Source organism: Bradyrhizobium rifense (assembly GCF_008123425.1).
GTDB classification, from domain to species: Bacteria; Pseudomonadota; Alphaproteobacteria; order Rhizobiales; family Xanthobacteraceae; genus Bradyrhizobium; species Bradyrhizobium rifense.
This window is the reverse complement of sequence record NZ_VSSS01000060.1, coordinates 57,672-115,342: the sequence shown is the minus strand read 5'-3', so window position 1 is coordinate 115,342 and position 57,671 is coordinate 57,672. Positions and strand designations below refer to the sequence as shown.

Here is a 57,671-nt window from a genome sequence, read left to right as displayed (position 1 = left end):
GAAACGATGCCAGCCAGCCAGCCAGCGATGCACCCCGCGAGAACGACCGTTCCGCAAAACGTCGGCGTCACTGCCGTAAATCGCCCCGGGCTCATGATCCCGTCGCCTCCAAAGGCCCCACCTGAGCCATGATGCAAAGCCAAGCACGCGACGGATGGACTTTCGGGTCGAGGCATGGCCGCGCAATGGCGCAAACCGCAGCTCATCATCTTTTCCACGAAGTGTTGCCCGCTTGCAACGCGCCGCTGGCAAGCAATTGTTCTCCGACGTAAGCGTGTAGGGACGTTTCGGACCCATGCGACGCATGCGGCCAGTACATTGATCGGCCCGGCGATCGGCGCGACGGCTATTGCCGATTGTCTTCTTCCAGCAGATTGGCCTCGTCATTGGAATTGGTCCAATTTTCGACCCACTGCGACCAGATTTGAAGACGAGGCTATGGTCGGTAACGTCACGCTTTTTGGTTGGACCTCGCAGGCAACTTCACTGCATGAGGCACTGGATGAGGAAGCAGACTGCAATAATAGCTTTCGCCGCTTTCATGCTCTCCACAGGGATCGCACACGCTCAGTTTCTGTTTTGGCCGCAGGACAGGTTCTGGCCAGGCCACTACGCTCCGTTCAAACACAAGCACCATCACCCGCAGACAAACTCTGGATCTGCGAAGAACGCTGTGCCCGAGGCCCCTCCGAAGGGCCCGCTCCAGATCATCATCTCGATCACTGACCAACGGGTCTCGCTTTTTGACAACGGGGCCCTGATCGCACGCTCATCGGTGTCCACGGGAACTCAGGGGCATCCTACACCCCTCGGCGTATTCAGCGTCATCAGCAAGCAACGATGGCACCGTTCAAATATTTATAGCGCTGCCCCCATGCCTTACATGCAGCGCATCACCTGGTCAGGGATTGCGTTGCATGCCGGTGTCGTGCCTGGGCATCCGGCGTCACACGGCTGCATCCGTTTGAAAAATGACTTTGCCATTCGACTCTGGCATCTCACGAAGCGCGGCACGCGCGTGATCATTGCGCGCGACGATGTCCAGCCGGTCGAGATAACCAATCCGCACCTCTTTGAGCCGAAAGCCGTGTCCGGTTCGCCGGAATTTCAGACTGCCACAGTCGCGGGTAAGAGCGTTGGCACAGCCGGGGCAACGCAGGGATCACTGGTGTCCAAGACCGAGACTCCAGAAGCCACTAGTCTCCAGGTACCTAATTCGGCTGCCGCTGAAGGCGCACCTAGAAAGATGGTTCCGATATCCGTCTTCGTGAGTCGCAAGTTGAGCAAGCTCTTCGTGCGTCAGGGCTTCGCGCCGTTGTTTGATGTCGCAGTCAAGATCGAAAATCCGGAGGAGCCCCTGGGAACGCACGTGTTTACCGCAATGGAATTCCAGAGCGAGGGAGCGGCAATTCGCTGGACCGTCGTGTCGATTCCGGACGAATTTCCTCGCATCGAGGGTGCCACGAAAGAGCGCGAAGCGCCCGTGAAGCAAACCGCCCTATCGGTACCGTCGCCCGATAAAGCCAACGCTGTCCTCAATCGCATCGAAATACCGCAGGATACCGTTGAGAAGATCTCTAAACTTCTGACGCCGGCCTCTTCATTGATTATTTCCGACGACGGATTTAGCCATGAGACGGGAAATGACACGGATTTCATCGTGCTAACGCATTGATACGGCGGCGCCCCCCACCAAGATACGATGCCGCTGCACAATCCGCTGGAATTGTTGGACCACAATTCTGCTGCAAAATTCTTGATGTCCGCACCTAAGCCAAAGCAGCGCGAGCTCGTCAAAACTACGGCCGCACACTCGGTCCTCATCCTGAGGGCCCGCGAACGGCGGGCGTCTCGAAGGATGGCCGCAACGAAAGCGCTCCCATATGCGATTGCCTACCGTGATGGGGTACCCGCCCATCGATGCCGAACACTACTCTGCTGCAAGGACCCTGGATTTCTTCCGCTCGACCTCGTCGACGATGTCCAGATCGCCATCGTTGGCAGCGTCCATCTCCGCGTGATCTTGTCCGTGCCGTTTCGGACTGAGCCATTGCGAGACACGGTCGAGATAGAGATAAACCACCGGCGTGGTGAAGAGCGTCAGGACCTGGCTGACCAAGAGGCCGCCGACCATGGCGTAGCCGAGCGGCTGGCGGAGCTCCGAGCCGGTGCCGTGGCCCAGCATCAGCGGCACGCCGCCCAGCACGGCCGCCATCGTGGTCATCAATATGGGGCGGAAGCGCAGCAGGCAGGCGCGGCGGATCGCCTCCAACGGCGACATGCCGTGATCCCGCTCGGCCACGATGGCGAAGTCGACCAGCATGATGCCGTTTTTCTTGACGATGCCGATCAGCAGGACCAGGCCGATCAATCCGATCAGGCTGAAGTCGAAATGGAAGAGAAGCAATGTCGCGAGAGCACCGACGCCGGCTGACGGCAAGGTCGACAGGATCGTCAGTGGGTGAATGTAGCTCTCGTAGAGCACGCCGAGAATGAGATAGACCACGATCAGCGCCGCCACGATCAGCAAGGGTATGGAGGAGAGAGACTCCTGGAACGCTTTCGCCGTGCCCTGGAACGTGGAGGTGATCGCGGCCGGCACGTTCATCTGCCGTTCCATCGCGTCGATCGCCTGCGTCGCCTGGCCGAGCGCGACGTTGGGCGCAAGGTTGAAGGAAATCGTCACCGCAGGAAACTGGCCCTGATGATTGATCGCCAGCGGCCGGACCGGCGCCGTGGTCCACTTCGTGAACGCCGCCAACGGCACCTCGCCCCCCGTCGTCGGGGAACGCAGATAGATCTGCTCCAGCGTCGACGGATTCTTCTGCAGCGAGGGCAGCACCTCGAGCACGACATAATAGGTGGACAACTGGGTCGAATAGGTCGCGATCTCCCGCTGCCCGAATGCATCGTACAGCGTCGCGTCGATGACATCAGGGGTCAGCCCGAAGCGTGCGGCCTGGTTGCGGTCGATCGACAGCGTCAGCGTGGTGCCTGACGTCTGCTGGTCGGACGCGACGTCGCGCAGCTCGAGCATCTCCTTCATCTTGCCGAGCAGCTTTGGCGCCCATGTGTTGAGCTGGTCCATGTCAGTCGATTGCAGGGTGAACTGATATTGCGTGCGGGCGGCGCGGCCGCCGACGCGGACATCCTGCGCCGATTGCAGGTAGAGGCGCGCGCCCTGCACCTTCGATGTCTGGGCCTGCAAGCGGCGGATGACCTGGTCGGCCGACGCCGTGCGCTCATCGCGCGGCTTCAGCGTGATATACATGGTGCCGTCGTTGAGCGTATTGCCGCTGCCGCCCATCCGCATCGCCATGTGATCGATCGCTGGATCCTTCAGCACGATCTCGCCCATCTCCTGCATGTGCTTCGCCATGTCCGCGATCGATACGTCCTGCGAGGTCTCGACGATGCCGGTGATCAACCCGGTATCCTGCTGCGGGAAGAATCCCTTGGGGATGATCACGAACAGGTAGACCGTCAGCGCCATCGTCGCGAAGAACACCATCAGGGTGGCGAAGCGGAAGCGCAGCACGAGGTCGAGGCCACGCTCGTAGCCGTCGACAAGAGCCTGGAACATCCGCTCGCTGAGCATATAGAGCCGGCCGTGATGCTCCTCGTCGTGCGACTTGAGGAAGCGCGAGGCCATCATCGGCGTCAACGTCAGCGACACGAAGGCCGACACGGCGATCGTCATCGCAAGCGTCACCGAAAACTCACGGAACAGGCGGCCGATGATGCCGCCCATCAGCAGCAGCGGGATCAGCACCGCGATCAGAGAAATGGAGATCGAGAGGATCGTGAAGCCGATCTCGCCCGCGCCCTTGAACGCGGCGGCCATCGGCGTCTCGCCTTCCTCGATATAGCGGGTGATGTTCTCCAGCATCACGATGGCATCGTCGACCACGAAGCCGACGGCGATGGTGAGGGACATCAGCGACAGATTGTCGAGGCTGTAGCCGGCCATCCACATCAACCCGCAGGCGCCGAGCAGCGCGAGCGGCACCGTGATCGACGGAATGATGGTGGCCCAGACGCTGCGCAGGAACACGAAGATCACCATCACGACGAGGCCGATCGTCAGCAGCAGCGTGAACTGCACGTCCTTCACCGCCGCACGGATGGTCTGCGTGCGGTCCGACAGCACCGAGATATCGATCGCCGGCGAAATGCCCGCCTGCAGATGCGGCAGCTGCTTCATCACGTTGTCGACGGTGTCGATGACGTTGGCGCCGGGCTGCTTGAAGATCACCAGGAAGACGCCGGGCTTGCCATCGGCCCAGCCATATTGGGTGTTGTCCAGCGGCGCACTGACGGCGTGTCCGATGTCGCCGACCTTGACGGGGCTGCCGTTGCGATAGGCAATGACGATGTCGTTCCACGCCTCCGCGTTGGTGAACTGGTCATTGGCATAGACGGTGTAGGTGCGGGTGTCGCCGTTGAGGGTGCCCTTGGGATTATTGACTGTTATCACCGACAGCGGGGTCCGCACGTCCTCCAGCGACAGGCCCTTGGCGACCAGCTTGGCGGGATCGATCTGGACCCGGATCGAGGGCGCCTGCTGGCCGCCGACACTGACCTGGCCGACGCCGCTGATGTGGCTGATCGCCTGCGCGAGCTTGGTGTAGGCCTCGTCCGACACCTGCGTCATCGGCAGCGTCTTCGAGGTGGCGCCGAGCAGGAGAATGGGCGAGTCCGCCGGATTGACCTTCCTGTAGGTCGGCGTGCTCGGCATGTTCTTGGGCAATTGGCCGCTCGCGGCATTGATGGCGGCGAGCACGTCGGACCCCGCACCGTCGATGTTGCGCGAGAGATCGAATTGCAGAACGATCTGGGTCGAGCTGGTCTGGCTCGACGACGTCATCTCCGAGACGCCGGGGATCAGCGCGAATTGCGATTCCAGCGGTTGCGCCACCGAGGACGCCATCGTCTCAGGGTCCGCGCCGGGAAGGCTGGCGGAGACCTGGATGGTGGGGAAGTCGACCTCCGGCAGCGGCGCCACCGGCAATTGCGGATAGGCGATGATCCCGACGAAGAGGATGCCGACCATCAGCAGCGACGTCGCGATGGGGAGGCGAATGAAGGGAGCCGAGATACCTCCAGCCATGTCAGTCCGCCGATCCGGTTTTGGTGACAGTCTTGGTCTGAGCGGCGGTGCCCGCGTCCGCCGGCGGCGCTGCCAAGGCAACCAGCGGCTTCTCGTCGACCAGCGCGCCATCGAACAGGCGCGACTGCCCGGCCACCACGATCCTGTCTCCGACGTTCAGGCCTTCGGAGACCACGGCATTTGCATCGCCGCCCTGACTGACCTTGATCGGCCTGGCGCTGACCTTGCCATTGTCGCCGATGACATAAGCGAACAGGCCGGACGGCCCGTGCTGCACGCCATCCTGCGGCACGACGATGACCTGCTTGAGCGTGTCGACCAGCATCCGCGTGGTGACGGACAGACCGGGCCACAGCGCGTTGTCCTTGTTCTCGAAACGCGCCTTCAGGCTGATGGTCCCGGTGGCCTGGTTCACCGAATTGTCGATGATCACGAGCTTGCCTTGGGACAGCATCCTGGTTCCGTCCGAGCTCAGTGCCTCGACGGGCACTTCGCCGGCGTCGTGGGCTTTGGCAATCGCCAGCAATTGGTCTTCCGGCTCGGTGAACTGCACGGCAATCGGCTGCAGCTGGGCGATGGTGACGATGCCCGTGGTATCGGCGGCATGTACGATGTTGCCGGGATCGACCAGCCGGAAACCTATGCGTCCGCTGATCGGCGCCTTGATCGAGGTGTAACCGAGATTGGTCTGCGCATTGTCGATGGCCGCCTGGTCACCCTTCAGCTGCGCGGTCACCTGATCGACCAGCGCCTGCTGGGTATCGAGGTTCTGTTGAGTCTCGAATTGCTGCTTCGCGAGCGTCTGAAAACGCTGCAGGTTCAGCTGGTCGTTCCTCAAGTTGGCCTCGTCCTGCGCCTTCTTCGCCACCGCCTGCTCCAGCGCCGCGGTAAAGGGGCGTTGATCAATCTCCAGAAGCGGATCGCCCTCCTTCACCATCTGCCCCTGCTTGAAGAACACTTTTGTGATCTGCCCGTCGACGCGGCTCTTGATCGTCACCGTCTTGAACGGCGAGACGACTCCAAGGCCGTAGGTGTGCACTGGAAAGTCGCTCTTCTTCACCTCGAACGAGGTGACGGGAATTTTCGTCGCGGGCTGATTAGAGGTGCCTTGAGCGGCGGCTGCGACGGGCTTCACGCCGCCGACGAGCTCATACCATGCGCCGCCGGCCACTGCGGCTGATGCAAGAATTCCAAACAGCGTGAGGCTGAGCTTCGGTCGCCTTGTCATGTCCATGGCCATCTGACTGTCTGTGCGTGGCTTCAGGTGAATCTGCTGCTTGCACGTGAACGCACTGGTTGGTGTCGAAGTATCGCGGACGGGTTCGCGACGGCAAAATAACGATCGCGTGCGACTTTCTGTACAATTCGTCATGTTCGCGCGTCGCGACAACGCAATTGACCGGATGCAGCGACAGATCGAAAACGAGCAACGTGAAGACAGGAAACAGACAGAAACGAAATGGACAGGCGTTAAGGATCGCAGCCCGCATCACGCTGAATTGCGCCAGCGATCAGGAAATTTAACGAACGCTCATTTCGAGTCGGGCCTTATCATCGACATGTTGATGGCAACGCGAATTGTCTTTTGAGGCGCGAGATGAAGGACAATCAGCTGAGCGAACAGGGAAATATCATACCGTTTCGAAAGCGATCAAGAGATGGAAGCGCTCCGGCTGAAGATGCGCAATCCGAGAACATCTTGCGCATGCTCGACCTCTCGAAGTTCGAACACGATCGCCGCACTGTGGAGAATGGCGCGACCATGCGCTCGAACATCGCAGCAATGGTTCTGCTCGGGCTGCTCGTCTTCATTGCAACCGAGGACTTTTACAGGTTAGAGCAATCGAATTTATGCCTGCACAAATGGGAGTGCATGAACTGAATAGCGTTCGCCGCCGATCGGCGGCGTGACCGGCCCGAAAGACACGAATATCGCTCCCCGGAGCTAACCCCTCCCCATTGGCACCCTCCCCCCAATCGTGTAACCCGGCCAAAACCTTTGCCGGGACGGGACGCTGATGAGTGCGGTTGCCAATGATGAAGCGGGACATGGCACCCGCGCGCTGATCTTTGCGCTGGTGGCGCTGGCCTGCGGGCACATGCTGTCGACCTTGCTGCGCACCATCCCGGCGCTCAGCCTGGATCTGATGGCGGCGGATTTCCACGTGCAGCCGCAGGCGCTGGCGAGCCTCACCTCGGTCTATCATTTCGCCTTTGCGGCATCGCAGATCCCGGTCGGCGCGGCGATGGACCGCTTTGGCGTGCGGCCGGTGTCGCTGAGCCTGCTTGCGGGAACGATCGTCGGCGCCATTGCGTCGGGCTTTGCGACGGGGCCGGAGAGCTTTGCCTTCGGGCAGTTGCTGCTGGGCATCGCCACCTCGGGCATGCTGATGTGCCCGATGACGCTTGCGGCCAAGCAATTGTCGGCGGCGCGCTTCGGGCTGTGGTCGGGCGCGATCCTGTCGATCGGCAATATCGGCATGCTGTTGTCGTCGAGCCCGCTCGCCTTCGTGGTCGATCAATATGGCTGGCGCGCCGGGTTCTGGATCGCCGCAGCCGGCGGCGTCGTGGTGGCGCTCGCCGTGTTCGCGCTGGTGCCGAACCAGCAGGCCGAGCACAAGGACGATGCCTCGCCGCTCTCGCAGATGATCGAGGTGCTCAGGCTCGGCCTGTCGCGGCCGCTGCGCGGGCTGATCGCGCTGGCGATGGTGTCGCTCGCGACCTCGCTGGTGCTGCGTGGATTGTGGGGCGGGCCGTGGCTGATGGAAGTCAAGGGATTGACGCGGGTCGAGGCCGGCAACCAGCTCGGCGCCTACACGCTGGCGATGATCGCGGGCCCGCTTCTGATGGGCATGATCGACCGCAAGGTCGGCCGCCGCCGCGACCTGGTCGCCGGCACGCACACCGCCGCGGCGTTGCTGGTGGTGCTGATGGCGCTTGGTGCGCCGCATTATGCGATTGCATGGCTGTTCGGCGTGCCGGTCATGCCGCCGCAATACGATCTTGTGCTGTTCGTGCTGATTGGGCTCGCCACCTCGGCCCAGCCGCTGCTGTTCGGGATGTGCCGGCAACTGGTCGACGCGCAGACCGTCGGCAAGGCGCTGGCGGCCGTGAACCTCGCCTTCTTCCTCGGCACCGCCCTGATGCAGTCGATCACCGGCGCGGTCGCCGCGTTCGCGGGGCTGCCGGCGGTGCTGCTGTTCATGGCGGCTGCGCTGCTCGTGGGGGTGATGATCTTTTTGACTTACACGTCGCCGAATTCGTAGGATGGGCGGTTCGTGCATCAAGGGAATGAATTCATGCCTGTCGATACCAAAGCCGCCACCGATCGCCTCATGCGCTTTCTCGCCATCGAGGGCGTCACCGGACAGGAGGCGGCGATCGGGCGTGAACTCACCGCCGCGCTGAAGGAGAGTGGCGTGCCGGCCAAGGCGATCCGGCTCGACGACGCCAACACCCGCATTCCCGTGCCGACCGAGACCGGCAATCTCATCGTCGACCTGCCCGGCCGCGGCGCGCTGCACAACCAGCCGCGCATCATGTTCATGACGCATATGGACACCGTGCCGCTCTGCGCTGGCGCCAAGCCGAAGAAATCCGGCCGCAAGATCGTCAACGAGGCCAAGACCGCACTCGGCGGCGACAATCGCTGCGGCTGTGGCGTGCTGGTGACCTTGGCAGCCGAGCTCGAAAAGCAGAAGCTCGATCATCCGCCGATCACGCTTCTGTTCTGCGTGCGCGAGGAGAGCGGGCTCTACGGCGCGCGCCACGTCAAGCTCGACGAGCTCGGCTCACCGGTGATGGCGTTCAACTATGACGGCGGCTCCGCTTCCAACGTCGTGATCGGCGCGGTCGGCGCCGATCGCTGGAGCGTCGAGATCTTTGGCCGCGCCTCGCATGCCGGTGTCGCACCGGAGCGCGGCATCTCCTCGACCATGATCATGTCGCTGGCGCTTGCCGACGTGAAGGCCGGCGGCTGGTTCGGCAAGGTGGTGAAGGGCAAGGGCGCGAGCGCGCGGCAGGGCACCAGCAATGTCGGCCCCGTCACCGGCGGCGAAGGCCGCCCCGCGGGCGATGCCACCAATGTCGTCACCGACTACGTGCATGTGCGCGGCGAAAGCCGCAGCCATGACGGAAAATTCTTCAAGGAGATCACCAAAGCCTACAAGGCCGCGTTCGAGAAGGCGGCCAAGAAGGTGACGAATGCGCAGGGCAAGTCCGGCAAGGTCAAGTTCAAGGCCGAGACCGACTATTTCCCGTTCCGCATGAAGGACAGCCAGCCCGTCATCAAGCGCGCGGTCGAGGCGGTGTCCGCGGTCGGCGGCACCCCGAACATCCGCGCCGCCAATGGCGGTCTCGACGCCAACTGGATGGTCCGCCACGGCGTCCCGACCGTGACCTTCGGCGCCGGCCAGAACGAGGCGCACACAATCGACGAGTGGATCAATCTCGACGAATACGATCGGGCATGTGCACTGGCGGTGCAGTTGGCGACGATGCGATGAGGTCATTTCGTAGGGTGGGTTAGCCGCAGGCGTAACCCACCTCTTTGGTTTCCGCGATGACAGAAGTGGTGGGTTACGCCCTCCGGTCTGCGCTTTGCGCAATCTGCAGGGCTAACCCACCCTACGAAAAAAGAAAAAACAGGGAGGCCACATGCCGCGCATCGCAAATATCGAATCCGCCCTCTACCGGATTCCCCTCCCCGTCACGCTGTCCGACTCCACCCATGGCGAGATCGCGGCGTTCGAGCTGATCACCTGCCGCATCCGCGATGCCGATGGCGCTGAAGGCACAGGCTACACCTATACGGTCGGGCGCAATGGCGGCGCGACCGCCGATATTCTCAAGCGCGAGATCCCGCCGCTGGTCGATGGACGCGAGGCTGACGACACCGAGGCCGTCTGGCATCACGTCTGGTGGGGCCTGCATTATGGCGGTCGCGGCGGACCTGCGGTGCTGGCGCTGTCCGCCCTCGACATCGCGCTGTGGGATTTGAAGGCGCGGCGCGCGAAATTGCCGCTGTACCGGTTGCTCGGCGGCTTCGACGCGCACGTGCCGTGCTATGCCGGCGGCATCGACCTCGATCTCTCCGTCGAGGCGCTCTTGAAGCAGACCGACGGCAATCTCGCAAAAGGGTTTCGCGCCATCAAGATGAAGGTCGGCCGGCCCGATCTCAAATCCGATGTCACACGCGTCAGAGCGATGCGCGACCATCTCGGCGAGGGTTTTCCGCTGATGGCTGATGCGAACATGAAATGGACGGTCGAGGAAGCGATCCGCGCCGCCCGCGCCTTCGTGCCCTACGACCTGACCTGGCTGGAAGAACCAATCATCCCCGACGATGTCGCGGGACACGCGCGCATCATGCAGGCCGGCGGCGTGCCTATCGCGGCGGGCGAGAATTTGCGTTCGCTATGGGAGTTCAAGAACTACATCGTATCAGGCGCGGTGTCCTATCCCGAGCCCGACGTCACCAATTGCGGCGGCGTCAGCGCCTTCATGAAAATCGCGCGGCTGGCGGAAGCCTTCAACCTGCCCGTCACCAGCCACGGCGCCCACGACATCACCGTGCATCTGCTCGCGGCCTGCCCGAACCGATCTTACCTCGAGGCCCACGGCTTCGGGCTCGACAAGTACATCGAGCATCCGCTGGTGCTCGATGACGGCAAGGCGCTGGCGCCGGGCCGCCCGGGCCACGGCATCAGCTTTGACTGGAAGGGGCTGGCGAAGCTTTCGCCATAGGGGCGCATTGCTGCACGCGAGCCATTCCAAGGGGCTTGATGCGGGAAGCGGATAATCGGCTAGAGTGGCGACAGCCGACACCCTTGCGAGAGAGCCGCGCCTTGACCCCCGAATTGCACCAGAAACTGACCGCGTGGCGCCAGCATCTGCATGCCCACCCCGAACTGTCCTTGCAGGAGAAGGCGACCGCGGCCTTCGTGCAGGAAAAACTCACCGAGCTCGGCATTCCCTTCGAGGCCGGGATCGGCGGCCACGGCGTGGTCGCGACGCTGACGCGCGGGTCGGCGCATGCTCGCGTCGGCCTGCGCGCGGACATGGACGCGCTGCCGATCACCGAGGACACCGGGCTTGCCTACGCCTCGAAAACGCCCGGCGTGATGCACGCCTGCGGGCATGACGGACACACCGCCTCGCTGCTCGGTGCGGCTGCGCTGCTCGCCACGGACACCGACTGGAGCGGCACCGTCGACTTCATTTTCCAGCCCGCGGAAGAGGGTTTTGGCGGCTCGCGCGCGATGGTCGCGGCCGGGCTGTTCGAGCGGTTCCCGATGGACCGCGTGTTCGGCTTCCACAACTGGCCGGGCCTGGATGCCGGCGCCATCGCGGTTCATGACGGCGTGGTCATGGCCTCCGGCGGACGCGTCACCATCACCATCGAGGGCCATGCGGGACATGCCGGCATGCCGCATCTGACCCGCGATCCCGTGATGGCGGCCGGCCATCTGATCGTGGCGCTGCAATCGATCGTGTCGCGCAGCGTCGATCCGCTCGACACCGCCGTGCTCTCGCTGTGCACCATCGAGGGCGGCACCGCGCCCAATCAAATCGCGGGCAAGGTCGTGATCCGCGGCACGCTGCGGCATCACCGCAACGACGTGAAGGACATTCTTCTCGCGCGCATCGCAGACATCTGCGCCGGCATCGCCACGAGCTTCGACGTCAAGGTCACGCCCGACATCGTCATGGGCGTCGGCGTGACGATCAATACGCCGGAGGAAGCCGATCTCGCGCGCATGGCCGCGGACAAGGTGCACGCACAGGTCAGGCGCGATCTTGCGCCCAGCATGGCCGGTGAGGATTTCGCCTTCTATCTCCAGAAGCGCCCCGGCGCGTTCGTCTGGATCGGCAACGGACCCTTGCGCGACGGCGCCGAACTGCATGGCCCGCGCTACGATTTCAACGACGCGATCCTTCCCGTCGCGTCGAGCTGGATGGCCGAAGTCGCCAAGACGGCGTTGTCGGCGAACTGAGGAAGGCCCCGTAGCTCCGCCGGATCGGTTGCGCTAGGATCGAAACTCGTTCGAACCAGCGAGATCCGGATGAACCGGCGCGAATTCGTTTCGGGACTAACAGCGGCCACAGCGCTTGCGGGCGTGGCGTCGACGGCTGAAGCCGCGGAAGGCCGACGGGTCGCGCTCGTCATCGGCAACGGCGCCTACCGGAACGTACCCGCGCTGCTCAATCCGCCGAACGACGCGAGCGACATCGCCGCGGCCCTGAAGCGACTTGGCTTCACAGTCTCGCTGGCGACCAATGCCAGCTTCGACGACATGCGCCGCCGCCTGATCGCATTGGGGCGCGACGCTGCCGGCGCCGAGATGGCGGCTGTGTATTTCGCCGGCCATGGCATGGAGATCAATGGCGAGAACTGGCTGATCCCGATCGACGCAGACCTGAAGCGGGACACGGACGCGGCGAATGAAGCCATCAACCTCCAAAGCGTGATGTTGCAGGTGTCCAACACCACGAGCCTTGGCCTCGTCATCCTCGATGCCTGCCGCAACAATCCGTTTGCGGCCCGGATGAATCGCTCGATCGCCACGCGGGCGGCCACCATGAGCGGGCTCGGCCGCATCGAGCCCGTCGGTAACGTTCTCGTCGCCTATGCCGCGCGCGACGGCACCACGGCGCTTGATGGCGACGCGCGCAACAGCCCGTTTGCAGCGGCGCTGCTGCGCAACATCGAGGTGCCCGGCGTCGAGGTGACGTTCATGTTCCGCAATGTCCGCGACGACGTGATGGAGGCGACCCGCAACGAACAGCAGCCGTTCGTCTACGGTTCGCTGTCGCGCAAGGCGATCTACCTTGCCGCCCGGCCACCGGCCGGAGCGGAGGAAGCGGCGCCGTCCAGCCCGCTTCCGGCCGTTATCTCTCCTGCTCCACAGCACACGCCGACGTCGCCAGCGATCGATCCCGCTCTGGTCGGCACCTGGGAGATCATGGTGCCGGGCGGCCGCGGGCAGTCGCGCTGGATCTGGCAGATCATGGGCGACGGCACCTACAGATTCCATGCCGAGCCGCAGCGCTCGGCTCGCTCGCACGAAGGCACGATCACCGCGGCGAACGGCCACTGGACCCTGCACGCCCTCAGAGGCCTGTCGAACTACAGCGACGGCGGCGCATACGAGATCCACGATGCGCTAGCAGTGATCACGGGCAAGCTGGGCACCGGCGCCTGGAAGCGCAGCGCCGAATAGATGCGCGTGGCGCAGTCCCCGCTCTCTGCAGGGCGATCACTTATGGCACTTTGCACGACCTGAGCGCGCGCCTCGTCCTTCGAGACGACCGCTTCGCGGTCTCCTCAGGATGAGGCTAAGCGGCATCGGTGCTCGTCAAAACGACGGCCCCACACTCGGTCCTCATCCTGAGGGCCCGCCAACGGCGGGCGTCTCGAAGGATGGCCACGGGGGAATCGCTCCCACATGGGATTGCCCTGCCGCTCTCTGGAACCCCGATTTCCCCAAAGCCTCGCGCGGGTGCGCTTGACGCACCGCGCCCGGGCAGGTTTAATGAACTTCAACAACATTTGTTCGCATTCCGAACATTCTGCCGTCGGGCAAAAAGCGGGTTCACAACACCGCGTCCCGCGCCATCAGAGGAAACGTCACCGATGCAAGCCATCCTCTCCGGCGAAAGCACGCTCGTCGTCACGATGATCGTCGCCTATATCGCCTTCACGTCCTGGCTCACGCTGAAGCTGCGCAGCCGAACCAGCGATCAGTTCATGACCGCGTCCCGCGCGATGCCGGCCGTCGTCGTCGGCGTGCTGATGATGTCCGAATTCGTCGGCGCCAAATCGACCGTCGGCACGGCACAGGAAGCGTTTCAATCAGGCATGGCTGCCGGCTGGGCCGTGCTCGGCGCATCGATCGGCTTCCTGCTGTTCGGCATGCTGATGGTGAAGAAGCTCTACAGTTCCGGCGAATACACCATCTCGGCAGCGATCGCGCAGAAATACGGCAAGTCGACCATGCTCACGGTATCCGTGATCATGATCTATGCGCTGCTGCTGGTGAATGTCGGCAACTATGTCAGCGGTGCAGCCGCGATCGCCACCGCGCTGCATGTCAGCCTCCCCGTTGCGATGTGCATCATCGCATTGGTCTCCACCTTCTACTATGTGTTCGGCGGACTGAAGGGCGTGGCCTGGGTGACGATCCTGCACAGCGCCTTCAAGGTCGTCGGCATCATCATCATCTTCACGGTCGCGATGTCGCTGACGGGCGGCATCGCGCCGATCCAGGCCAAGCTGCCGGCCTATTATTTCAGCTGGGACGGCAAGATCGGCTTCACGACCATCTTCGCCTGGACCTTCGGTACGGTCGGCGCGATCTTCTCGACGCAATTCATCGTCCAGGCAATCTCGTCGACGCCGAGCGCCGATGAGGCCCGCAAGGCGACGTACTATGCCGCCGCGTTCTGCCTTCCGCTCGGCTTCCTGCTCGCGCTGATCGGGGTTTCCGCAAGATATCTCTACCCCGACATGAACAGCCTCTACGCGCTGCCGGTGTTTCTGGAGAAGATGCCGCCGCTGGCCTCCGCCTTCGTGACGACCTCGCTGGTCGCCTCGATCTTTGTCAGCGTCTGCACCGTTGCGCTCGCGATCGCCTCGCTGGTGGTGCGCGACTTCTACGTGCCCTATTGGAAGCCGACGTCGGAGCGCGAGCTGAAGATGACGCGCGTGTTCTCGATCGTGATCGCCATCGTGCCGCTGCTCTTCGTGTTCTTCGTACCTGAAATCCTGAAGCTGTCGTTCTTCACGCGCGCGCTGCGTCTGTCGGTGACAATGGTGGCAATGATGGGCTTCTATCTGCCGCTGTTCGCGAGCAATCGCGGCGCCACCGCCGGCCTGATCGGCGCTGCCGTCTCGACCACGGTCTGGTACCTGCTCGGCAATCCCTTCGGCATCGACAACATGTACATCGCCGCCGCGACGCCGCTGGTGGTGATGGCGATCGAGCGGCTGGTGATGGGCCACGCGCCTGCAGTGCCGGCGGCGCAACCCAATGCCTTGATGGAAAGGACTTCGACATGACCATCGGGACCGAGGTCGCGAGCACCGACATCGAGATCACGGCCGACGGCGCCGTTCGCCCGGTGGCCGGCGATCCCGATCGGTTCGACGCCTTCATTCCCTCGCCTTGCGTACAGAACCACGCCGCCAATCTGATGCCGCTCGCCAATGGCGATCTCGCCTGCGTCTGGTTCGGCGGCACGCAGGAGGGCATGTCGGATATCTCGGTGTATTTCTCGCGGCTCGTGCGCGGCGCGACGCAATGGTCGGCGGCTGAAAAGCTGTCCGACGATACCGGCCGTTCGGAGCAGAACCCGGTGCTGTTCCCGGCTCCTGACGGCACGCTGTGGCTGATGTGGACGGCGCAACTGGCGGGCAACCAGGACACCGCCATCATCCGCCGCCGCCTCTCGCGCGACCATGGCAAGAGCTGGGGTCCGATCGAAACGCTGTTTCCGGAGCATCGCGGCCGCGGCACCTTCATCCGGCAACCGATCGTCGTGCTCGACAATGGCGACTGGCTGCTGCCGGTGTTCTATTGCCACAGCACGCCGGGCAAGAAATGGAACGGCGACGAGGACACCAGCGCGGTGAAGATCTCGTCCGACGCCGGCGCAACCTGGCGCGACATCGACGTCCCCGGCAGCCGCGGCTGCGTCCATATGTGCATCGCGCGCCTCGACGACGGCTCGCTGATTGCGGTCTATCGCAGCCGCTGGGCCGACAACATCTATCAGAGCCGCTCGACCGATCACGGCCGCAGCTGGTCGGCGCCGGTTGCGACCGCGCTGCCCAACAACAACTCCTCGGTCCAGCTCACGCGGCTCGGCAACGGTCATCTCGCGCTGGTGTTCAACGATTCCAGTTCCAAGGATGCGACCGGGCGTCGCCTCTCGCTCTATGACGAGATCGAGGACGACCTTCCGCCTGTGCTCGCCGGCGACGGCGGCAAGTCTGACGGACGCACCGCGTTCTGGGGCGCGCCGCGGGCACCGATGACGCTGGCGATCTCGACCGACGACGGAAAGAGCTGGACCAAGCGCAACGTCGAGACCGGCGACGGCTATTGCATGACCAACAATTCGCGCGACCAGACCAATCGCGAACTGTCCTATCCCTCCGTCAAGCAGACCGCCGACGGCGCGATCCACACGGCCTTCACCTTCCATCGCCGCGCGATCAAATATGTGCGCGTGACCGAGACATGGGTGACGCGGGGCTGAGATCATGGACAAGCGGCACGCGCTCGTCACGGGCGCCAGTTCAGGGATTGGTGCGGCGATCGTCGAGCGCCTGTTGCGCGACGGCTGGCGCGTCACCGGGATCAGCCGGCGCCCCGGGACGTTCGACCATCCGGCGTTCGCGCATCTGTCGCTCGATCTGAATGACGTCGACAACATTGCTAGCGCCGTCGCTGATCTCGCACCGACGGCGCTCGTTCATGCCGCAGGCATGTTGAAGGTCGCTCCGCTGGGATCGCTGAGCCATGACGACGGTGCCGCGATGTGGCGGCTGCATGTCGACGTCGCGATGCGTCTCGCCGACGCACTGGCGACACGCCTGCCGCAGGGCGGGCGCATCATTTTCATCGGCAGCCGCACCGCATCGGGCGCAGCCGGCCGCGGCCAATATGCCGCGACGAAAGCCGCGCTGGTCGCGCTGGCGCGATCCTGGGCGAGCGAGCTCGCGCCGCGCGGCATCACGGTCAACGTGGTCGCGCCCGCTGCGACCGAAACGCCGATGCTGAAGGACCCGACGCGCGCCAATGTCACACCAAAGCTGCCGCCGATCGGCCGCTTCATTCGCCCGGAGGAAGTCGCAGCCGCCGTGGCGTTCCTGCTCTCAGGCGAAGCCGCCGCGATTACCGGGCAGCAACTCGTGATCTGCGGCGGCAGCTCGCTTTGAGCTACAATCCCGGTGATCTCGCCGCCCAAGCCTTGGTGGCTTGGCAGCTTTCCATCGCTCGAACGTAGGCAGGTCGTGCCGTCGTGCGGGCGAGATAGTCCCGCTCGGTATAACCTGGGATGTAGTTGCCAGTTCGCATGCCGAGCAGGAGGGCGTAGCTCACAGAGATATCGGCAGCAGTGAATCTGTCGCCAGCGAGATAGGGGCAATCCGCGAGGCGGCGGATAACCAATCCCAGCCGGCTCTCGAAGGTCTCGCGTGCCCAGCGGGTAACCCTGGCATCTCGCTCGGCTTCGGGCGCCAGTTCGCGACCGACAAAGACGGCATTCATTGGCCCGGCGAGCCCGGCCTCGCCTAAGTGGAGAAATTGCAGATAAGAAGCGAAGGCGGGATCGTCCGGGGCGACGGCAAGCGAACCTGAGCCGTGGCGGGCGAGCAGATACTCAAGAATCGCGATCGATTCGACCATGATCGTCTCGCCGTCCTGCAATGCGGGAATAAAGCCGGCGGGGTTGATCGCGAGGAAATCGCGATCATTCTCGACTGTGAGCAGATCAACCGGGCGCAGCCGATAAGCCAATCCCAATTCCTCGAGCAGCCAAACAATACGGAAGCCACGACCTTCGCCATAGACGGTGAGTATAGTTAAGCGCTCCTGGATTGGTCTAGATGTACCAACGCGCAGAGGTAAGCCAGTCGCGCAACGGACTATTGATGGCGCATAATGCACTCAAGGCTTGGCGCATATTTGTCATCCCACAGTGCGGGCCCTTCGCAGTTTGGGTTCACGACCTGGCTCACGCCTCGTCGAGAACCTCGAACAATTCCTCGACCATGTCGAACGGGGCATCGCGCGTCTGGCTGTGGTAGACGACGCGATCGCCATCGCGTTGCAGTGACTTCCCTTTGGATTTCCGCAATCGTCCCGGCAGGAACGTCGCGGCGACCGCACTTTGCCCGACGTCGAGGCGAACGATGCCTCTGCGCTTGCAGTCCAGCCGCAGTCGCGCAGCCGCAAAGAAATCGCGGGCGGCCGGCGGCAAGGGTCCGAAGCGGCGCGAGGTTTCCTCCTCGAGATCGTCGAGGCCGTCCTCGCTGGCGCAGCGTGCGGCACGGGCATAGAGCTCGAGCCGTACGGGCGCCGATTGCACGTAGCTCTCGGGGAGCATGTCCGCGACCGGCAGATTGAGGTCAGGCACCCACACCACGGACCTGCCGTCATCGACCTTCTCCGAGGCCATCTTCAGGAGATGGCTGTAGAGCACGGGGCCGAACACCTGCACGTGACCGGATTGCTGCTCCGAGAACAGATCGCCGGCGCCGCGGAGATCGAGATCCCGCTCGCTGATGGCAAAGCCTGCGCCCGGCCGGCTGAATTCTTCCAGCACGGCGAGCCGCTTCTCGGACTGCACCGAGGCCGACTCGGTCAGCAGAAATGCGAAGGCGCGGATACCGCCGCGACCGACGCGTCCGCGCAGCTGGTGCAGCTGGGCGAGGCCGAAATTTTCGGGCCAGCACACCACGATGGTGTTGGCACGGGGAATGTCGAGGCCGCTCTCGACGATGTTGGTGGCGAGCAGGACGTCGGCGTTGCCCTCGACGAAGGTCATCATGCGGTCGTCGATCTCGTCGGCCGGCAATTTGCCGTGCAGGCAGACGATCTTGAGATCGGGCGCCACCGCCTGCACGCGCGCCAGCATAGGCTCCAGATCCTGGATGCGCGGGCAAATCAGAAAGCTCTGCCCGTGCCGCCGCTGCTCGCGCAGCAGGGCCGAGGCAATGGCGGCATCCGACAACGGCGCGATCTTGGTCGCGACCGGAAGCCGGTGCACCGGCGGCGAAGCGATGATGCTCAGGTCCCTGAAGCCGGCAAGACCCGCGGCGAGCGTGCGCGGGATCGGCGTGGCGCTCATCCAGAGCGTATGGGCATTTTTGGCAAGCCCCGAAAGCTTTGCCTTCTCGGCGGCGCCAAAATGCTGCTCCTCGTCGACGATGACGAGGCCGAGATCGCCGAATTTCACGTCCTTCGAGGAGAGCGCCTGCGTTCCGACCACGACCTTGATCCGGCCGCTGCGCAAGCCCTCCTTGGTCTCCCGCGTCTCGGCACCGGAGGTGGCGCGCGACAGGCTGCCGACCTCGATGTCGAGCGGCGCAAACCGCTTGCGGAAGGTCGCGACGTGCTGCCGGGCCAGCACGGTCGTGGGCACCGCGATCGCCACCTGCTTTCCGGACAGCACGACGGCGGCCGCCGCGCGCAACGCCACCTCGGTCTTGCCGAACCCGACGTCGCCGCAGATCACCCGGTCCATGGGACGGCCGGACGCGAGATCATCCAGCACGTCGTGGATAGCCTTGGCCTGGTCGATCGTCGTGAAATAGGGAAAGCGCGCAACGAATTTCTCGTAGGCCGAGCCCGGCGGGACCAGCTTGGCCGCCTTCCGCCGCTTGCGCTGACTGATGTGCCTGGCGAGCGCCTTGCCGGCGAGCTGGATTTCCTGCTCGGCGCCGGTGCGGCGGGCCCACCATGTGCTGCCATCGGCCTTGTCGAGCGCGAGCTTGCCGCGCTCCGTCGAGTAAGGCCACATCTGCGCCAGATCGGGCGGCGGCACCAGAACCGCGTTGTCGCCCGCAAAGGACAACCTGACCATCTCGCGCAAGGCGCCGCCGCCGGTGTTCACGGTCTGCAGGCCATCGAGCACGGCGAGGCCGCGCTGAAGGTGCACGACCACTGTGCCCTGCTCCGGCACGTCGGCGTGATCGAACGCCGCGATCCAGCTCCGCGCCATCGGCTGCGGATGATGCGCACGGCTGCCGAGCACGTCACTCGCGGTCAGGACGACGGCAGGTTTTTTACCCGGAATGACGAAGCCGGCATCGAGATCGGCGAGCAACGCCACATCGCGATGGCGCGCGCTCTCGGCCTCGTCCCAATCCGCGACGCGCTCCGCTTTCACGCCGCTCATCCGCTCCATCGTCCGCAGGTCCTCCTCCTGCGCGGCGACAAGGATGAGGCGAGCTCCCGCGCGGCGCGTCTCCTCGACGTAGGCGCGCAGGGCTTTGCGGGTGGATGTCAGCTTGGAGAATTCCGGCGTCGGCTGGAACGGAGCATTACGCGGCAGCACCTTCATGCCGCGGGTTGCCTGCTTCCAGTCGGGGCGTCCCAGATATTCGCGCTCCCTGTCCGCGCGGCCCGCGGCCTCCTCGATCATGCTCTGCCAGGCATCGGCATGCACCGACACGCCGGCATCCGCGATCCACTTGGCCTTACCGCAATAGTCGAACAGCGTCGCACGCTTGGCCCGCGCACCGGTGATGGCGAGCCGCTCCGACATGGGATCGACCAGAAGCTCCTTGGTCTCGAAGATGATGTCGTGCTCTTTCGGATCGAACGCCACGATCCGGCGGATGGCGCGCCCGGAATGCTCCACCCGGAACGGCCCCAGCGCGCCTGCGGGAAATATCTCGAAAGTCTGGCCGTGAAACAGCACGCCGCCCGGATAATCCGGCTCATCATCGAGATCATAGCCCAGCTCTTCGAGGCGGACGCGAAGCTCGCTCTCGGAGAAATTGCCGCCAACCTTCAAACCTGTATTCAGACGCAGCAGGCTCGCCGGTGGCGGCAGACGCTCCATCACGGCTTCCGCCGTCGAGACGAGAAAGATCGGCTGCCTGGATTTCGCAAGGCGCCGCAGCACCGAGGCGCGGCGGCCGGCGATCTCACGCGATGGCTCCAACAGGTCAAACGGCAGGGTGTTCAGGCGCGGAAACACCAGCACTTCGCAGGACGGGTCGAGCGCGTGAATGACGCTGCCGAGCCGCTCCGCCCTGTTCTCGCTCTCGGCGAGGAACACGAGACCACTGCGCCCGGACTCCTTCCACTGCGCCAGCAGATGCAGCGCCATCATGCCAAGCGGCGACGACGTCGCGATTGTCGCGCGCTGCGAGCCCTTGCTCGTCTTCGGAGAACTCTTGCTGAGCGAGCGCCTGCTTGTCGAGCTCTTGGCGGGCGAGCGCTTTTTGGGCGAGCTCTTCTTTGGAGAACTCTTGCTTAAAGAAATCTTGGCTGGCTGCAGTTTCTTGGAATGACGCACGTGAATCCGTTTCTCGTCGTAGGCAGTCGCTAATGGCACGCGCAGCCGGGTTCGTCCCGATTCGGTCGCGGATGGTCATGCATATGGGACGGGGCGTGCGAACGCGCGCCTCCCAAACACCTCATGCGACACAGACGTCGCCGGCCAACGCAAAAAGCGCGAGGCTAAGCCGCCAGTCATCTAGCAGACGCGCTGGCTCATTTCCACTCTTGTCTCGACGCAGCGACTAAATGATGCCGCTCTGCCGAAGCGCCGCAATCGCGGCCTTATCGTAGCCGAGTTCCGCCAGCACCGAATCGGTATGCTCGCCAAGCGTCGGCGGGCGCGTCGCGATTTCACCGGGCGTTTCCGACAGCCGGATAGCGGCACGCGCAACCGGCGCCTGCTTCGGAAGACCGGGATAGTCGACGTCCTGCAAAAAGCCGGCGGCGCGAATGTGCGGATGATCCAGCGCCTGCTGCGGGCTCAAAACGGGCCCGGTCGGAATCATCGCCTTGCCGAGGGTGTCGACCGCCTCCTGCGTCGTGCGCTCGGCGCACCAGCGCGCCATCCGCTCGCTGATGACGGGACCGTTATTGCCGCGGCTGATGTCGTCGGCAAAGCGCGGATCGTTCAGCCATTGCTCTTCCTCGCCCATCAACTTCGCCCAACGCTTGAACAGCGGATGGCCCGTGACCTGGCACAGCACCCAGCCGTCCCTGGTACGGTAGATATCCGCAGGCGCCGCGGTCTGGCCGAGATTGCCGGTCGGAACGCGGTTGACGTTGATGACGGCCTGCTCGATCAGCGTCGCATTGGTGAAGGACAGCGCGGTCGCCAGCAGCGCGCCCTCGACGATCTGCCCGCGCCCGGATTTGCCGCGCTCGATCAGTGCGGCCAGCGTCCCGAACGCGCAGTGCAGCGCGGTGCCAAAATCGACCCAGTTCACCGCCGCGCGGTAAGGCGGATTGCCGACCCCAGTCATGTAGACCGAGCCCGACATGACCTGGCCTACGCCATCGAAGCCGACGCGGTCGGACCAGGGCCCCGGCCCGCCGAACGCGGTGGCGGTCGTCAGGATGATGTCCGGCTTGATAGCCTTCAATGAATCGTAGTCGAGCTTCATGGCGCGGAGCGTCTGCGGCGGCAGATTGGCGACGACGACATCAGCAGTCTTGACCAGCCGCCGCATCACCTCCTGCCCGCCGTCATCGGATCGAGCGTGATGCACTTCTTGTTGCGGTTGACCTGGAGGAACAGGGCGCCCTCGCCGCCTTCGCCGACCGGCGCCACGAAGCGATCCTCGCTGCCTTCGCGCTTTTCGACGCGAATGACCTCGGCACCGAACTCGGCCAGCAATGTCGCGCAATACGGCCCCGCGATATAGCGCCCGAAATCGAGGACGCGCACGCCTTCCAGAACTCCCCCCATCGACCTCTTCTTTCCCTCGCGATTTCCGGTCAGATTACAGGGAATGGGTACCACGGCAAGGTGCAGCGCACACGATGCTATGCCTGCAAGATGTGATCATCCAACCGTTTCGGCTGGCGGAAATTCTGCTCTAGTATGGAGCAAGCCATCCCTCCAGTCAGAAGCGCACATCCATGCCGCAACAATTCGATCGATCCGCAGAAGATCTCGGCAACGCCATCCATTTCGAGCATGTCAACATCCAGGTTCCGGACCAGCGGCTGGCCACGCTGTTCTACGTCACCGGCCTCGGACTGACCCGCGATCCCTATCTGATGGTGTCCGACACCAACATGTGGATCAACGCCGGACGAAGCCAGTTTCATCTGCCGAGCGGCAAGGCGCAGGTGCTGCGCGGCCATACCGGGCTCGTGATCGAGGGCCGCGAGGCACTGCTGGCGCGATTGGCCTCGGTCGCCAAGAAGCTCGAAGGCACCGCCTTTACGTATGCCGAGCATAACGATCATGTCGAAGCGACCTGCCCATGGGGCAACCGCATCCGCGTCCATGAGCCGGACGCGGCGCGCTTCGGGCGCATCACGCTCGGCATCCCCTATGTCGAATTCGAGGTGCCGGCCGGATCGGCGCAGGCGATCTGCACCTTCTATCCGGAGATCATGGGCATGCCCGCGGCCTTGCGCAACGGCGACGGCAAGGTTGCTGCAGTGAAGACCGGGCGCGACCAGCATCTGCTGTTCCGCGAGACCGATCGACCGCAAGGCGACTATGACGGTCACCATGTGCAGATGTACATCACCGACTTCTCCGGCCCCTACCGCAAGCTGCTGGCGCGTGACCTGATCTCGCGCGAGGACAATCAGTATCAGTACCGCTTCTGCGACATCGTCGATCTCGACAGCGGCAAGCATCTCTTCACCGTCGAGCACGAGGTGCGCAGCGCGACGCATCCGATGTTCATGCGGCCGATGGTCAATCGCAATCCGGCAGTGAACAATCGCAACTACGCCTACAGCCACGATCAGGCGTCGTGGGCGATGGGGCCGGATCAATATGAGGGATAGGCAACTTTCTGGCCTGTCATGCCTGGTCGCCCGTTCTCGCCGGCACCACGTCCACGCCGCGCGATGATGCGCCCTGTTGTCCCTGCGCAAGCGCCGCCTTCGGCGCCGTGCGGGCGAGGCCGGCCAGCGCCAGCTTGCGTTTGCGTCGGGCCTGCAATTGCTGATCCGCCAACACGCCGATCAGAATCACCGTTCCCATCACCGCGAAGTTCAGGGAATTGGGGATGCCCAGGATATTCACGAGGTTCTGCAGCACCTGCAGCAGCGCAGTCCCCAGCACGATACCAAGAATAGAACCCTCGCCGCCGCGCAGGCTGCACCCGCCCAGCACGGCAGCCGCGATCGCGTAGAGCTCATAGAAATTGCCGAAGGAGCTCGGAGACACCGAGTTCGTGTAGAACACGAACAAGACTGTCGCAACTCCGGCGAGCCCACCACTGATGATGTAGGCAGTTGCGATCACCATATTCGTGTTGATGCCGGAGAAGCGCGCCGCCTCCTCGTTCTTGCCGACGGCATAGAGCCAGCGTCCGTAGACCGACCGGTGCAGCACCACGCCGAGGACGATCGCAAGGATGATCAGGAGGATGAAGGTGTTCGGTATGCCCGCTACTGCATGGCCGGAGGCAAGGTTGCTCAGGGTCGCAGCCTCGTCACCGTAGCCGAAGCCGCGTGTCGAGTCGGTTGTGTAGTAGCGGGCGGCGCCGCGATAGATCAGCAACCCGCACAGCGTCACGATGAAGGGCTGCATCTTCAGCCGCGTGATCAGGACCCCCTGAATGGCCCCCAGCACCAGTCCACCCAGCAGTACAGCCAGCAGCGCCAGGGGCCAGGGAACCTGGTACGTCGTCAGAAGATCGACGAAGACGACACCGAGCAGCGCGAACATCGAGCCGAGCGAAAGGTCGATGCCGCCGGTGATGATCACGAGCCCTTCGCCAAGCGCAAACACACCGAACAGGCCGATCAGATTGGCCAGGTTCAGCAGGTTCACCACCGACAGGAAGGCCGGATTGATCATTCCCGTGATGACGGAAATCACCACGAGCAGCAGGCCGAGGCCAAGTTCTTTCTTGTTCATTGTGCAGCGGCTTCCACGGTTTCCAGCGCCTGGCCTATTGCAAGCCGCAGCACGTTGTATTCGCTGAATTGCGGGCGCTCCAGCATACCGCTGACTCTTCCCTCATGCATCACCGCGACCCGGTCGGAGACGCCGATGACCTCCTCCATGTCCGAGGAGATCATCACGATCGCGACGCCCTGGTCGGCGAGTTCGCGCATCAGCGCATAGATCTCGCTCTTGGCACCGACATCGATGCCGCGGGTCGGCTCGTCGAAGAACATCACGCGCGGCTGCATCGAGAGCCACTTGCCCAGCACGACCTTCTGCTGGTTGCCGCCGGAGAGGGTTACGGCCTCCATGTCGACGCTCGGCACCTTGATGGAGAGCCGCCTGACCTGCTCCTTCGCGACATTGCGCTCGGACGCGCCGTTGACCAGCCACATCCGCGCGTAATTCAGCAGGCTCGCCAGTGTCACGTTCTCGCGGATCGGCAGCTCCAGCACGAGCCCGGTTTTCTTGCGGTCCTCTGGCACCAGATAGATGCCTTGCCTGATCGCGTCCCGGGGCGATGCGACATCGACCGGCGCGTTGTCGATCCTGATCTCGCCACCCAGCACCGGATCGATGCCGAAAGCCGCGCGGGCTAGCGACGTACGACCAGCACCCACCAGTCCTGCCAGTCCGAGGATCTCGCCATGCCGCACGGAAAGATCGATCTGCCGATCGGGGAAGGCTGACGTCACGAGGCCGACGATGTCGCAGCCGCCCGGCTGGGGCGGCCGTTTCGGCGGCGTATGCAGCGTTTTCAGGTCACGGCCGATCATCAGCCGGATCATTGCGGCATGGCTGAGCTGGTCTCGCGCCAGCTCTCCTACCGTGCGCCCGTCGCGCAGCACCACGACGCGGTCGGCACAGGTCATGATCTCGCCGAGCCGGTGGGAGATATAGATCACTGAGACGCCGTGAGCCTTCAGGTCGGCAATCACCTCCAGCAGCCGCTCGGTCTCCGAAATCGTCAGGCTCGAGGTCGGCTCGTCCATGATGATCACGCGAGCGTCGATCGAGAGCGCTTTGGCGATCTCCACCATCTGACGTTCGGCGATCGACAAATTGTCGACCAGCGTGTCAGGGCCGAAATCAGCGCCCAGCCGCTCCAGCAGCGGCGTCACGCGGGCGCGCATCTCCGCGCTGTCCACGAGCTTCAGCGGGCCGCCAAAGAGCTTCTCGCGTCCGATGATGACGTTCGCGGCGACGTCGAGATTCTCGAACAGGTTCAGTTCCTGATGCACGAAGGCGATGCCGGTCTGCGTCGCCTCGCTCACCGTCAATTGGGCGTGGTCGGTGCCGCCGATGCGGATCACGCCCGCGCTCGGCTCAGTCACGCCGCCCAGCACGCGCATCAATGTCGACTTGCCGGCGCCGTTCTCGCCGATCAGGCCCAACACCTCGCCGTGGTGCACGCGCAGGCTGACATCGTTGAGGGCCATGACCCCGGGATAGGACTTGCTGATCCCGACGAGTTCGAACAGGATTTCCGCCATTCACTTCCTCCCAAACGACGCCCGACGGCCATGGCCGCCGGACGTCGAAAGGTGCTGAGGGTCACTTCTTCAGCAGATCCTTCATTTTAGCGGTGAACTCCGCGACGTTGGTCTTGCTGATCACCTGGGTCGGCACGATCAGCTTGCTGTCGGCCGGAATCCAGGACTTGTCGCCGTTCAGCGTCTTGATGATGTTGGTGGCGGAGAGATAGCCGAATTCGAACGGCTGCTGCACCACGGTCGACTCGATCGTGCCGTCGGAAATTCCCCGCAGCGTGCGCTGATCCTCGTCGAAGCCGACGATCTTCACCTTGCCGGCCTTGCCCGCCGCCTTGACCGCATCATAGATCAGCGGTGTCTCGTAGCTCCAAAGGCCGGACAGCAGCGCAATGTCGGGATATTTGACGAGCACGTTCTCCATGTTCGCCTTGGCCTTGGCGGAGTCCACCTGGTCGGTGAACACGTCGACCAGCTCGATCTTGGTGCCGGCGATCGCTTCCTTGATACCCTGCACCCGCTCGCGGGCGTTGTCCGCGTCCATCGTCCCGACGAACAGCGCGATCTTGCCGCCGTTCGGCAACGCCTTCTTGAACTCCTCGCCCGCTTGCCGCCCGGCCGCGACGTTGTCGGTGCCGATATAGGCGAGACGCTTGCTCTGCGGCGCGTCGCTGTCCGTCGTGATCAAGATGGTCTGGGACGCAACCTTGTTGAGCTCTTCGGTTGCGTGCGGCGCATCGTCGACCGAGATGGAGATGCCGGCGACGCCGCGCACCAGCAGGTCGTCCAGCTCGCGCCGCTGACCCGCCGCGGTCGCATCGTTGGTGACGATCAACTGGATATCGTATTCCGGGTGCTCCTTCTGAGCCTTCTCGAGCCCGCGGCCGGCAATGACCCAGAAATCGGCCGCGGCATTGGTCACCAGCGCGATGGTCTTCTTCTGCTGGGCCTGCGCCGCACCCGTAGCAAACGCGAACGCAGCAGCGGTCGCGAGCAACGGCACTAGAAATTTCTTCATTGATCCGTTCATGGTTACCTCCCTTTGGTCACCCCGGATGCGGGGCTTCAGCGCTTTTGCGCTCTATTTTATTCACGCAGCGAAGAAATGTTGCAGAGCAGAACATCAAAATCAAGATGCACTGGTCGTTTCTTCAAGCGGAAATAGTACATGAGGCGTGGTATTAGTAAATATGCCTCGCCATTGCGCACTGTGCGCTATGCTTCTCTAATTACACCGCAGCAATAGGCGCTTATTAAATTCATGCCCTGAATTAAATAGGACAGCATGACTGACCAGACTGAGTTGCCGAGACGAATTTCCGGCACGGCCCGTGGCTCGAACCGGGGTCGGCTGGTGGAAGTCCTGCGACGTCACGGGCCATTGCCGCGTGTGGAGCTGGCCCGGAGCACGGGACTGAGCTTCCCGGCCGTGTCCGGCCTGACGTCCAGGCTGATCGCGGAAGAGTTGCTGTGCGAGACCGAGACCCCGGTACCCCAATGGTCCGACGATCCTGACGACGAGGATCCCGATGGGCTGAATAGCCGCCGCCGTGGCCGGCCGGCCGTGCTGCTGACCCTGAACCCGGAGTTCGGCCGCATCATTGCGGTCTCGCTGCGCATGAATCTGATCGAGACGCTGATTGCGGATTTCAGCGGCTCCAGCCTGGCCCAATCACGCCGCGAAATCGCGACGCGGGCGCTCGATGCGGGCGCGTTGTGCGACCTCGTGATCACGCAAATCAATGCGATGCTGGAGGCGACGGCCACACCGCGCCACCGGCTGCTGGGAATAGGGATTGCCCTCCAGGGCATCGTGAACGCGGATACTGGCCGGCATCTGTGGAGCCCGGTGCTGTCCGTCACCGACATCGATCTGGCGAAGCCGGTGCGTCAGGCATTCGGCACCGAAGTCGTGATGGCGAATGATGCCGTCGCGGTTGCGCTGGCTCTCGCCGCCGCAGAGCCGTCACTGGCGCAGGGCCTCATGGCCACAATCCTGATCGGTCACGGCGTCGGCATGGGCATCGTGGTCGACGGTGAAGCGCGTTTGGGCGCCGGCGCCGGCAGCGAGATCGGCCATACCAAGTTGGGATCGAACGGGCCGCAATGCCGCTGCGGCCAGCGCGGCTGTATCGAGGCTCATCTCGCCGACTATGCGCTCTACCGCGACGCCCGCACCTTTCTCGACTTGCCGCCGGCGGCGTCGCAGCAGCCTTCCGAGGCGCAGATGGCCCTGCTGCACGAGCGGGCACGGAGCGGTGATCCCCGTCTCGAGCACGTCTTCCAGCAGGCAGGCCGCGCACTTGCCGAGGCGGTCGCGGCAACGATATCCGTGCTGCGCCCGCACCATGTCGTCCTGGCAGGGCCCGGCCTGCAGGCATTCGACATGATGCGCGCAGCCTATGAGGAGCGGCTGGAGCAAGCGGTCTTGCCATGGCTGCTCAAGTCCACGACGATCCATCTGCGTCCAAGCGAGTCGGCGGCCATTGTCGATGGCATGATGCGACGGACGCTGCGGGTCGTTGACCAGAACCACATGGACGCAACAGAATAAGCAACGCTCCCCACCGATCATAAGGGCGATCCTGCGTGCAGGCGGCCTTGTTCCCACATGCGTCAGAACGGTGACTTCAAGCTATGACGACGACAGACACGCCATCCGCCATTCCCGCAACGGGATATCGACTTCGGCTTCCTGGCCCCACCGAAGTGCCCGAACGGGTGCGACAGGCCACAGCACGGGTGATCGTCAACCATCGCGGTCCTGAGTGCAAAACCGCGATCGGCGAGACCGAGGAGATGATCCGTCCGGTCCTCGGCACGACAAATCGCGTCATGTTCTTTGCCAGCTCCGGAACCGGCGTCATGGAGGCCGCCCTCGTCAACGTGGTCGGGCCGGGCAGCCAGATCCTCGTGATCGAGCATGGCCAGTTCGGCGAGCGCTTCACCTCGATCGCCAAGGCCATGAACATCTCGGTCGACACCGTTGCGACCGAGTGGGGCCAGGCCATCGACGTTGCCGCGGTGGAGGCTCGCCTGCGCGAGCGCAGCTATCGCGCCATTGTCGTCGTCCACAACGAGAGCTCGACCGGAATGGTGGCCGATCTTGCGGCGCTCGGCGCGCTGGTGCGCGACCGGCCCACGCTGCTGATCGCGGATTCCGTCAGCGGGCTCGGCGGCATCGCGATGCGACAGGACGAATGGGGCGTCGATATCGTCGTCTCGGCCTCGCAGAAGGCGCTGATGTGCCCGCCGGGCCTTTCCCTTGCCAGCGTGAGCCCCAAGGCGTGGCGCGTGATCGAGCAGGACGAGCGACGATCGGTCTTCTTCTGGGATTTCCGCCGGGCGCTGAAATCGATCGAGCTGAGCGAAACGCCGTTCACGGCGCCGGTCAGCCTTCTCTATGGCCTGCGTGAATCCCTGACGATGATGCACGAGGAAGGCCTCCCGAACGTGCTCGCCCGCCATGAGCAACTGTCGGGTGCGCTGCGCGCCGGCGGCGCGGCGCTCGGGCTTGCGGATTTTTGCGAGCGCGGACCGCGCTCGAGCACCGTCGTCGTCTTCAAGGTGCCTGACGGGCTCGAGGGCGGCACGATCGTGCGGCGGCTCTACGCGGATCATCGCACGGTGATCGCAGGCGCGCGCAACCGTCTCTCCGGCCGCGTCATCCGGTTTGGCACGATGGGTGCATTCAGCGCCGCAACCATCCTGACCGATCTGCTTCATCTCGAAGACGTCTTGACCAAGCTCGGCCTCCCGGTCGAAGCTGGTGCCGGGCTCAAGGCGGCGACCGAACATCTCGCCAAAACCAAATAAGCAACAACAGAACCGAAAAGGCGAACACGATGAGAACTCCGGCCTCGATCCTCGCCCGCGGCCTCGCGCTGGCGGTCTCGTTCCTTGCGGCCGGATCGGCCTGGGCCGAGCAGCATGTCGTGCTTTATTCGGCCAACGATGACACCGTGAACAAGCTTGTCGCCGACGGCTTTGCCAAGGCGACCGGAATCAAGCTCGACGTGGTGTCGACGGGATCGGGCGTTCTGGTCCGCCGCATCACATCGGAGGCTGCCAATCCGCAGGGCGACGTGATCTGGGGCGTCAGCGCGACGATCCTGCGGCTGGCGAGCCCGTATCTTCAGGCCTACCCGGCCAAGGACCGCGACGCCGTGCCCGCGCAGTTTCGCGATCCAAAGGACCTCTGGCTCGGCACGAACATCCAGGTCGTCGTGATCGGAGAGAACACCAAGGCGATCGACAAGGACAGCGGGCCGAAATCCTGGGCCGATCTCCTCGACCCGAAACTGAAGGGCAAGCTCGCCTTCACCGACCCCAGCAATTCCGGGTTCTCATATGCGGCCGCCACACTGCTTCTGTCGCATTGGGGAGAAGGCGATGCAGCCTGGACCAAGATGGGCCAGCTGCTTGCGAACGCAAAAGTGCTCAATCGCTCGACGCAGGTCTTTGAAGGCGTCGGCAGCGGCGAATATCCGCTCGGCATCACGCTGGAATATGCCGGCTTCCTGTGGGCCCACAACGGTGCGCCGGTGCACGTCGTCTATCCGGCCGAGGGCACGCACGCCGTCGTCGAGGGCGCCGGCATTCTGAAAGGCGGACCGAACGCTGAAGCGGCCAGGCAGCTCGTCGATTATCTCGCCAGCAAGGATGTGCAGGAGATGTTGCTGAAGGCGACATTCCGGCGGCCTGCGCGTCAGGATATCGATCTCGGCGCCGTCGCACCCGGCATGCTGCCGTTCTCGGCGATCAAGGTGCTGCCCTACGACGATGCCAAATGGGAAGCGGCGCGGCGTGACACTCTCGCGCGGCTGAAGACGACGATCCAGGATACGCGCTGATTTCATGACCGCGATCCGGATCGAACAGCTGACGCGCACCTTCGGCGCGGTGCGCGCGGTGGACAACATCTCGCTCGGTATCGCGCATGGCGAGCTGTTCACGCTGCTCGGGCCGTCGGGCTGCGGCAAGACGACGTTGTTGCGCATGATCGCCGGCTTCGTCGAGGTCGAATCCGGATCGATTTCCTTCGGCGACCGGCGCATCGACAATCTGCCCGCGCATCGCCGCGACACCGGCATGGTGTTTCAGAACTACGCGATCTTTCCGAACCATACCGTGGCCGAAAACGTCGCTTACGGACTGAAGGCAAGAAAAGTCCCGGCGGCCGACATCAAGTCGCGCGTCGACAAGGCGCTCGAGCGGGTGCGTCTTGCCGGCTATGGTCCGCGCTCGCCGCACCAGCTCTCGGGTGGTCAGCTGCAACGCGTGGCCATCGCCCGCGCGCTCGTCATCGAGCCCGCGGTGCTCCTGTTCGACGAGCCGCTGTCCAATCTCGACGCGCAGCTGCGGACCGAGATGCGCATCGAGATCCGTCAATTGCAGCAGGCACTCGGCCTGACCGCGATCTATGTGACGCATGACCAGGAGGAGGCGCTCGCCATTTCCGACCGCATCGCTGTCTTGCGGCAGGGCAAGGTCGAGCAGGTCGACACGCCCGAGCGCATCTACCGGATGCCGCAGACCGCCTTCGTGGCCGAATTCCTCGGCTCGACCAATATGGTGCCGGGCGTTGCAAAGGCCTTCGACGGCCGCAACACCCAGGTCGCCGCAGCCGGAACCGAGTTCACGGTGCGGGGCGAGATCGCTTCGCCTGGCGCACCGGTCCTGCTTTCGCTCAGGCCGGAGGCGTTGCGGCTGGCCGACGGCACCGACGGTCCTCGCGTTCAAGCGCGGCTGGCATTGCGTGAATTTCTCGGCCCGGTGCAGCGTCTCCACGCAACGCTGCCGGATGGCACCCGGATTCGGGTCTCGGCGCTCGGTGGCGCAGCGTTCGATGCAGTGCCCGGCGCGCCGCTTGTTCTTGCCTATGACCCCGCCCAGATCATTGCGTTCCCTGCGCCATGAAGCGCTTCGCCACCATCGTGGCCCTGGGATCCCTGGTGCTGCTCGCGGTTTTTCTGCTTTACCCGCTGGCGCTCGTGCTCGATGCGAGCATCCGGATCGACGGCACCGGCGCCTTCACCTTCGGCAACTACGCCGCGATCGTGAAGAGCCGCTACTATCTTGGCTCCATCGGCAACAGTCTGCTCGCGGCGGCGCTCGCAACAGGCCTCGCTTGCGCGATCGGCATCCCGCTTGCCTTCTGCCTCGCCCGGGTTGATGTGCCGGGCCGCGCGCTGCTGCTGACGCTGGCGTCGCTGCCGCTGGTGCTTCCCTCGTTCGTCAGCGCCTACGCCTTGGTGCTATTGTTCGGCCATGCCGGCGTCGTCACCACGGCCCTGCGCGGGATCGGCATCCCGATCGGCTCGGTCTACGGTATGCCCGGCATCGTGATCGTGTTCACGTTGACGCTCTATCCCTACGTGGTGATGCCGGTGCTGGCGGGCTTTCAGGCCGTCGACGCTTCGATGGAAGAGGCCGCCCGCAATCTCGGCGGTTCGCAGTCCTACGCCGTCCGCACCGTCCTGCTGCCGATCGTGATGCCGGCGATCCTGGCCGGCGGCCTCCTGGTCTTCATCGAGGCGCTGGAGAACTTTGGCGTGCCGGCGGTGCTGGCCGAAGACCGGCCGTTCCTAGCCGTCGACATCTTCAAGCTGTTCGCCGGCGAGTCCGACGCAAACCCGGCGGCAGCGGGCGCACTCAGCGTGCTCCTGATCGCTTGCACCGCGCTGGCGCTGCTCGTGCAACGGCACTATCTCGGCAAGCGTCGCTTCTCGACCAGCGCGCGCAGCGCGCCCGCAAAGCTGGCGCTGACACCGGGATTGCAGCTCGCTGCTGCGATCATGAGCTGGGGCATCGTGATCGTCTCGCTGCTGCCGTTCGCGGCCGTGTTGATGGTTTCGGTCCTGCGCTTCCGCGGCCCGGTCCTGACCTGGGAGCTGGGACTGGACAATTACGCCACCCTGCTCTCCGGCTCCTATCGGCCGTTGCTCAACACGCTGACGCTTGCGAGCACCGCGGCGATCGCGACCATGCTGATCGGCGCGCCGATCGGCTATGTCGTCGCCAGGCATCGCTCCCGCCTGTCGGGACTGCTCGACTTCGTCGGCATGGTGCCATTTGCGGTTTCGGGCACGATCCTGGCGATCGGTCTCATCGTTGCCTTCAACAGCGGACCTATTGTCCTGACCGGCGGCTGGCTGATCCTGGTGATCGCCTATGTCGTCCGCAAGCTGCCCTTCGCCATCCGATCGTCCTCGGCCATCGTACATCAGCTCGATCCCTCGCTCGAGGAGGCCTCGATCAATCTCGGGGTCTCGCCAAGCAGGACATTCGCAAGTCTGACGGTGCCGTTGATGGCGAGCGGTCTTGTCGGCGGCGTTGTCCTGGTCTGGATCACGGCCGCATCCGAGCTGAGCGCGACCATCGTGCTGTATTCGAGCCGTTGGGCGACCACGACCGTCGTCATGTATCATGCGATCGAAGGCACCGGCGCAGGCCTTGCGGCCGCCGCAGCCGCGGTCCTCATTCTCGTCACCGCGATCCCGTTGCTTCTCGTCAACCGGCGCGTCAACAAGCAGGAAGCGACCGTCATCTGACGGCAGGACAGGACGTTATGAACGACACAACCCGGACGCTCCCGAACTTTCGCAGCGACAATGTCGCGCCGGTCGCGCCTGAGATTCTCCAGGCGATCGCGGACGTCAATCGCGGACCAGCCGCGTCCTACGGCGACGACGACTATTCGAGATTGCTGAACCAGCGCTTCTCGGCGCTGTTCGAGACTGAGGTTACGGTTTTCCCCGTCGCGACCGGCACGGCAGCCAATGCCCTATCGCTCGCGGCTTGCGCGCGGCCATATGGCGCGATCTACTGCCACGAAGAGGCGCATGTTCACACCGCGGAAGGCGGCGCGACCGAAGCCTTCACAGGCGGCGCGAAGCTCCTCACTCTGCCCGGCCCGAACTTTCGGATCGAGCCAGGGCTCCTGCGCCAGGCGCTCACCGGGACGGCCTGGGGAGTCCGCAATCGCTCCCAACCCGACGCGGTGTCGATCACCCAGTCCAGCGAATTCGGCACCGTCTACGCTCTCGCCGAGATCGCGGAGATCAGTGCAATCGCCCGTGACAAGGATCTGTCTGTTCACATGGATGGCGCCCGCTTCGCCAACGCCCTGGCGCGGCTCGGCTGCGGCCCGGCGGAGATGACCTGGCGCGCGGGCGTCGACATCCTGTCCTTTGGCGCGACCAAGAACGGGGCCATGTCGGCGGATGCGATCGTGGTTTTCGACCGAGACCTGGTCGAACCTCTGTCCTATCGGCTTCGCCGCGCCGGCCAGACCTGGTCAAAGATGCGCTATGCGTCTGTACAGCTGCTCGCCTATGTCGAGGGCGGCCTTTATCTGCGGCTCGCGACCAAGGCCAATGCCGTGGCCGCGCGTCTTGGCGCGGGTCTCGCTGCGCTGCCCGGCGTTCGGCTCGTTGCGCCAGTCGAAGCCAATCTGGTTTTCATCAACCTGCCCGTGCCTGCCATCAACCGGCTCGCAGCGGCCGGCTTGCCATTCGCGCGACGGGGCCAGGACGTCATCCGCTTCGTGACCCGCTTCGACAGCACCGAACAGGAAGCCGACGAGGTCATCGCGCTCGTCCGTGATGCGACGAGCGGAGGCTGAAGCGTAGGCCAGGCCTCGCGATTCTCACGGCCCGAATGTATCATCCGCGCATGAGAGAATCCGGCACCGTGGAAGGCGACGCAACGCGCGTTCGCAAGATCATCCATATCGACATGGATGCCTTCTACGCGTCGGTGGAACAGCGCGACAATCCTGAGCTGCGCGGCAAGCCCGTCGCTGTCGGCGGTTCGGCCGAGCGCGGCGTGGTCGCCGCGGCGAGCTATGAAGCGCGCAAATTCGGCGTTCGTTCGGCGATGGCATCGGTGACCGCGAAGCGGCAATGTCCCGACCTGATCTTCGTGAAGCCGCGCTTCGAGGTCTACAAGGCGATCAGCCGGCAAATCCGCGAGATTTTTGCCGAGCACACGGAGATCATCGAGCCCCTGTCGCTCGACGAGGCCTATCTCGACGTCACCGAGAACCTGCAAGGCATCCCGCTTGCGCGCGACGTCGCGTTGCGGATTCGCGAGAAGATCAAGGCCGAGACCGGCCTCAACGCTTCGGCGGGCATTTCCTACAACAAGTTCCTGGCCAAGCTTGCCTCCGATCACCGCAAGCCCAACGGTCAGTTCGTGATCTCCCCGGAGATGGGACCCGCCTTCGTGGAGAAGCTGCCCGTCGGCAAGTTCCACGGGATCGGGCCGGCGACAGGTGCGAAGATGAACGCACTCGGCCTGTTCACCGGTCTCGACATCCGCAACCAGACGCTCGAGTTCATGAACGCGAATTTCGGCAAGTCGGGCGCCTATTACTACTGGATCTCGCGCGGCGTCGACGAACGGCCGGTGCGCGCCAACCGGATTCGCAAATCCATCGGCGCCGAGACCACATTCTCGACCGACCTTTTCGAATTCAACGCGCTGGTCGTCGAGCTTCGCCCCCTCGTCGACAAGGTCTGGCGCCATTGCGAGACGACCGGCAGCCGGGGCCGCACCGTCACCTTGAAGATCAAGTTCGCCGACTTCGAGATCATCACACGCAGCAGGTCTCTGCTCGCGCCGGTCACAGGCCGCGACGAACTGGAGCGTCTCGCTTGCGGCCTGCTCGAAATCGAGATGCCGCTGCCGAAACGCGTCAGGCTCGTGGGTGTATCGCTGTCGTCCCTTCAGCTCGGAGACGACGCTGAGCCGCAACTGACTTTTGGCATCTGAGCCGCCTGCGGCGGAACGCTGTCATGCCGGTCGTCACGCTGTCAGGTGGCGGCCACTTGGCGCAGCGTGATCCGTGTCAACTCGGATGGACGACCGAGCCGCAGCGCGAAGCCTGGCCACAGCGCGGTGCCGTTGTTCACGTAGAGGGCCATCCCGTCGACGTCATAGCGACCCGAGACGTAGCCAGCGTTGGCGCGTGCGGCCAATCTATCAATTCCCCAAATCAGCCCGCCGTGCGTATGCCCGGACAGTTGCAAGGCTACGCCGAGTTCGGCGGCATGCCGCGCGTCGCTCGGTTGGTGGTCAAGCAGGATGGCAGGGGCGCCTTTGGGAATGCCCTTGAGAACCGCGGCAAGGTCGCGGACGGCATGACCACCGCGGCGCGACGCCCGGTCGGTGATGCCCGCCAGGACCAACGTACCGCCGTTGCGATCGACAACGATGTGCCGATTCTCGAGCGATAGCAGACCCAACGCGGCGAACTGCGCCATCCACGCGCTGTAGCCGAAGATGTATTCGTGATTTCCCGAGATCACGTAGACGCCGTCGGTCGCCTTCAAGTCCTGTAACGGCTCTATGTCGGTGCGTCGCGCTTCGACCGTGCCGTCGATCAAATCTCCAGTGATCGCGATCAGGTCAACGCCGAGCTTGTTCGATCGCTCGACGACGTTGCGTGCCCATGAAGCAGGAAACAGACGGCTGATGTGAAGATCGGTCAGTTGCAAAATAGTGTAACCGTCGAATTGCCACGGAAGTCCGCGGATCCCGATCTCGACGTCCTTCAGCGGCGGAATCCGCATCGCCTGATGGACACCGATCGCAGCCGCGACGGCGGCCAATGCAGCCAGTCCGTAGCGGACTTTGTCGGGCGCACTCACGACGCCACCATTGAAGGGGATTCCAAGCAGAAGTCCTACATCGAGCGCCAGTTGCAGCAACACCAACAGGACGATCGCGCCCAACGCCCAGTTAAAGAGGGCGACCACCGGACGTGGAAACTCGGGAGAAAATACGGAGCCCGACGAGAGCTTGCTCCACCGGTGAAACTGTAGTGCGACCAATGCGAGCGCTGCCATCACGATCTTGGCCCAGAGCGGCAAATCTATCGGCCATATGAAGCGGGTCAGGATCAGCAGATAGATCAGGCCGATTATGAGTTGGGGAATTGGTTCTCTCCGAGGCCTCAGCGCAGCTTTCTTACACAAAGCCGCCGCGATCGCGACTGGAATAGTTCCGTCGGGTGCTCCAAGGCAACTACATGATCCGGTCGGGGTGGCAACCTGCCCGGGCGTTGCGCCTGGCTGGGGCGGGAGGGATCGAACCTCCGAATGGCGGAACAAAGACCTGTTTGATTGTTCGACGATTTCAATCCGCATTTGGAAAAAGCGGCGTGCGGCACCCGCCCTTTTCTCGCCGCCATCGTCATTCAGGAACGCGCAGGGGGCGGGCTCCCCCAGGGGGCAGTTCCTGAAGGTTCTGCGTGATCATCCAACGTTTAGTGCAACACGAAGTGATTGCGTCCCGCCGTGCGCTCCTTGGCGGGCTTGCGTCCTCAGCCTGCGTTGTCGCGCTGGGCGGATGCGCCAGCTTGGGTGCTACCGGCGCACGCTACGACGCTTCGTCGCTCTCGGTCGACCCTACGTTGCTCGTCGTAACCACGCGCAAGCCGGTGAACGGCGGCCGGTCGAAGCCGTGGTTCGGGCCGGAGCGGGCTCCTACGATGACCGTCGCACGAGCGAAGCTCGTGCCGCCTGGTGACAGCCGTTTCTCTCTGGCTGCAGCCGGACTTGACGATTGGCGTCTTGATGGGGTCGAGCCGGTATCGGGCGATGTCGGCAGTCTTGTCGCGCAGGCCGGCGGCGGACCAGATGTTCTCATCTACGTGCACGGTTTCAAGCAGACATTCGAGACAGCGGCGCTCGATGCTGCGCATCTCTCCGATGGGATCAGGTTCCGCGGCCAGACAATGGTATTCTCCTGGCCCTCGAAGGCTGGACTGTTCGACTATGCCTATGACCGCGACAGCGCAATGTGGTCCCGCGACGGCTTCGAACGCGTGCTGCAATCTGTCGTGACGAGTTCAAGCGCCGGCCGGGTCCACATCGTCGCGCACAGCATGGGAACCATGCTCACGCTCGAAAGCCTGCGCCAGCTCTATGCGCGATCTGGTGACGCCGTTGCGGGCAAGATCGGTGCCGTGGTGTTCGCCGCGCCGGACATCGACATGGACGTGTTCTCGTCGTCGATCAACCGCATCGGTCCGCTTTCGCGCAAGATCACCGTCATCGCCGCAACGAACGACCGCGCGCTGGCGTTGTCGGGGCAAATCGCTGGTGGGATGACAAGGGTCGGCGCTGCCGAGAAGACCGCCATCGAAGGGCTCGGGGTGCGCGTGGTCGATGCGTCCGAGGCAGGCTGGGGCGTTATCAACCACGACCTGTTCCTGTCGAATGCGGAGGTGCGCCAGGTGATACGCCGCTCGATTGATAGCGTGGCCGCGTGAATCCGCCGTGGCCGCGGTTCGTCCGGGCGAGGCTGCCGGGTTTCGTCGGCACGGCGTGTTTGCTCTAACGCACGCGCGGGGTTGGGGCTAGCTCTGACAGCCCGTTGACAGGTTCAATGCCTTGAACAAGCCATCGAAGACGCCTGGCCGGCAGGGCTTGACCTCCGCGACTGGTTTGGCGCGCTTGGCATTCGCAATTGCCTTGGACGTTCCCTGCGCGGGCCGAGGTCTAGGCAGCATGACCGCGAATTTTCCCTCGCTTGCGGTGCGCTGGTGTGGCTCGATGATCTTCAAAGGCCCTTGCGCAACAGTCGCCGTTTGATCCGGCCGAGGCATCGGTTCGCTCAAGGCGACCGCCTGCGGAGGCGCCTCAAATTGCATGTGCGGGGTTTCGAGCCGGTCTGCCGTCGTCAGCGTATCGGCTGAGACGCGTAACCCGACGGTCGCCTGAACGGGCGGCGCGTTCACGGGCTTTGTCATGCGCGGCGCTGTCTCAAGCTCCATCATCGCGAGTGTACCGAAGCCAACGAGGATGAGAGCCGCCTTCATCTGATTTCACGCTTCCCGAACGAGACGCCTCGTTCAAAGCCGAAAAATAAGCTCGCGAAAATCGGAGACCAATTGCAGACATCCAATAAGGCGGCTTGGCGGCAGAACTGAACCAGCCGGCGCGGCCACGGGACAAGATCAGAGACAGGGTTAACGCGGGTCATGCGAACTGGCCTCTTGTGCGGAGTGCTCGCTGTCGCCCACCGACTGGTACCTGAGGCCCCGCTCGAGCTTGCAACGTGCTAATCTGAGGCGGCACTCAGCCCGGACGGTGCACCGTGACCGATGGTCGTCACCCGGCATGGACCGAGGAAAGCCGCTTTCGCGGTGCGCTCGACGATGTGATCATCATCCCGCTTGTTGTTGTCGCGCTCGCCACGAACAAGATCCTGCGTTTCGTTCTTTCGATCTTGATGCGGATGCTTGACTACGCCTTCCCTTTTGCAATGCAGATTGTCTGGCTTCCGCTCTTCGCGGCCAGGTTTGTCGGCGATGCCATCGTTACTGTCATCGATGGTGCGGTGCGCTTTCTTCCCCTGTCCGCCGCGAAGCGTCGACAGTGGGGTAGATCGATTCGCCGAAACTGGTTGTGGTTCCGGCGGAAGATCAGCTATCGAGCGTTCGAACATGCTGTGCATGATGCCTTTGAAGGCGGCATGGCATGGGTGTTCAGAACCTGCCGACATCTCACGCCGAACGCCGCATTGCTCGTGATCCTGTGCGCGGTCCTTTGGCTGCCGATCTCTTTCGGTGCGGCAACGGCGATGCACGCGATATTGCTTGCCAAGGTCACATCCTGGCCAGCCTGGATGCAACTCCTGCATCCGCTCGCAACGGTCATCGCGAAGAGCAAGCTTCTGGTGCTACCGGTCTATCCGGCAGCCTGGCCGCAGGCCAGAAAACATCCCTTCGTTCAGCTCGTCTGCAGGGGCTACGACATCATCAAGCGCGTGCATGTGATCAGGAAGGTCGGCCTTCGCTATCGGCAGGCAGAGATCGCCGGGGTCGCGGCGGTTGAGAGGCTCGAGCGCATTGCCGGCCTCACGTCGGCGGTGAGGTGGTTGCGCGAGGCGCATGTCGCAGAGCATCTCGGCGTCGAGAAGCCCACTCAGGAATTGCGTTCGTTCTTCGCGCGATGGTCCATCAAGTTCTCGGCTGAATATTACGAAGCAAAGGAACGGCAAGCCTCGGCGGTCCCATCACCAAACAGCAGCAAGCCGCAAAGGCCGAGTTGAGAAGGCAATTTGACGAGCAATATCAGCTGGCTGGGGCGGGAGGGATCGAACCTCCGAATGGCGGAATCAAAATTCGCTTGATTATCTAGTGATTTCAAGGCGCATTTGGAAAAAATGGTCAAAACACGCTCCAGTAATTTCAATAGGTTGGCTACTGTTTCCAAATGAAAATGGGGCAGCGATCGATTGAGCAACGCGGCTGCCGTTCAGATTCGCTTAGGAATGGCGCGCGCTATCACGCATGCAAGCCCCTTGAAGTAAGCATCTGAAGATCCCCATAAAGCGGCTAATTAAGAGTCAGCGACGGGTTAAGAACAATCAATGACTTGCTGTCGCACCACCGGGCCTGTCAGACTGAAAATAGGCATTCGTCGCACGACCATAGCGCTTCGTTGGCGCCGCATATTGCCTCGCTATCCACCAAATGGTAGTGCGGCTTCACGGACGGTGACCAACGCCCTTCGCGTCGCGATTGGAAGCGTAGGAGTTTGCCCCAAGGCAAAGGTCAGATTCGTTCTGCTTCAACCTACTGTTCTTCCAGATAGCCTTGGCGACCCGGGCCTCACCGAACCGCCCCGATCGCGGCCAGTGCCGTGGCGCTTCGTGAAAGCTCGATCAATCGATCGACGGGCTGCATTGCAAAGCTGAGGAACGATTGATCCAGTACCCCGTCCGACACCTTTTCCGCGATGTTTCCGATGACGACCTGCGCACCGCCAACGAGGCGAGCTGGGATTGAAAGCAGCGTCTCGTTGACCTGCGCGTGGGCGCGAACACCACCGGTGAAGGCTGGGGACACCGATATCACCAAGACTGGCTTGTCGATCAGAACGGACTTCCCATATGGGCGGGACGCCCAGTCCAGCGCATTTTTAAGGACCCCTGGCATCGTGGTTGTATTCCGGTGTGACGATGATCAAGCCGGCGCTGTACGCCACCGCATTCCGGAACTGCCGCACCTCGAGGGGAGCATGATTTCCATCCTCATCCTCATTGTAGAGTGGAAGCTCCGGACTCAAGAGCTCGAGGCTTGTCCTGCATGGAAGGCTATCGCGCAAACCGGCGAGGGTCGCGCGCGAAAAAGACCCCTTGCGGAGACTACCAGGTAGCCCAACAAGACGGGTCGGGACTACAGACGTCATACGATCTCCATCGCGCTGCACTGATCGGCCACATCGGCAATCGTCCTTGCCGGAGTTTTCGATTGTGACCACCGCCTAAAGAGATAAGGCACGGATTGGCGGCCTCCTTTTCAATTTGCCCGAATCCGTCCAAGAGCCCAAAGACGCCGATCGGCCCTATCCCTTTCATGGGCAGTTGAAAACCGTCGGGACGGCTTTCGTCAGCGCATCACGACGGACCCTGTGTCGGCTGAGGCGGGCGCAGAGAGCTCAGCGCGACGGCCCCATCGCTGGGCCAACGCCGCGCAGACCATCAGTTGAACCTGATGGAAGACCATGAGCGGGAGGATCACCGCGCCCACCGCGTGGGAAGCAAAGATCACCTTGGCCATGGTAACGCCCTGGGACAGGCTCTTCTTCGAGCCACAGAAGATAATGGCCACTCGATCGGCACGATCGAAGCCCAGCCATTTGCCGAGAAGTCCGGTCGTGATCAGGGCGGCGCCAAGAAGGATGCCGTCGGCGACGACCAGCCCCGCGAGCGCAGCTGGCGGAACCTGATGCCACAAGCCCTCGCTGACGGCCGCGCTGAAGGCGGAATAGACAATGAGCAGGATCGAGCCCTGGTCGACCGCGCCAACGATGCCGTCGTGACGCCCAATCCATTCGCCAATGAGCGGCTGGAGCAGCTGTCCGCAGACAAACGGCACGAACAACTGCAACGTGATCTGCCCGATCGCATCCCAGCCTGAGGCCGCGCCGCCGTGATTTGAAAGCACGAGGCCTGCCACGAGCGGCGTGACAAAGATGCCGATGATGCTTGAAGCCGAGGCGCTGCAAATCGCCGCCGGAACGTTGCCCTTCGCGATGGCGGTGAAGGCGATCGAGGATTGGACCGTGGACGGCAGAGTACAGAGAAACAAGATGCCGGCGTAGAGCGTCGGCGTCGCAAGCTGAGACAGGATCGGCCTGAAAGCCAGGCCGAACAGCGGAAACAGCACGAATGTCGTCAGCAGCACCAGGGCATGCAGCCGCCAGTGACCTGCCGCAGCGATCACGGCTTCGCGCGACAGCTTTGCTCCATGCAGGAAGAACAGCAAGGCAATGGCGAGGTCGGTGAGGTGATCCACCACCAGCGCCGCCGTGCCGCGGCATGGCAGCTCGCTTGCCGCGACGACGGTCGCGATCAACGCCAGGGTGAAGTTCTCAGGCAGGAACTTGGGTCGAGACATGCTGATGATCTGTTCGCCGGGACCGGCTTTGAACTAGCGCGATCGCGAAGTCAGCGCGCCTTTCGGGGTAGCGCAAACATGCCCCAGTGAGAACAACTGATCCATTCGTCATTGTTGGTCGCGAACGCAGATGTCGATGTGGTGGCGTTCATGGTCGTCTCCTTACATTGTACGCACGATTTAGAAGTAGGGAGCGGTCAACCCGTCACCATTAAAACTCCATTCAGGCGCGCTTACTGATTGGCCGGCTGTCGCGAGAGCAGAACGACATTGGCGCGCGACGATGCGATTTCCGACTCCGGATCCGGCCCAGCCTGAACCAGACCATCATGACGCAGCGAGACCTCCGAAAATGGCAATGCGGCCGCCCGTTCGAGCAACGCGCGCAATTTCGGGTGAAGACCTTCGCCGCGCGAAGCCGCGAAGGCGCTGAACTGATGAAAAGAGCACATTGCCGGAACTCCTGGGCTGCGGGCACTCGACAAATCAATCACGGACCGCACAACCTGGTTTTGGAACCGCGCGCAACGTTGTCGATAGAGTGGAAGTATGAGTCCGCGCTCAGATTTCGATTAAATACGAATTCATTCGCTGGCACGGCGACCGAATTCGCGTGGGGACTCAGCTCGCGGCGATGACACCACACGGCATGCGAGGCGTCGCGTCTCGGCCAGACCATCGGTCAACGCCGATCCGTGCTCGTCGACGGGGCGCATGCCTCCGCAACGAGCTTCGAGACGTGGCGGCAGTTCTCGCTACCTGCGAACAGAAGGATTGGTGTTGCGCCAAGTGGGCACTGCGTTTGTCACGCCTACCGAAGGCCAGTTGTACGACCCCACGAGGGTGCGGTGACAGTTCCGACAGACGTTCCGGATGTCCCATAGGTCCCGGATGGCGATGTCGACAGTCCGGACGTCCCATAGGCAGCAGATTGCATTGTCGACACATCGTGCCTCAAATACGTGTAGCTCTTCGCTTCCGCAGCAAAGGGCGCAATCGCAAGCCCTACAGTTACGAAGGCGGCAGTCACAAATTTGGTTGTCGTCATGATCGGTCCTCTCTCGTTAGAGATAGGGAGCAACGCCCGTTCTACACGGCCCGACATCCTGAATTCTTGTTCAATAAGGGTGAGCGCATGGGGAGGCGGTCCGCCACACGTGAGGCCGCCGATTCAGATGGCGCGCGCCTGCCTGCGAACCTCATTCGCGATCGCCTTCAGCGAGTTCGTCGGCGCCGGGCCCACAAGACTATAGCCAATGCCGTCGTCCGCCCAGGCAAACCCGGTGGCGCCGCTGTTTGACTGTGCTGTCATTGGTGCGTTCTGGTCGGCGCTGCTCATCGGCCGCGTCAGCACGACAACCCGGCTGCCGTGGTCGTCGTCATACATGAACATTGCGGCCGGTCCGTGCTGGGTCGCGACCAGGCGCCCACCCATCAGCCGGTAGCCTGAATCCGCCAGATCCGGCACCTTGACAGGCCGGTTGAGCCGACTCGAGATCCATTGGACGAGCTGCGTGGTGTCGGATGCTCGCACCTCGACGGGGCGGATCCGATCCGGTGCGTAGACATTGTAGGAATAAGCCGCTTCCTGCGCGAGTGCGGCCAGTCCGCCAGATGGCGCCTCCAACGAGCCGCGCATTACCCAGCCGCCAAACCCGCCCACGCTCAGCAGCAGCATCGCCGCGATCGCCCACCATGCCGGCGGGGAACGACGCCTCCGACCCTCGACAATGCGTGAGAGGTTCAGCTCGGGTGGCAACGGCTCGTCAGCAATCGGCGCCAGCGACGCGCGCAACAGCTCGCGCTGATCGGCAAAGCCGGCGACGCGCTTGGCGACGTCCGGATGATCGGCAAGGTAGGAGCCGACTTCCGCTCGACGCTCCGGCTCGAGCACATCATCCACATAGGCATGGAGGTCGTCTTCCGTGATCGGCCGGTTGTTCATGTCAGCCTCCGCATCGTCACCACGTTCCCTGGCGCACCAGCGACGCCGTCGAGCTCCTGCTGCAACCTCTCGCGTGCCCGCGACAGGCGCGACATCACGGTGCCAATCGGGACGTTCAATACCTTCGCAGCCTCCGCATAGGAAAGATCCTCGACCGCAACCAGCAGCAGTACGGCCCGCTGCTCGCCCGGCAGTTTCGCAAGCTTGTCCAGTACGTCTTGATACATGAGCCGATGCTCCTGCGCGGCAGCCCCGCGAAACTCGCCCTCACCCGCTTCCTCGATCGGCACATGCCTGCCGCGCGACGACGCCTGACGGAATTGATCCGTCGCGAGGTTGTGCAGGATCGTGAACAGCCAGGCGCGCACGCTCCCGTCCCGCCTCTGATGCCAGCGGCTGACAGCGCGCTCCAGGCAGTCCTGCACAAGATCGTCCGCGTTCGCGCGGTTGCGCACGAGGGCGCGCGCATAGCGGCGGAGGGCGGGGATCAGCGGCTCGACCTGAACCAACATATCCTTCATCTCGCCCTCCGCCTGCGTTCCTTCTCGCTTCAGCGAACGTCAACGGGTCTCAATCTGGATCGCCTCGCCGGGCATGGCCGGTTCGCCGGACGCAATCACAAGGTATCGCCTGTCGGCCTTTGCCCCCTGATCGACGATCTGCCGGATCGGGCCAGCGGCGTTGACGATAGCCGATCCTGCCGGGTTCGTCATGAACGCTGCGAGCGGCTGCAACGGGCCGCTGCCGTCCTCATGCTCGGACAGCGCCAGCACATATTTCTGCTTCGGCTGGAGACCCGTCACCGAAGCTTGGAGGATCTGGATCAGGCCCTGGTCGAACAGCGACACGCTGGTCGGCACCTTGCCATCGCCCGCCTCCCTCTTGGGCGCCAGGGCGAGATGGGCAGCCTGACCGGCAACGCCGAGCGGCTGAAGGTTCTCCCGGTCGTCGGGATTGGGCGCGGCGTTGGGGACATAGGCGATCGCCTGAGGTGCCTGACCGATCGGAATGCTGGCAATCACCTTGTTGGTCGCGGTATCGATCGCCGCCAGCGCATCGGCGTTCTCAAGGCCGACATAGACGCGCGATCCGTCGCCCGACGGCCAGACGCCGTGCGGCAAATTGCCGACCGGGATGGTCGCGACCTGCGAGAAGTCGTCGGTGCGGAACACCTTGACTTCGTTCAAGCCACCGATCGTGACATAGGCGAACGATCCCTTGGCGGTTTGTGCGAAGTTGACATGGTTCGTGATCGGACCGGTGTCGATCGTCTTGATGAGGCTGAACGGAGGACGTGCGTCGAATACCTGCGTCTTGCCAACGTCCTTGAGCGTGAACCAGACCTGCTTGCCGTCGGGCGTCGCGGCGATGTTCGGGCAGAACGGGCTATCCTGCTTCACTTTGGCGACGATCTTGTGATCGGCAACCGTGACGACATCGGTTTCCGGATTGAACGACGAGCAAATGTAGCCGTACTTGCCATCGGGCGAGAATATCTGCATGCCCGGGCCGCTTGGAGTCGTGATGCGCGTCTTCTCTTCAAAGCTATTGGCATCGATCACGGAGATGTAGTTCTCGCCGCGCACCGTCACCCACACCTCCTTGCCGTCCGGCGTGTAGAATGCCTCATGCGGCGAACGACCGACATAGGTCACATGCTTGACCGCGTTGGTCGCGGTGTCGATGAAGGTGACCGAATTCGAGCCGATCGACACCACCGCGAGCGTGTGGTGATCGGGCGAATAGCCCATACCGTGGACGAGCACCTGCCCCTTGTAGAGCGGGCTGAAATTGAGCGGCTGCGGATCGCCCAGCCGGATCACGCCGAGCAGCTTGTTGTCGACGGGATCCGTCACCGAGACCGTATTCGAGAACTGCTCGGCCGCATAAATCCGGTCGTGATGGCTGATCGGAATGTCGGGCGAGGACAGCGCGCCGGGCGCTTGCCCGGCCCACGCAGCGGACCCGGTTGCGAGCATCGTTGCCGCCAGGAAGACAGTTTTCCACGTTATCATGTTTCGCTCCTAGTCTTTCATTCCGGAGGACATATCCATCTGGATGCCCGAATGATGGTGAACGTGCGCGGCAGGGAGAGCCTGCGGCTGCGTCGGCGCGGGCGTCGTGTCGGTCGCCGGCTCGCCGATTGCGAGTTTCATCGCGGCGATCTCCTGCATCTGGTCGACGATGATTTCCTGCGCGATCCGCCGAAGCTGCTCGTTCTTGCCGTAGCGCAGCTCGATTACGGCCATGTCGATGGCGCCCTGATGATGCGGGTTCATCATGGCAACGAAGTCGCGATCGATATCGCCGCTGGGCTTCGTCGCCATGTCGTTCATCATCTTGGTCATCGCCGCGTCGTTCTCTTTCAGGAACGCGGATTCCTCGGCGGTCAGCCCTGCCGGAGGATCGGCCGGATGGGCTTCATGCGCGAACGCGAGCGGCGGGATCGCGCAAGCAATCAGGACTCGCCCACCCAACAGGATCGCGGCGAGCCCTGGTCTTCGGAAACGACACCTGCTTGCGAGTGTCGCAATGAATCTGCGCGACTTCTGGTGCATCCTGAACTCCCATGTTGATCGCATGGGAGTTTGACGGAGCGGCACGCGTTTTATTCCAAACGGCCGCAAAGGTTCTTCGGCGCAGGCAGACGGCCTTCAAAAAAGCCAGCGGCAACAATGACTAAGGTACGATCTTCGGACCGATCGCAGACGCGTTAGCGTCCCGCCCAGGGAATGCGCACCAGCGATGACAAATCGATTTTATCGATCATAATCTGAATATCAATCTGTTGGATAAATTCATCGCCGCAGACCAGTTTTGGCGTAACCCGGAGTAACGCCAATGACCTCTGCCATCGACTTCCGCACTTCTCCAGTCAGATCCGTCATCCGCGACGCCATCGTATCGCGGGTGAAACCAGCCCGCGCCGTCATCCCCGGGGTGGCGCTGGCAGGAGCTATCGCTCTCGTCGCCAAATTGCTTCACGGCGTTCCAGGAATTGCCACGTTCAGCCCCATGATCCTCGCCATCGCAATCGGGATATCCATGCGCAATCTGGTCGGCACTCCGTCCTTCGCCGCCCCGGGAATTGCTTTCAGCATGCGCCGTCTGCTTCGGGCCGCGATCGTTCTCCTCGGCTTTCAGATCACGCTGACCCAGCTTGCAGCCGTGGGTGCAAGGGGACTCTTGATCGTCGTCGGCACGCTCGTTGCCACCTTCGCCTTTACTCTCGCAGCCGGTCGCGCCTTGGGCGTCGACCGAAAGCTCACGGAACTGATCGCCGCGGGCACCTCGATCTGCGGTGCTTCGGCCGTTGTCGCGACCAACAGCGTCACCGGAGCGTCCGACGAGGATGTCGCTTACGCGATTGCCTGCGTCACGATCTTCGGCTCGATCGCAATGTTCGTCTATCCTGTGCTGCCGCATCTTCTGCATCTCGACGGCGCGGCCTATGGCCTCTGGAGCGGGGCATCCATCCATGAGATCGCGCAGGTGGCCGCCGCTTCTTTTCAGAACAGCCAGCGCGCCGGCGAAATTGCCACGGTCGCCAAGCTTGCGCGAGTCATGCTGCTTGCGCCTGTGGTGCTGGCCCTGAGCGTCGGGCCCCGGCTGGCGGCCCGTGGCGCGCCCGGCAGGTCGGCAAGGGCACCCCTGCCCTGGTTCGCAATCGGCTTTGTCGCGGTGACTGCCATCAACAGTGTCGTGACCATTCCGGCGGGAATGAGGGACGCCACGATCACCCTGTCCACCTTCCTGCTCACGATCGCTCTCGCCGCCATGGGCCTCGAGACCGATATCTCGAAACTCTACGCGCACGGCCTGCGTCCGGCTATATTGGGCGCACTTGCCTTCCTGTTCATTGCAACTTTCAGCCTGGCTCTCATCAAATTCATGGGGTGACCATGACGCTCGAACAGCTCCGGATCTTCGCCGCGGTCGCGGACAAGCAGCACGTGACACAGGCCGCCCGCGAACTGAATCTGACACAATCGGCCACGAGCGCGGCGATCGCCGCGCTCGAAGGCCGTTATGGCGTCAAGTTGTTCGATCGGGTCGGTCGCGGCATCGTGCTCACGCATATGGGCCGCTCATTTCTCGGAGAAGCCCGTTCCGTGCTGGCGCGCGCCCATGCGGCCGAGCAGGTTCTTCGGGACTTCGCCGGACTCAAGGCCGGAAGGCTTGTGATCGCCGCAAGCCAGACGGTTGGCAGCTATTGGCTGCCCGCGCGGCTATTGGCTTTCCAGGCGACCTATCCCGGCATCGAACTTGACGTGAAGATTGCCAACACCGAACATGTCGCGACCGACGTGCGCGAAGGCATGGCGGATCTCGGCTTCATCGAAGGCGACATCGACGATGCCGCTCTGTCGGCCCGCCGCGTCGACGGCGATGCGCTGGTCGCCGTCGTGGGCTCACAACATCCACTAGCGAACCAGAGAAAGCTTCCGCCCGACTGGATTGCCACAACACCATGGATCCTTCGCGAGCCGGGCTCCGGAACGCGTGCCATGTTCGAACGGGCTCTGAAGAAGCGTGGAGTGCGCCTTTCCGACCTCACCGTGCAGCTGGAGCTCGCCTCGAACGAGGCAATTCGAACGGCCGTCGAGACTGGCCGCTGCGCCGCGGTCATCTCCGATCTGGTGGTCGAAAACGCGATCGCGGCAAAGCGGCTGTTCCAGTTGGAAGGCGAAATGGCGAAGCGTTCGTTCTACGCGTTGCGCCACAAGGAGCGGCATGTGAGCAAGGCCGAAGCCGCGTTGATGTCCAGCATCACAGCGGGCCCTGCTGCGTAGGACGACCTGCGCCTGCAGGCGGCACCTCTATTCCATTGCAACAATTGAACTGATGCCTCGCCAGCAATGCCGCGGGCGTCGTCAGCGCGCGGCAGCGTCTTTGCGCATTCGATCGTGGCCGGCGATCAGAACGATCTGATCATCTCGTTGGATTGCTGCCGTATCGCGACCTACCCTCTTGAGAAGCGGCAAGCACATCGAACACTCTGCTTGCCATAACAGATGGAGATTCACAATGATCGGTTCCCGCCGCGCTTCCCTCGCGATCGCCTTGCTCGTCACCGCCGGCTCGATGCTCGGCGCGCCCCTCGCGCACGCCAGAAGCCCGATGCATTCCTCAGGCAACAGGAGTAACATTCACTCGCAAGAGCACCTTCGTTTTACGACAGGACCTCTTCCATGCATTCGCCAGGCGCAACCCCGCCAGCATGTCGAAGATCCTCTCGCGGACATCAACCTCGGATGACCACCCCTGCATCGAACGTGTATCCATTTCAGCAGGAGGATTTCGATGCCACTACATCGCAATGATCAACACGTTCAAGCTCTGTCCCGCCGCGCCGTGCTCAAGACCATCGGTCTCGCGGGCCTGGCGCTCGCCGGCTCATCGGCCTGGGCCGATCAATCGATGCGCCTTCCGTTCGCCAGTGGCCCGCAGGAGCGGCCGATCACGCATGACTTCCCGCAGAAGGGACCCATGATCCTGCAGCGTACCCGGCCTCCGCTGTTGGAAACCCCGATGGAGGTGTTCGATCGCGGCGTGTTCACGCCGAACGACCAGTTCTATGTGCGCTGGCACTGGGCCGTGATCCCGACGTCGGTCGATGCGGACGCCTTCCGGCTCGCCGTGCGCGGCCACGTCAACCAAGTGCTGTCCTTGTCCATCGGCGATCTGCTCAAGATGCCTCGCGTCGAGCTCGCCGCCGTCAACCAGTGCTCGGGCAACTCCCGCGGCTTCTTTTCACCTCGCGTCCCAGGCGCGCAGTGGGCGCATGGCGCGATGGGCAATGCGCTATGGGCGGGAGTAAGGCTCAAGGATGTGCTGGACCGAGCGGGCATCAAGTCCGGCGCGATACAGGTCCGCTTCAGCGGACTGGACGAGCCCGTGGTGCCCGAAGCACCCGATTTCCGCAAGTCGCTCGACATCGATCATGCACGCGATGGCGAAGTCATGATCGCCTTCGCGATGAACGGTGAGCAGATGCCGCTGCTGAACGGCTTCCCGCTGCGCCTGATCGTGCCGGGATGGTACTCGACCTATTGGGTCAAGATGCTCAGCGACATCGAGGTCCTCGATCGCGCGGACGACAACTACTGGATGGCGACCGCGTACACTATCCCGGACACGCCGCACGCCAACATCACGCCTGGGCAGACCGGCGTGAAAATGATTCCCATCAGCCGGATGGTGCCGCGATCCTTCTTCACCAATGTTACGGAAGGTGCGTCGCTTCCGGCCGGTGCCAGCGCGGCGATCCGCGGGATTGCCTTCGGAGGAGACACGAGCGTCGCCAAGGTCGAGCTTTCGATGGACGACGGTCAGACCTGGCAACCCGCAACACTGGGCGAGGATCACGGCAAATACAGCTTTCGCCGCTGGCAGGTGACCATTCCCCAGCTGGCGAAGGGCCATCATTCACTCATGATCCGCTGCACGAGCCTGAGCGGCGACGTACAGCCCGCAACGCCGAACTGGAACAACAGCGGCTTCATGCTCAATGCCGTAGAGACGGCCCATGTCACCGCCGCTTAGGAGCAATTTCATGCGACACGTCATCATTGCTCTGGGCACCTCATTCGCTGCCCTTCTGACGCCCGCCTCTGCTCAGGTTCAGCCCGCTCCGCCGATCACATCGACGAGCGTCGAGCTCCCTCCGGGCGATGCGCTATTTCCGGGCGGATCCAGCGCGGACGCCATCAACAACAACTGTCTGGCCTGTCACTCCGCAGACATGGTGCTGAACCAACCTGTTCTCTCCAGGTCCGCTTGGGACTCCGAGGTTCACAAGATGATCAAGGCTTACAGAGCGCCCATCGACGAGGGCGACGTGCCCGCGATCGTCGATTATCTGGCCAGCATAAAGGGAACGAACTAACGTCAGGCCTGTGACCAGAACGAACTGGCGCTGTCCAGCCAGCGCTCGGTGTCTTCATTGCTCCAGCCCGGGACGGCGAACCGTGGCCCGACAGGCGGTACTGCACTCGGATTTACCAGTCGATGTCTCTGCACGTGCAGACGTGCAGCCGGACGCAGTGGATCGTGCGTCGTCGCAGACGCAGTCGCACACGACGCCAGCAAGAGACCAAGCACCATCAGACAGCGCATTGAATCGCTCCAAATCATCTTCAGCATCGCGCGCGGCATAACCGGCGAACGGCCAGGCTTTACGGGTCCATCCCGAGCGATTGGCCGCCGAACTTGGACGGATCGTTATAGCTGGGCGTATCGTTGTAATGGATCGGCGGCCGAGGGCCTGCATAGGTTCCCCTCGGGATGACGAAGTCACCCAGTGACACGACCGACCCATGGATGAGCCAAGGCCCGATGCCGTGCGTGCGTACCATGGGTGGGAGCCGCGCTGCACAGGCGGTCAGCGAAATCAGAAAGCCAACGGTCGAGAGCGAACGGACATGACGTTCGTCATCCCAATCCAGGCAGTCGCGCGGCGTATCACATTGCCGACATCGTTCCGGGTGGCGCGAACGATCGATTTCATGACTTCCAATACTGCGCAATGAGCGGCACGACGATTCCAACCAGGGCGCCATTGAGTCCGATGCCAAGCGCGGCGAATGCGGCTCCAAGCTCGTTGCGCTCGGCTACTTGCGCGGCCGCAATGCCGCTTCCCGCAACTCCGGCAGCGAGGCCATGGGCCCGCCAGTCGTTGATGTTCAACCTGGTCAGCATCGTCCGACCAACAACGGCCGCCACGATGCCGCCGACGATCGCGAGCGCGGCTGTCAGGGCCGGAATGCCGCCGATCTGGCTGGACACCGCGGCAGCAATGGGAGTGGTCGCGGCCTTCGGCGCCATGGAAAGGGCAACCGTGCGTGTACCTCCGAACAACCACACCAGGCCAATGCCGCTGATCGTCGATGTTACGGAGCCCGTCAACAGCGCCAGTCCGACGCCCGCAAGGTTCTCCTTCACGAGCCGGGCGCTTCGCGCCAGAGGAATGGCCAGGGCGACGGTTGCCGGCCCGAGCATGAAATTGATGAACTGGGTCGCCGTAAAATAGACCCTGTAGTCGGTCCGGGTCACGACGACGATGACAGCCACGATGGTGATGGCGATGAGCACGGGACTCGCGAACGTCGACCCCCCGCAAGCCCGCTGCAGCGCGTTGCCGGCCGTGTAGGCGGCCAGCGTTACGACGAGCCAGAGCAACGGCGTCGTGCCAAGCGAATTCCAGAGATGATCAATTGCAATCATTGGCGGCGGTCCGACTTGGATCAACCCCGCTCCAGATCGTGCACGGTGTCTGGCGATCGCCGCGAGGCGCGGCGGCGAATGCTCCAGTGCATCACGAGGCCAGTGACCGCCAGGCTCAGCAACGTCGATCCGATTAGGCCGGCGGCAATCGGCAACCATTCCGACCGCAACACGCCGACCTCCGCGATCAGGCCGACACCCGCCGGCACGAACAGAAGTCCCATGTGACGGATCAGGGTTTCGGCAGTCCGCTCCAGGCTGCCGGTAATCGGCGACCTGGAGCTCGCGCCTCCTTTTCTGAAAGCCAGCGCGGCGGCCAGAATTGACATGCCGATCACAGGTCCCGGTACGGGAAGCCCAAGCATTTGGTGGAGCGCGTTGCCGGCGAGCTCACACACCAGCAGAACGAGAAGAGCGGATATCATCATTTGGCCTGGCGACATGCACGGGTTCAACACCCGCGACAGATCGACCCCTCCAGCAGCTTTTCAACCCGCGCATCCTCCTTGTCGATGGCAGCGTTCGTACCGAGCAGCGGGCCTTTCATGGCATGACCGACTGTACCGGATGACGGCAGCGCGGTGCCCAGGGAATTCGTTCCCGGCGTCGCAGCGCTCGTGCCGAGCGCGCCGCCACCCATCGACATGTGCGATCCCATCGATCCCATGCCGCCGCGGGCGAATGCTGTGGTGGCGGAGAGGACGAGACAAAGTGCGAAGCAAAGCAGGGACAACAGCCTCATGATTCATACTCCCGGCGTTGAGGTGACCTGAACTCGAAGTAGGTGTCAGGTACCTCCGGCGCCGAGCACGATGGCGAGAGCGATCATGACAAAGAATACAGATTCGACATCGGCGCGTTCACGGCTCCAGGCTTGTTTCGTCTTCTCGGAAGAGTTATCTGCGACGATGCACGGTCGCCAGCGGAAATGCTTACATCAGACACATTAAGAGCTGCGGCGTTGATCTCGATGGCGTCAATCCCATCCGCATTTGCGGCGTGGTCCTTCGCGGACCAGGAGCCTGCGGCGCATGCGTCGATGTATCCGAACCGGACGTCCTGAACGGCGGCGTCACTCGATTTTGGTTTGCTGTCTTTCGGCCAGCCGTCGCAAATTTTCTCGGACACCAGGTGATCGAGCTCCCCGTACAAATGACGGATTTCCAGCTCGGCCTTGAGATTCACCCCACAGTTACCTTTCGACAGCAGCCAATCCTGACTGCCCTGCCACGTAGACCTGCGAAGGGAGCCGCAACCGCAGATCACGTCGCGGACGCGGTCGTGGAAAGTGAGTGCCGCTGGGCCTGGACGGCACATACTGGCCAGCGCGGCGAACAAACGTCTGCACACAGCTGGAGCCTGCGCAATGTTCAGGGGCATTCGGACACTGGAGGAGCGAGTAGTCGAGCCGAACGACGTTTGAGTTGTCGTCGTATGTCGCGAAGTAGTGTCCAGCCTCAGCGTTGGCGCCGCATCTGGACAAAACAATCCTCCTGATTCCGGACGGAAGATGAGCGATCCTCTCGGCACTCATTGGTGGATCAGGGGGGACGACCGGCACCGCATAACCCGGCGCCCACCACATCGAGACCGCCATGCAGATCAGTATGAATGGAATTCGTTGCACGCAGCACCTTCGCAAACAGCGGTTCTTTCGGAAGCGCATCCCCGACGATTGGATCGCCCTGGATAAAGACTAGGCGGTAGACGCGCTCCGGCAAGGACCATGACGGCGAATTGAAAATCTCTGATCGAGAGTTCGTGCGAAGTTGCTGAACTGACGTGTATCCCGCGTCACGGGCGCTGTCGGCACCCGACCGCTTGGAGCCATCAATCTCCGCTCTCGAACGTGAATTGGATCGACCGGCCTCAGTACTTACGTCTGATCTTGACAACCGAACGCCTGGGATTTTTGAATGCGTACGCTTATCTGCGCGACAGCCGCCCTCCTGCTGAGCGGCAGCGGCTGCCTGGCGCAAGTCTCGACCATGGGAACGACCGCCATGGCCATTCCGACAACACCGGGCGCGATTGTGTCGTCCCCGCTGGCTGGGCCAAGCCCGTTCACGAGCCTTTTCTCGGCCGCGACCATTCCCGGTGCGCCGGCAACCACGCTGGCTTCGCCCCCACTGGCGCTAGACCCGACACTTCCAGGAACGAGCGTGAATTGCGCGCCGACCGCGGTGGAACTTTCCCCATCGGTGGAGAGCGTCACCGCCACGAGCAGCAGCGTTTCTGCCAGTCCTACTGTAGCGATGAGCGCAACGAGCCCGATGGGCGCAATGGGGACCATCACTGGCATGTTGGGGTTGGCTGCGCCGATGACCGTTACAAGCCTGCCGCCGACCTTGCCGGCGGCCATGCCCGTGACCATCGTCGGCACGGTTACTGGCAGCACGACAGGCACTGTGGCGCCGGCGCCCGCACTCGGCAGCTCCACTCCCGGAAGCTCGTGCACGTCGGCACCCGGAAGCACCTTGACCAATGCTGCGGCTTTGCCGGCGTCAACGCCTGATATCCCGTCAACCCCTGCCCTCGGCACCATTCAACCGCCGGCGATCGACGCCGACACCGCCGACACCAGCATCAGCCCCGCGCCGAGCGTAATGCCCACCCCGAACACGAGCGCGTGTCCCGAAAGCATTTCGATGGACCTCGCCAATCCGGCCTCGGCCAGTCCCGTCACAACCGGCACTGCTGCGACAGCGGGCGCATCCCCGCCTGCGGGCTGCTAAGCGCAATTCCTGTCATCCTCGACAACTCGGTCGAATGAACCCAGTGGTCAGGCTCGCTGGCGCGATCCGGGACGCCGCGCCGGGCCGGGTCGCGCTAGGCGAGCCAAGCATTCTACGGCTTCGGCGGATAATTACCTCGTCCTCGAGGATGAGGATCGGACGCGGCCTCAACATGTGGACGGGAGACGCTCGCATCGACGGCGACCGCGCAGCCGGCTTATGCCGCAGCGCCTCCTTGGTCTGCCTCTCAGCAAATTTGCGGATTGTCACCGTGATCGCAAATGCCGCCCGGTTGCTCCGAGGGCGCTGCGGTGTAGGCGCCAAAAGGTCCTGCAAACGGAAAGACACTCGCGTGATGAGCGCGCTCCGTGATGTGCCGTTGGTTCGCGTAAGTCTCGCGTGCACTGGCGGCCGTCGTGAACATCGCAGTCGCGATCAGTCCCGCCGACAAGATCTTCAACATCGTCATCAACCTTCTCCATTCAAATGCAACGAACGTGTTGCCCTATGAGGGAGGTGCGGATCGATGTAGCGGAGGCAAATGCAAGACTTACTCACAGGCGCTCAATGAGCTGTGAGTCGCTTACGATTCTTTAATCCGGCAGACCAGGGGGAGCCAAGGCACGCAGTGCCGCGCTGAAATTGAATACGGAGGCACTCGCGCCAGATCACCTGGCGATTGCCAATGACGGTTCGCGGAAGCATGCTCGCGGACTGGTATATGAGGCCGCGATCCAGCACTCCGTGCTGTTGATCGGCGCCTCATCGGATTTGGCCGCGAGTTAGCTCGTCTGCGGCCCGTGGGCAGAAACCCGGCTACCCTCCGTCAGGCTCAGCATCGGGTTGAGGATCACCTGTTCGCCCGGCTTGACGCCATCGTGCACCTCGACCTGCGTGCCGAAATCGCGTGCGATCGAGATCTTCTGCATGTGAACGACGCCATTTTCCACGACCGCAACATGCAGGCCGTTCTCATCGAAGACTACGGCGTCGGCCGGTACGATCAACGACGGCGTCTTGCGCGGAATGTACAGCTCGACAGTACAATAGATGCCCGGCTGAAGCGCGCCATCCGGATTGGGGACGTCGATCTCCGTCAGCAACGTACGGCTCCCGGGCTGGAGCGCGGTGGCAATCCGCGTGACCTTTCCCGGAAACGCCCGGCCCGGCAGTTCGGGGACCCGGACGACCGCATCGACACCCGGCCGAACTCCGACCGCCTCGTCCTGCGGCACGAACACCTGCGTGCGGATGACATTCGCATGCATCAACGTGAACATGAATGTCGAACCGGCCTGCACGAGGCTGCCATGGTCGATACTGCGCTGGGTGATCACGCCGTCGAACGGAGCCACCACGCGCTGATAGGCCTTGTCCTGCTCCAGTACCTGGATCTGAGCTTGTTGAGCCGCGATGTTCGACTTTGCCACGGCCTCGGCGGCCTGCTGTGCGCGCAGTGTCAGACGGTCATTATCGCCCTGCTGGGCGGTCAGCCATCCCTGCTTGACGAGACCGCTGTCGCGCGCGTTGGTGACCTCGGCCAGTTCACGGCTCGCCTGCGTCTGCTGCAGGGTTCCCTGCGTCTGCGCCAATGTGGCCTGGGCCTGCGCGATCTGGTGGTCCAGCTCAGGCGCGACGATCTCGGCCAGCAACGCTCCTGCCTTCACCCGATCGCCGATATCGACGTAGCGCTTTTCGATGTAGCCGTTGGTCCTGGCAAATATGTTGGCAGCTTCGAAGGCTGCCGTTGTCGCCGGCAAGGTGACGTTAATCTTGCTGTCACTGGCGCGGACAGTCGCGACGCGGACTTCCGGGACAAGCGTACGCGCTTGTTCGGACGTCGCCGCCAGCGCGCGCGCGGCCTCATAGTGGCGCCAGCCACCCACAGCGAGCCCTCCGGCAAGCAAGAGCAGCGCCGCTGACCCGAACACGGCTGCTCCGGACCGCCGCTTGTGCCGGCCTTCGGCCCGCAGCAGAGGCCTATCCGCATCGTCCGAAAGATCGAGGTCGTGGAGTGGCCGATCCGGCCGCACATCTATCTCAGTCATGCCTGCGTTTCCTTGAACACGCCATGCTGCGGCTTTCCGTCATTGCCCTTGCGCAGCATGGCAAACAGATAGGGGACGATGAG

General features: G+C 63.2%; 51 protein-coding genes and 3 pseudogenes (2 of these 54 cut by a window edge). 26 read left to right on the top strand and 28 right to left on the bottom strand.

The window, feature by feature from the left end; translation table 11 throughout:
• Window positions 1-71 carry the 5' end (the start) of a lysozyme family protein gene (locus tag FXB40_RS35555; RefSeq protein ID WP_246208174.1) on the bottom strand. Its footprint begins 1,075 nt before the window's first position, so only the first 71 of its 1,146 coding nucleotides appear in the window; it begins with the start codon at window positions 69-71; its stop codon lies off the left edge, out of view.
• Between the two features lie 431 nt (window positions 72-502).
• Here FXB40_RS35555 and FXB40_RS35550 point away from each other — a divergent pair, with 431 nt between their 5' ends.
• Window positions 503-1,675 (top strand): L,D-transpeptidase, encoded by a 1,173-nt coding sequence (locus tag FXB40_RS35550; RefSeq protein ID WP_187437370.1) that lies wholly within the window; start codon window positions 503-505, stop codon window positions 1,673-1,675.
• Window positions 1,676-1,930: 255 nt separating this feature from the next.
• Here FXB40_RS35550 and FXB40_RS35545 read toward each other — a convergent pair whose 3' ends face one another.
• Both FXB40_RS35545 and FXB40_RS35540 read right to left on the bottom strand, forming a co-directional pair.
• Window positions 1,931-5,110, bottom strand: a complete 3,180-nt coding sequence (locus FXB40_RS35545) for an efflux RND transporter permease subunit (protein WP_148776936.1) — start codon at window positions 5,108-5,110, stop codon at window positions 1,931-1,933.
• Window position 5,111: 1 nt separating this feature from the next.
• Entirely contained in the window at window positions 5,112-6,338 is a 1,227-nt protein-coding gene (locus FXB40_RS35540) for an efflux RND transporter periplasmic adaptor subunit (protein ID WP_148776935.1), read from the bottom strand.
• A 55-nt stretch (window positions 6,339-6,393) separates the two neighbouring features.
• On the opposite strand from FXB40_RS35540, the gene FXB40_RS35535 reads away from it, so the two are divergent.
• The 10 genes from FXB40_RS35535 (at window position 6,394) to FXB40_RS35490 (ending at window position 17,054) form a co-directional block, all read left to right on the top strand.
• Entirely contained in the window at window positions 6,394-6,699 is a 306-nt protein-coding gene (locus FXB40_RS35535) for a hypothetical protein (protein ID WP_148776934.1), read from the top strand.
• A gap of 8 nt (window positions 6,700-6,707) precedes the next feature.
• Window positions 6,708-6,992 carry a hypothetical protein gene (locus FXB40_RS35530; protein ID WP_148776933.1) on the top strand — a complete coding sequence of 95 codons (285 nt, stop codon included), beginning with the start codon at window positions 6,708-6,710 and terminating at the stop codon, window positions 6,990-6,992.
• Window positions 6,993-7,128: 136 nt separating this feature from the next.
• Window positions 7,129-8,376 carry an MFS transporter gene (locus FXB40_RS35525; protein ID WP_148776932.1) on the top strand — a complete coding sequence of 416 codons (1,248 nt, stop codon included), beginning with the start codon at window positions 7,129-7,131 and terminating at the stop codon, window positions 8,374-8,376.
• Between the two features lie 33 nt (window positions 8,377-8,409).
• On the top strand, window positions 8,410-9,615 hold the full coding sequence (locus FXB40_RS35520; RefSeq protein ID WP_148776931.1) for a M20/M25/M40 family metallo-hydrolase: 1,206 nt from the start codon (window positions 8,410-8,412) through the stop codon (window positions 9,613-9,615).
• A gap of 151 nt (window positions 9,616-9,766) precedes the next feature.
• Window positions 9,767-10,855, top strand: a complete 1,089-nt coding sequence (locus FXB40_RS35515; RefSeq protein WP_148776930.1) for a mandelate racemase/muconate lactonizing enzyme family protein — start codon at window positions 9,767-9,769, stop codon at window positions 10,853-10,855.
• A gap of 101 nt (window positions 10,856-10,956) precedes the next feature.
• Window positions 10,957-12,105: an amidohydrolase gene (locus FXB40_RS35510; RefSeq protein WP_187437369.1), complete on the top strand. Its 1,149-nt coding sequence runs from the start codon at window positions 10,957-10,959 to the stop codon at window positions 12,103-12,105.
• A gap of 69 nt (window positions 12,106-12,174) precedes the next feature.
• Window positions 12,175-13,332, top strand: coding sequence for a caspase family protein (locus FXB40_RS35505; protein ID WP_148776928.1), 1,158 nt, complete (start codon window positions 12,175-12,177; stop codon window positions 13,330-13,332).
• A gap of 413 nt (window positions 13,333-13,745) precedes the next feature.
• On the top strand, window positions 13,746-15,170 hold the full coding sequence (locus FXB40_RS35500; RefSeq protein ID WP_148776927.1) for a sodium:solute symporter family protein: 1,425 nt from the start codon (window positions 13,746-13,748) through the stop codon (window positions 15,168-15,170).
• Entirely contained in the window at window positions 15,167-16,372 is a 1,206-nt protein-coding gene (locus FXB40_RS35495; protein ID WP_148776926.1) for a sialidase family protein, read from the top strand. Before FXB40_RS35500 ends, FXB40_RS35495 begins: the two co-directional genes overlap by 4 nt.
• Window positions 16,373-16,376: 4 nt before the next feature.
• Complete coding sequence (locus FXB40_RS35490; RefSeq protein ID WP_148776925.1) at window positions 16,377-17,054, top strand: SDR family NAD(P)-dependent oxidoreductase; 678 nt, start codon at window positions 16,377-16,379, stop codon at window positions 17,052-17,054.
• 1 nt (window position 17,055) lies between these two features.
• Here FXB40_RS35490 and FXB40_RS35485 read toward each other — a convergent pair whose 3' ends face one another.
• Both FXB40_RS35485 and FXB40_RS35480 read right to left on the bottom strand, forming a co-directional pair.
• Window positions 17,056-17,697 carry a glutathione S-transferase family protein gene (locus FXB40_RS35485; protein WP_148776947.1) on the bottom strand — a complete coding sequence of 214 codons (642 nt, stop codon included), beginning with the start codon at window positions 17,695-17,697 and terminating at the stop codon, window positions 17,056-17,058.
• 154 nt (window positions 17,698-17,851) lie between these two features.
• Window positions 17,852-20,959 (bottom strand): DEAD/DEAH box helicase, encoded by a 3,108-nt coding sequence (locus FXB40_RS35480; protein ID WP_187437368.1) that lies wholly within the window; start codon window positions 20,957-20,959, stop codon window positions 17,852-17,854.
• On the opposite strand from FXB40_RS35480, the gene FXB40_RS48310 reads away from it, so the two are divergent.
• Window positions 20,958-21,140: a hypothetical protein gene (locus FXB40_RS48310; RefSeq protein ID WP_187437367.1), complete on the top strand. Its 183-nt coding sequence runs from the start codon at window positions 20,958-20,960 to the stop codon at window positions 21,138-21,140. The two genes, FXB40_RS35480 and FXB40_RS48310, sit on opposite strands and share 2 nt — an antisense overlap.
• A gap of 231 nt (window positions 21,141-21,371) precedes the next feature.
• Here the strand turns inward: FXB40_RS48310 and FXB40_RS35475 are convergent.
• A pseudogene (locus tag FXB40_RS35475) lies at window positions 21,372-22,555 on the bottom strand (CaiB/BaiF CoA transferase family protein).
• Window positions 22,556-22,728: 173 nt separating this feature from the next.
• On the opposite strand from FXB40_RS35475, the gene FXB40_RS35470 reads away from it, so the two are divergent.
• Window positions 22,729-23,616, top strand: coding sequence for a VOC family protein (locus tag FXB40_RS35470; RefSeq protein WP_148776924.1), 888 nt, complete (start codon window positions 22,729-22,731; stop codon window positions 23,614-23,616).
• Window positions 23,617-23,632: 16 nt separating this feature from the next.
• On the opposite strand, the gene FXB40_RS35465 is transcribed toward FXB40_RS35470, so the two are convergent.
• From FXB40_RS35465 to FXB40_RS35455, 3 genes are all read right to left on the bottom strand, one after another.
• Window positions 23,633-24,697 (bottom strand): ABC transporter permease, encoded by a 1,065-nt coding sequence (locus tag FXB40_RS35465; protein ID WP_148776923.1) that lies wholly within the window; start codon window positions 24,695-24,697, stop codon window positions 23,633-23,635.
• The gene (locus FXB40_RS35460) at window positions 24,694-26,220 is read right to left on the bottom strand and encodes a sugar ABC transporter ATP-binding protein (protein ID WP_148776922.1); all 1,527 of its coding nucleotides are present in this window, start codon (window positions 26,218-26,220) and stop codon (window positions 24,694-24,696) included. Before FXB40_RS35460 ends, FXB40_RS35465 begins: the two co-directional genes overlap by 4 nt.
• A gap of 61 nt (window positions 26,221-26,281) precedes the next feature.
• Entirely contained in the window at window positions 26,282-27,247 is a 966-nt protein-coding gene (locus FXB40_RS35455; RefSeq protein WP_187437366.1) for a sugar-binding protein, read from the bottom strand.
• Between the two features lie 255 nt (window positions 27,248-27,502).
• Here FXB40_RS35455 and FXB40_RS35450 point away from each other — a divergent pair, with 255 nt between their 5' ends.
• The 7 genes from FXB40_RS35450 to dinB all read left to right on the top strand — a co-directional run bounded on the left by FXB40_RS35450 (window position 27,503) and on the right by dinB (window position 35,994).
• Entirely contained in the window at window positions 27,503-28,771 is a 1,269-nt protein-coding gene (locus FXB40_RS35450; protein WP_148776920.1) for an ROK family protein, read from the top strand.
• Between the two features lie 83 nt (window positions 28,772-28,854).
• A complete protein-coding gene (locus tag FXB40_RS35445) occupies window positions 28,855-30,033 on the top strand; it encodes a pyridoxal-phosphate-dependent aminotransferase family protein (protein WP_148776919.1) in 1,179 nt (392 codons plus the stop codon).
• A 29-nt stretch (window positions 30,034-30,062) separates the two neighbouring features.
• Window positions 30,063-31,070, top strand: coding sequence for an extracellular solute-binding protein (locus FXB40_RS35440; protein ID WP_148776918.1), 1,008 nt, complete (start codon window positions 30,063-30,065; stop codon window positions 31,068-31,070).
• Between the two features lie 4 nt (window positions 31,071-31,074).
• The gene (locus FXB40_RS35435) at window positions 31,075-32,136 is read left to right on the top strand and encodes an ABC transporter ATP-binding protein (RefSeq protein WP_148776917.1); all 1,062 of its coding nucleotides are present in this window, start codon (window positions 31,075-31,077) and stop codon (window positions 32,134-32,136) included.
• Entirely contained in the window at window positions 32,133-33,770 is a 1,638-nt protein-coding gene (locus FXB40_RS35430; RefSeq protein ID WP_148776916.1) for an ABC transporter permease, read from the top strand. The genes FXB40_RS35435 and FXB40_RS35430 overlap by 4 nt, the downstream gene beginning before the upstream one ends.
• Before the next feature lie 17 nt (window positions 33,771-33,787).
• The gene (locus tag FXB40_RS35425; protein ID WP_148776915.1) at window positions 33,788-34,843 is read left to right on the top strand and encodes a threonine aldolase family protein; all 1,056 of its coding nucleotides are present in this window, start codon (window positions 33,788-33,790) and stop codon (window positions 34,841-34,843) included.
• Window positions 34,844-34,893: 50 nt separating this feature from the next.
• Window positions 34,894-35,994 (top strand): DNA polymerase IV, encoded by a 1,101-nt coding sequence (dinB, locus tag FXB40_RS35420; RefSeq protein ID WP_148776914.1) that lies wholly within the window; start codon window positions 34,894-34,896, stop codon window positions 35,992-35,994.
• 41 nt (window positions 35,995-36,035) lie between these two features.
• On the opposite strand, the gene FXB40_RS35415 is transcribed toward dinB, so the two are convergent.
• Window positions 36,036-37,160 (bottom strand): metallophosphoesterase, encoded by a 1,125-nt coding sequence (locus FXB40_RS35415; protein ID WP_148776945.1) that lies wholly within the window; start codon window positions 37,158-37,160, stop codon window positions 36,036-36,038.
• Window positions 37,161-37,504: 344 nt separating this feature from the next.
• Here FXB40_RS35415 and FXB40_RS35410 point away from each other — a divergent pair, with 344 nt between their 5' ends.
• Window positions 37,505-38,497 carry an alpha/beta hydrolase gene (locus FXB40_RS35410; protein ID WP_430648174.1) on the top strand — a complete coding sequence of 331 codons (993 nt, stop codon included), beginning with the start codon at window positions 37,505-37,507 and terminating at the stop codon, window positions 38,495-38,497.
• A gap of 87 nt (window positions 38,498-38,584) precedes the next feature.
• Here the strand turns inward: FXB40_RS35410 and FXB40_RS35405 are convergent, their stop codons facing one another.
• Complete coding sequence (locus tag FXB40_RS35405; RefSeq protein ID WP_246208172.1) at window positions 38,585-38,965, bottom strand: hypothetical protein; 381 nt, start codon at window positions 38,963-38,965, stop codon at window positions 38,585-38,587.
• A 359-nt stretch (window positions 38,966-39,324) separates the two neighbouring features.
• Here FXB40_RS35405 and FXB40_RS35400 point away from each other — a divergent pair, with 359 nt between their 5' ends.
• Window positions 39,325-40,281: a hypothetical protein gene (locus tag FXB40_RS35400; protein ID WP_148776911.1), complete on the top strand. Its 957-nt coding sequence runs from the start codon at window positions 39,325-39,327 to the stop codon at window positions 40,279-40,281.
• Window positions 40,282-40,843: 562 nt separating this feature from the next.
• Here FXB40_RS35400 and FXB40_RS49535 read toward each other — a convergent pair.
• The 8 genes and pseudogenes from FXB40_RS49535 to FXB40_RS35360 form a co-directional block, all read right to left on the bottom strand.
• Window positions 40,844-41,423: pseudogene (locus FXB40_RS49535) on the bottom strand (NADPH-dependent FMN reductase).
• A gap of 200 nt (window positions 41,424-41,623) precedes the next feature.
• Window positions 41,624-42,634, bottom strand: coding sequence for a bile acid:sodium symporter family protein (locus FXB40_RS35390; protein WP_148776910.1), 1,011 nt, complete (start codon window positions 42,632-42,634; stop codon window positions 41,624-41,626).
• Between the two features lie 233 nt (window positions 42,635-42,867).
• Complete coding sequence (locus FXB40_RS35385) at window positions 42,868-43,086, bottom strand: hypothetical protein (protein ID WP_148776909.1); 219 nt, start codon at window positions 43,084-43,086, stop codon at window positions 42,868-42,870.
• A gap of 303 nt (window positions 43,087-43,389) precedes the next feature.
• A pseudogene (locus tag FXB40_RS50570) lies at window positions 43,390-43,682 on the bottom strand (hypothetical protein).
• 123 nt (window positions 43,683-43,805) lie between these two features.
• A complete protein-coding gene (locus tag FXB40_RS35375; RefSeq protein ID WP_148776908.1) occupies window positions 43,806-44,579 on the bottom strand; it encodes an anti-sigma factor family protein in 774 nt (257 codons plus the stop codon).
• Complete coding sequence (locus FXB40_RS35370; protein ID WP_148776907.1) at window positions 44,576-45,100, bottom strand: sigma-70 family RNA polymerase sigma factor; 525 nt, start codon at window positions 45,098-45,100, stop codon at window positions 44,576-44,578. Before FXB40_RS35370 ends, FXB40_RS35375 begins: the two co-directional genes overlap by 4 nt.
• A gap of 39 nt (window positions 45,101-45,139) precedes the next feature.
• Entirely contained in the window at window positions 45,140-46,594 is a 1,455-nt protein-coding gene (locus FXB40_RS35365; RefSeq protein ID WP_148776906.1) for a YncE family protein, read from the bottom strand.
• A 9-nt stretch (window positions 46,595-46,603) separates the two neighbouring features.
• Complete coding sequence (locus FXB40_RS35360) at window positions 46,604-47,137, bottom strand: DUF305 domain-containing protein (protein WP_187437365.1); 534 nt, start codon at window positions 47,135-47,137, stop codon at window positions 46,604-46,606.
• 373 nt (window positions 47,138-47,510) lie between these two features.
• Between FXB40_RS35360 and FXB40_RS35355 the strand changes: the two genes are divergently transcribed.
• The 4 genes from FXB40_RS35355 to FXB40_RS35340 all read left to right on the top strand — a co-directional run bounded on the left by FXB40_RS35355 (window position 47,511) and on the right by FXB40_RS35340 (window position 51,468).
• A complete protein-coding gene (locus FXB40_RS35355) occupies window positions 47,511-48,479 on the top strand; it encodes a YeiH family protein (protein WP_347339795.1) in 969 nt (322 codons plus the stop codon).
• A gap of 2 nt (window positions 48,480-48,481) precedes the next feature.
• Window positions 48,482-49,372: a LysR family transcriptional regulator gene (locus tag FXB40_RS35350; RefSeq protein ID WP_148776903.1), complete on the top strand. Its 891-nt coding sequence runs from the start codon at window positions 48,482-48,484 to the stop codon at window positions 49,370-49,372.
• Between the two features lie 511 nt (window positions 49,373-49,883).
• The gene (locus tag FXB40_RS35345) at window positions 49,884-51,125 is read left to right on the top strand and encodes a molybdopterin-dependent oxidoreductase (RefSeq protein WP_148776902.1); all 1,242 of its coding nucleotides are present in this window, start codon (window positions 49,884-49,886) and stop codon (window positions 51,123-51,125) included.
• A gap of 10 nt (window positions 51,126-51,135) precedes the next feature.
• Entirely contained in the window at window positions 51,136-51,468 is a 333-nt protein-coding gene (locus FXB40_RS35340; RefSeq protein ID WP_148776901.1) for a c-type cytochrome, read from the top strand.
• Between the two features lie 617 nt (window positions 51,469-52,085).
• Here the strand turns inward: FXB40_RS35340 and FXB40_RS35330 are convergent.
• The 9 genes from FXB40_RS35330 to FXB40_RS35295 form a co-directional block, all read right to left on the bottom strand.
• Window positions 52,086-52,805: an LrgB family protein gene (locus FXB40_RS35330; RefSeq protein ID WP_148776900.1), complete on the bottom strand. Its 720-nt coding sequence runs from the start codon at window positions 52,803-52,805 to the stop codon at window positions 52,086-52,088.
• A 20-nt stretch (window positions 52,806-52,825) separates the two neighbouring features.
• Complete coding sequence (locus FXB40_RS35325) at window positions 52,826-53,230, bottom strand: CidA/LrgA family protein (protein ID WP_148776899.1); 405 nt, start codon at window positions 53,228-53,230, stop codon at window positions 52,826-52,828.
• 26 nt (window positions 53,231-53,256) lie between these two features.
• Window positions 53,257-53,547, bottom strand: coding sequence for a hypothetical protein (locus FXB40_RS35320; RefSeq protein ID WP_148776898.1), 291 nt, complete (start codon window positions 53,545-53,547; stop codon window positions 53,257-53,259).
• 83 nt (window positions 53,548-53,630) lie between these two features.
• Window positions 53,631-53,990: a hypothetical protein gene (locus FXB40_RS48305; RefSeq protein ID WP_187437364.1), complete on the bottom strand. Its 360-nt coding sequence runs from the start codon at window positions 53,988-53,990 to the stop codon at window positions 53,631-53,633.
• A gap of 691 nt (window positions 53,991-54,681) precedes the next feature.
• Window positions 54,682-55,350 (bottom strand): hypothetical protein, encoded by a 669-nt coding sequence (locus FXB40_RS35310; RefSeq protein WP_187437363.1) that lies wholly within the window; start codon window positions 55,348-55,350, stop codon window positions 54,682-54,684.
• Window positions 55,351-55,491 carry a hypothetical protein gene (locus tag FXB40_RS48300; RefSeq protein WP_187437362.1) on the bottom strand — a complete coding sequence of 47 codons (141 nt, stop codon included), beginning with the start codon at window positions 55,489-55,491 and terminating at the stop codon, window positions 55,351-55,353. It lies immediately after the preceding gene.
• A gap of 296 nt (window positions 55,492-55,787) precedes the next feature.
• Window positions 55,788-56,009 (bottom strand): hypothetical protein, encoded by a 222-nt coding sequence (locus tag FXB40_RS35305; RefSeq protein ID WP_148776895.1) that lies wholly within the window; start codon window positions 56,007-56,009, stop codon window positions 55,788-55,790.
• Between the two features lie 313 nt (window positions 56,010-56,322).
• Window positions 56,323-57,588, bottom strand: a complete 1,266-nt coding sequence (locus FXB40_RS35300; protein WP_148776894.1) for an efflux RND transporter periplasmic adaptor subunit — start codon at window positions 57,586-57,588, stop codon at window positions 56,323-56,325.
• A protein-coding gene (locus FXB40_RS35295) for an efflux RND transporter permease subunit (RefSeq protein ID WP_148776893.1) crosses the window boundary here: on the bottom strand, window positions 57,585-57,671 show its final stretch. Its footprint extends 3,096 nt past the window's final position; 87 of the gene's 3,183 nt are visible here — the last part of the coding sequence; its start codon lies off the right edge, out of view; the stop codon is at window positions 57,585-57,587. Before FXB40_RS35295 ends, FXB40_RS35300 begins: the two co-directional genes overlap by 4 nt.

Bases quoted from the DNA above. Each gene is read 5' to 3' on its own strand.
- FXB40_RS35520 (WP_148776931.1), top strand. From the start codon at position 8,410: ATGCCTGTCGATACCAAAGCCGCCACCGATCGCCTCATGCGCTTTCTC.
- FXB40_RS35460 (WP_148776922.1), bottom strand. From the start codon at position 26,220: ATGGCGGAAATCCTGTTCGAACTCGTCGGGATCAGCAAGTCCTATCCC.
- FXB40_RS35540 (WP_148776935.1), bottom strand. From the start codon at position 6,338: ATGACAAGGCGACCGAAGCTCAGCCTCACGCTGTTTGGAATTCTTGCA.
- FXB40_RS35440 (WP_148776918.1), top strand. From the start codon at position 30,063: ATGAGAACTCCGGCCTCGATCCTCGCCCGCGGCCTCGCGCTGGCGGTC.
- FXB40_RS35305 (WP_148776895.1), bottom strand. From the start codon at position 56,009: ATGACGATGTTGAAGATCTTGTCGGCGGGACTGATCGCGACTGCGATG.
- FXB40_RS35310 (WP_187437363.1), bottom strand. From the start codon at position 55,350: ATGGTGCCGAGGGCAGGGGTTGACGGGATATCAGGCGTTGACGCCGGC.
- FXB40_RS35320 (WP_148776898.1), bottom strand. From the start codon at position 53,547: ATGAGGCTGTTGTCCCTGCTTTGCTTCGCACTTTGTCTCGTCCTCTCC.
- FXB40_RS35385 (WP_148776909.1), bottom strand. From the start codon at position 43,086: ATGTGCTCTTTTCATCAGTTCAGCGCCTTCGCGGCTTCGCGCGGCGAA.
- FXB40_RS35430 (WP_148776916.1), top strand. From the start codon at position 32,133: ATGAAGCGCTTCGCCACCATCGTGGCCCTGGGATCCCTGGTGCTGCTC.
- FXB40_RS48310 (WP_187437367.1), top strand. From the start codon at position 20,958: ATGCCAAGCGGCGACGACGTCGCGATTGTCGCGCGCTGCGAGCCCTTG.
- FXB40_RS35445 (WP_148776919.1), top strand. From the start codon at position 28,855: ATGACGACGACAGACACGCCATCCGCCATTCCCGCAACGGGATATCGA.
- FXB40_RS35495 (WP_148776926.1), top strand. From the start codon at position 15,167: ATGACCATCGGGACCGAGGTCGCGAGCACCGACATCGAGATCACGGCC.
- dinB (WP_148776914.1), top strand. From the start codon at position 34,894: ATGAGAGAATCCGGCACCGTGGAAGGCGACGCAACGCGCGTTCGCAAG.
- FXB40_RS35545 (WP_148776936.1), bottom strand. From the start codon at position 5,110: ATGGCTGGAGGTATCTCGGCTCCCTTCATTCGCCTCCCCATCGCGACG.
- FXB40_RS35515 (WP_148776930.1), top strand. From the start codon at position 9,767: ATGCCGCGCATCGCAAATATCGAATCCGCCCTCTACCGGATTCCCCTC.
- FXB40_RS35450 (WP_148776920.1), top strand. From the start codon at position 27,503: ATGACTGACCAGACTGAGTTGCCGAGACGAATTTCCGGCACGGCCCGT.
- FXB40_RS35500 (WP_148776927.1), top strand. From the start codon at position 13,746: ATGCAAGCCATCCTCTCCGGCGAAAGCACGCTCGTCGTCACGATGATC.
- FXB40_RS35455 (WP_187437366.1), bottom strand. From the start codon at position 27,247: ATGAACGGATCAATGAAGAAATTTCTAGTGCCGTTGCTCGCGACCGCT.
- FXB40_RS35530 (WP_148776933.1), top strand. From the start codon at position 6,708: ATGAAGGACAATCAGCTGAGCGAACAGGGAAATATCATACCGTTTCGA.
- FXB40_RS35350 (WP_148776903.1), top strand. From the start codon at position 48,482: ATGACGCTCGAACAGCTCCGGATCTTCGCCGCGGTCGCGGACAAGCAG.
- FXB40_RS35325 (WP_148776899.1), bottom strand. From the start codon at position 53,230: ATGATATCCGCTCTTCTCGTTCTGCTGGTGTGTGAGCTCGCCGGCAAC.
- FXB40_RS35330 (WP_148776900.1), bottom strand. From the start codon at position 52,805: ATGATTGCAATTGATCATCTCTGGAATTCGCTTGGCACGACGCCGTTG.
- FXB40_RS35435 (WP_148776917.1), top strand. From the start codon at position 31,075: ATGACCGCGATCCGGATCGAACAGCTGACGCGCACCTTCGGCGCGGTG.
- FXB40_RS35490 (WP_148776925.1), top strand. From the start codon at position 16,377: ATGGACAAGCGGCACGCGCTCGTCACGGGCGCCAGTTCAGGGATTGGT.
- FXB40_RS35550 (WP_187437370.1), top strand. From the start codon at position 503: ATGAGGAAGCAGACTGCAATAATAGCTTTCGCCGCTTTCATGCTCTCC.
- FXB40_RS35370 (WP_148776907.1), bottom strand. From the start codon at position 45,100: ATGAAGGATATGTTGGTTCAGGTCGAGCCGCTGATCCCCGCCCTCCGC.
- FXB40_RS35340 (WP_148776901.1), top strand. From the start codon at position 51,136: ATGCGACACGTCATCATTGCTCTGGGCACCTCATTCGCTGCCCTTCTG.
- FXB40_RS35465 (WP_148776923.1), bottom strand. From the start codon at position 24,697: ATGAACAAGAAAGAACTTGGCCTCGGCCTGCTGCTCGTGGTGATTTCC.
- FXB40_RS35360 (WP_187437365.1), bottom strand. From the start codon at position 47,137: ATGCACCAGAAGTCGCGCAGATTCATTGCGACACTCGCAAGCAGGTGT.
- FXB40_RS35480 (WP_187437368.1), bottom strand. From the start codon at position 20,959: ATGATGGCGCTGCATCTGCTGGCGCAGTGGAAGGAGTCCGGGCGCAGT.
- FXB40_RS35425 (WP_148776915.1), top strand. From the start codon at position 33,788: ATGAACGACACAACCCGGACGCTCCCGAACTTTCGCAGCGACAATGTC.
- FXB40_RS35345 (WP_148776902.1), top strand. From the start codon at position 49,884: ATGCCACTACATCGCAATGATCAACACGTTCAAGCTCTGTCCCGCCGC.
- FXB40_RS35525 (WP_148776932.1), top strand. From the start codon at position 7,129: ATGAGTGCGGTTGCCAATGATGAAGCGGGACATGGCACCCGCGCGCTG.
- FXB40_RS35300 (WP_148776894.1), bottom strand. From the start codon at position 57,588: ATGACTGAGATAGATGTGCGGCCGGATCGGCCACTCCACGACCTCGAT.
- FXB40_RS35365 (WP_148776906.1), bottom strand. From the start codon at position 46,594: ATGATAACGTGGAAAACTGTCTTCCTGGCGGCAACGATGCTCGCAACC.
- FXB40_RS35390 (WP_148776910.1), bottom strand. From the start codon at position 42,634: ATGTCTCGACCCAAGTTCCTGCCTGAGAACTTCACCCTGGCGTTGATC.
- FXB40_RS35375 (WP_148776908.1), bottom strand. From the start codon at position 44,579: ATGAACAACCGGCCGATCACGGAAGACGACCTCCATGCCTATGTGGAT.
- FXB40_RS35470 (WP_148776924.1), top strand. From the start codon at position 22,729: ATGCCGCAACAATTCGATCGATCCGCAGAAGATCTCGGCAACGCCATC.
- FXB40_RS35505 (WP_148776928.1), top strand. From the start codon at position 12,175: ATGAACCGGCGCGAATTCGTTTCGGGACTAACAGCGGCCACAGCGCTT.